Annotated in this window: 39 protein-coding genes, 1 tRNA gene and 1 pseudogene (1 of these 41 only partly in view); 23 read left to right on the top strand and 18 right to left on the bottom strand. The window is 63.0% G+C overall.

The annotated features are described in order from the left end of the window. Positions 1-277: 277 nt before the first annotated feature. The 4 genes from D3876_RS20100 to traA form a co-directional block, all read right to left on the bottom strand. Entirely contained in the window at positions 278-862 is a 585-nt protein-coding gene (locus D3876_RS20100) for a two-partner secretion domain-containing protein (protein ID WP_119765527.1), read from the bottom strand. Then, positions 852-1019 (bottom strand): two-partner secretion domain-containing protein, encoded by a 168-nt coding sequence (locus D3876_RS21285; RefSeq protein WP_420801988.1) that lies wholly within the window; start codon positions 1017-1019, stop codon positions 852-854. The genes D3876_RS20100 and D3876_RS21285 overlap by 11 nt, the downstream gene beginning before the upstream one ends. 735 nt (positions 1020-1754) lie before the next feature. Continuing rightward, positions 1755-2756, bottom strand: a complete 1002-nt coding sequence (locus D3876_RS20090) for a DUF746 domain-containing protein (RefSeq protein WP_119765523.1) — start codon at positions 2754-2756, stop codon at positions 1755-1757. A gap of 565 nt (positions 2757-3321) precedes the next feature. Further along, positions 3322-6216, bottom strand: coding sequence for a Ti-type conjugative transfer relaxase TraA (gene traA / locus D3876_RS20085; protein WP_119765787.1), 2895 nt, complete (start codon positions 6214-6216; stop codon positions 3322-3324). 172 nt (positions 6217-6388) lie between these two features. Here traA and traD point away from each other — a divergent pair, with 172 nt between their 5' ends. Then, complete coding sequence (gene traD / locus D3876_RS20080; protein ID WP_119759472.1) at positions 6389-6712, top strand: conjugal transfer protein TraD; 324 nt, start codon at positions 6389-6391, stop codon at positions 6710-6712. Beyond that, the gene (locus D3876_RS20075; protein WP_119759471.1) at positions 6675-6953 is read left to right on the top strand and encodes a conjugal transfer protein TraD; all 279 of its coding nucleotides are present in this window, start codon (positions 6675-6677) and stop codon (positions 6951-6953) included. Before traD ends, D3876_RS20075 begins: the two co-directional genes overlap by 38 nt. A 22-nt stretch (positions 6954-6975) precedes the next feature. On the opposite strand, the gene D3876_RS20070 is transcribed toward D3876_RS20075, so the two are convergent. Next, positions 6976-7266, bottom strand: coding sequence for a sigma factor-like helix-turn-helix DNA-binding protein (locus D3876_RS20070; protein ID WP_119759470.1), 291 nt, complete (start codon positions 7264-7266; stop codon positions 6976-6978). 3 nt (positions 7267-7269) lie between these two features. Continuing rightward, positions 7270-7761, bottom strand: coding sequence for a hypothetical protein (locus tag D3876_RS20065; RefSeq protein WP_238475464.1), 492 nt, complete (start codon positions 7759-7761; stop codon positions 7270-7272). A 466-nt stretch (positions 7762-8227) separates the two neighbouring features. On the opposite strand from D3876_RS20065, the gene D3876_RS20060 reads away from it, so the two are divergent. From D3876_RS20060 to D3876_RS20040, 5 genes are read left to right on the top strand one after another with little or no spacing between them, the layout of a single operon-like run. After that, positions 8228-9601, top strand: a complete 1374-nt coding sequence (locus D3876_RS20060) for a metallophosphoesterase (RefSeq protein WP_119765521.1) — start codon at positions 8228-8230, stop codon at positions 9599-9601. Continuing rightward, entirely contained in the window at positions 9598-10647 is a 1050-nt protein-coding gene (locus tag D3876_RS20055; RefSeq protein WP_119765519.1) for a GTPase-associated system all-helical protein GASH, read from the top strand. The genes D3876_RS20060 and D3876_RS20055 overlap by 4 nt, the downstream gene beginning before the upstream one ends. After that, positions 10640-11692 (top strand): TRAFAC clade GTPase domain-containing protein, encoded by a 1053-nt coding sequence (locus D3876_RS20050; RefSeq protein WP_119765517.1) that lies wholly within the window; start codon positions 10640-10642, stop codon positions 11690-11692. The genes D3876_RS20055 and D3876_RS20050 overlap by 8 nt, the downstream gene beginning before the upstream one ends. Then, on the top strand, positions 11689-12549 hold the full coding sequence (locus D3876_RS20045; RefSeq protein WP_119765515.1) for a TRAFAC clade GTPase domain-containing protein: 861 nt from the start codon (positions 11689-11691) through the stop codon (positions 12547-12549). Before D3876_RS20050 ends, D3876_RS20045 begins: the two co-directional genes overlap by 4 nt. Next, complete coding sequence (locus D3876_RS20040; protein ID WP_147417697.1) at positions 12546-15221, top strand: GAP1-N1 domain-containing protein; 2676 nt, start codon at positions 12546-12548, stop codon at positions 15219-15221. Before D3876_RS20045 ends, D3876_RS20040 begins: the two co-directional genes overlap by 4 nt. A gap of 447 nt (positions 15222-15668) precedes the next feature. On the opposite strand, the gene D3876_RS20035 is transcribed toward D3876_RS20040, so the two are convergent. Next, entirely contained in the window at positions 15669-16601 is a 933-nt protein-coding gene (locus D3876_RS20035; protein ID WP_119765511.1) for a nucleotidyltransferase and HEPN domain-containing protein, read from the bottom strand. A 482-nt stretch (positions 16602-17083) separates the two neighbouring features. On the opposite strand from D3876_RS20035, the gene D3876_RS20030 reads away from it, so the two are divergent. After that, positions 17084-17299 carry a helix-turn-helix transcriptional regulator gene (locus tag D3876_RS20030; protein WP_119765509.1) on the top strand — a complete coding sequence of 72 codons (216 nt, stop codon included), beginning with the start codon at positions 17084-17086 and terminating at the stop codon, positions 17297-17299. 126 nt (positions 17300-17425) lie between these two features. On the opposite strand, the gene D3876_RS20025 is transcribed toward D3876_RS20030, so the two are convergent. Next, positions 17426-18676 (bottom strand): tyrosine-type recombinase/integrase, encoded by a 1251-nt coding sequence (locus D3876_RS20025; RefSeq protein ID WP_119765507.1) that lies wholly within the window; start codon positions 18674-18676, stop codon positions 17426-17428. A 523-nt stretch (positions 18677-19199) separates the two neighbouring features. On the opposite strand from D3876_RS20025, the gene D3876_RS20020 reads away from it, so the two are divergent. Beyond that, a complete protein-coding gene (locus D3876_RS20020; RefSeq protein WP_182912083.1) occupies positions 19200-20318 on the top strand; it encodes a site-specific integrase in 1119 nt (372 codons plus the stop codon). Positions 20319-20883: 565 nt separating this feature from the next. On the opposite strand, the gene D3876_RS20560 is transcribed toward D3876_RS20020, so the two are convergent. From D3876_RS20560 to D3876_RS20005, 3 genes are all read right to left on the bottom strand, one after another. Further along, positions 20884-21831, bottom strand: coding sequence for a hypothetical protein (locus tag D3876_RS20560; protein ID WP_182912082.1), 948 nt, complete (start codon positions 21829-21831; stop codon positions 20884-20886). A 176-nt stretch (positions 21832-22007) separates the two neighbouring features. Beyond that, positions 22008-22084: transfer RNA gene (locus D3876_RS20010), tRNA-Pro, on the bottom strand. A gap of 81 nt (positions 22085-22165) precedes the next feature. Continuing rightward, positions 22166-23464, bottom strand: a complete 1299-nt coding sequence (locus D3876_RS20005) for an FAD-dependent oxidoreductase (RefSeq protein WP_119765503.1) — start codon at positions 23462-23464, stop codon at positions 22166-22168. 97 nt (positions 23465-23561) lie between these two features. Between D3876_RS20005 and pnuC the strand changes: the two genes are divergently transcribed. Then, a complete protein-coding gene (gene pnuC / locus D3876_RS20000; RefSeq protein ID WP_119765501.1) occupies positions 23562-24140 on the top strand; it encodes a nicotinamide riboside transporter PnuC in 579 nt (192 codons plus the stop codon). A gap of 9 nt (positions 24141-24149) precedes the next feature. Here pnuC and D3876_RS19995 read toward each other — a convergent pair whose 3' ends face one another. Then, positions 24150-25100 carry a cytochrome D1 domain-containing protein gene (locus tag D3876_RS19995; RefSeq protein WP_182912081.1) on the bottom strand — a complete coding sequence of 317 codons (951 nt, stop codon included), beginning with the start codon at positions 25098-25100 and terminating at the stop codon, positions 24150-24152. 169 nt (positions 25101-25269) lie between these two features. On the opposite strand from D3876_RS19995, the gene D3876_RS20305 reads away from it, so the two are divergent. The 5 genes from D3876_RS20305 (at position 25270) to D3876_RS19970 (ending at position 29949) form a co-directional block, all read left to right on the top strand. Then, on the top strand, positions 25270-25785 hold the full coding sequence (locus D3876_RS20305) for a hypothetical protein (RefSeq protein WP_182912080.1): 516 nt from the start codon (positions 25270-25272) through the stop codon (positions 25783-25785). Then, on the top strand, positions 25772-26488 hold the full coding sequence (locus D3876_RS19985) for a COG3904 family protein (protein ID WP_238475463.1): 717 nt from the start codon (positions 25772-25774) through the stop codon (positions 26486-26488). Before D3876_RS20305 ends, D3876_RS19985 begins: the two co-directional genes overlap by 14 nt. Positions 26489-26555: 67 nt before the next feature. Continuing rightward, a complete protein-coding gene (gene lepA / locus D3876_RS19980; RefSeq protein ID WP_119765781.1) occupies positions 26556-28364 on the top strand; it encodes a translation elongation factor 4 in 1809 nt (602 codons plus the stop codon). 164 nt (positions 28365-28528) lie between these two features. Then, on the top strand, positions 28529-29098 hold the full coding sequence (locus D3876_RS19975; RefSeq protein WP_119765495.1) for a hypothetical protein: 570 nt from the start codon (positions 28529-28531) through the stop codon (positions 29096-29098). Positions 29099-29172: 74 nt separating this feature from the next. Further along, a complete protein-coding gene (locus D3876_RS19970) occupies positions 29173-29949 on the top strand; it encodes a type I restriction enzyme HsdR N-terminal domain-containing protein (protein ID WP_147417695.1) in 777 nt (258 codons plus the stop codon). Positions 29950-30091: 142 nt separating this feature from the next. On the opposite strand, the gene D3876_RS21280 is transcribed toward D3876_RS19970, so the two are convergent. The 3 genes from D3876_RS21280 to D3876_RS19955 form a co-directional block, all read right to left on the bottom strand. Further along, complete coding sequence (locus D3876_RS21280; RefSeq protein ID WP_420801987.1) at positions 30092-30244, bottom strand: excalibur calcium-binding domain-containing protein; 153 nt, start codon at positions 30242-30244, stop codon at positions 30092-30094. A 90-nt stretch (positions 30245-30334) separates the two neighbouring features. Further along, positions 30335-31417 (bottom strand): hypothetical protein, encoded by a 1083-nt coding sequence (locus D3876_RS19960; RefSeq protein WP_119765489.1) that lies wholly within the window; start codon positions 31415-31417, stop codon positions 30335-30337. A 285-nt stretch (positions 31418-31702) separates the two neighbouring features. Next, complete coding sequence (locus D3876_RS19955) at positions 31703-32140, bottom strand: hypothetical protein (RefSeq protein ID WP_119765487.1); 438 nt, start codon at positions 32138-32140, stop codon at positions 31703-31705. A gap of 409 nt (positions 32141-32549) precedes the next feature. Between D3876_RS19955 and D3876_RS19950 the strand changes: the two genes are divergently transcribed. Both D3876_RS19950 and D3876_RS19945 read left to right on the top strand, forming a co-directional pair. After that, positions 32550-33035, top strand: a complete 486-nt coding sequence (locus tag D3876_RS19950; RefSeq protein WP_119765779.1) for an aminoacyl-tRNA deacylase — start codon at positions 32550-32552, stop codon at positions 33033-33035. A 151-nt stretch (positions 33036-33186) separates the two neighbouring features. Next, entirely contained in the window at positions 33187-35157 is a 1971-nt protein-coding gene (locus D3876_RS19945; protein WP_119765777.1) for a glycoside hydrolase family 97 protein, read from the top strand. Between the two features lie 41 nt (positions 35158-35198). Here D3876_RS19945 and D3876_RS19940 read toward each other — a convergent pair whose 3' ends face one another. The 3 genes from D3876_RS19940 to D3876_RS19930 all read right to left on the bottom strand — a co-directional run bounded on the left by D3876_RS19940 (position 35199) and on the right by D3876_RS19930 (position 38790). Then, positions 35199-37085 (bottom strand): PhoX family protein, encoded by a 1887-nt coding sequence (locus tag D3876_RS19940; RefSeq protein WP_119765485.1) that lies wholly within the window; start codon positions 37083-37085, stop codon positions 35199-35201. Positions 37086-37284: 199 nt separating this feature from the next. Next, positions 37285-37848: an OsmC family protein gene (locus D3876_RS19935; protein WP_238475462.1), complete on the bottom strand. Its 564-nt coding sequence runs from the start codon at positions 37846-37848 to the stop codon at positions 37285-37287. 30 nt (positions 37849-37878) lie between these two features. Beyond that, positions 37879-38790: a diiron oxygenase gene (locus tag D3876_RS19930; RefSeq protein ID WP_119765483.1), complete on the bottom strand. Its 912-nt coding sequence runs from the start codon at positions 38788-38790 to the stop codon at positions 37879-37881. 250 nt (positions 38791-39040) lie between these two features. Here D3876_RS19930 and D3876_RS19925 point away from each other — a divergent pair, with 250 nt between their 5' ends. The 6 genes and pseudogenes from D3876_RS19925 to D3876_RS19905 all read left to right on the top strand — a co-directional run. Next, positions 39041-40642 (top strand): bifunctional AfsR/SARP family transcriptional regulator/alpha/beta hydrolase, encoded by a 1602-nt coding sequence (locus D3876_RS19925; RefSeq protein WP_119765481.1) that lies wholly within the window; start codon positions 39041-39043, stop codon positions 40640-40642. A 110-nt stretch (positions 40643-40752) separates the two neighbouring features. Beyond that, positions 40753-41727: a GlxA family transcriptional regulator gene (locus D3876_RS19920; RefSeq protein ID WP_119765479.1), complete on the top strand. Its 975-nt coding sequence runs from the start codon at positions 40753-40755 to the stop codon at positions 41725-41727. Between the two features lie 189 nt (positions 41728-41916). Further along, positions 41917-43512 (top strand): TonB-dependent receptor, encoded by a 1596-nt coding sequence (locus tag D3876_RS19915; protein WP_147417694.1) that lies wholly within the window; start codon positions 41917-41919, stop codon positions 43510-43512. A gap of 15 nt (positions 43513-43527) precedes the next feature. Continuing rightward, positions 43528-43737, top strand: a pseudogene (locus D3876_RS20970) (transposase); the annotation flags it as partial. Beyond that, positions 43707-44339 carry an IS5 family transposase gene (locus D3876_RS19910; RefSeq protein ID WP_338014295.1) on the top strand — a complete coding sequence of 211 codons (633 nt, stop codon included), beginning with the start codon at positions 43707-43709 and terminating at the stop codon, positions 44337-44339. The pseudogene D3876_RS20970 and the gene D3876_RS19910, both read left to right, overlap by 31 nt. Before the next feature lie 16 nt (positions 44340-44355). Then, a protein-coding gene (locus D3876_RS19905) for a TonB-dependent receptor domain-containing protein (RefSeq protein WP_119765475.1) crosses the window boundary here: on the top strand, positions 44356-46155 show its 5' portion. It continues 129 nt past the right edge of the window; only the first 1800 of its 1929 coding nucleotides appear in the window; its start codon is at positions 44356-44358; the stop codon falls past the right edge of the window.

Here is a 46155-nt window from a genome sequence, read left to right as displayed (position 1 = left end):
GCGTCGCAGCGTCCGCCTCGAGCGCGCCTGCCGCGACCACCCGGCCCGCCGCGGCGATATCGAGCGCATCGACCGCAGCCAGACGTACATCGCTGCCCTGGACCAGCCCGGCAAGCGCGATCTCGCGACCCGAGATCCCGACCGCGCCGGTGGCGAGCGCCTGGCCCGACAGCATCATGCTGTCGGTCGCGCGGATCGCCAGATTGCCCGTGCGTCAGCGTGCCGTCGCGCGCGAGCCCGGCCGCAAGCGCGCCAGCATGGTCGATCGTGCCCGCGCTCACCGCAAGATTGCTCCCGCTCGCGATGATGCCGTCGCCGGTGAGAGCACCGCGCACTGCAAGCCCAGCGGTCCGTCGGCATAGGCGGCCCCCGTGACCTCGGCCTCTTGCGCCTTGATGTCGATCGTGCCCCCGCTCGTGATCCGGCCCGACAGCGTCAGCTTGCCGTTCACATCGAGGCTGAAGCCGCGCTCGAGCGACGCCAGATCGCCCGCGACATTGACCCCGAGCCCCGCCTCGGTGCCGATCAACTGGATCGCACCCGCGTACATGCCGCCGAGCGCCGCCACATCGAGCGCGAAGCACGGCGCTGGCTGGGCTGGCGTTCCAGGCGCGGTCACGATGATGCTACCATCCGCCGTCGCCAGCTCGGCGGCGCCCGCGGCGACATGGATCGCATCCGCCCAGACGCCCGCATTGACCGCAATCGCGCGCGCGAACAGGTCGAGCCGCGCGCCCGAGGCATCAAGGCCCTGGCCGCCAATGTCGATCGCGCCGTCCGCGATGCTGAAGCCGCCCAGGCCCCCGCGCTGTCCATTTGGGACGCCCCGCGCCAGGGTGACGCCGGCGCATTCAGGCCGCATCCAGTGCACTAATCCCGTATGGATTGGCGATCACCAGTTGCGCTGGCGCACCTGCTATCTCGATATTTCCGGCAAGGCTGGATGGATTGGCGCCGACAACCTCGTTCAGGATCAGCGTGGCGGGGCCGGTGGCCTTGAGGCTCTTGTTGCCGTCGATCCAGCCACCCAGCCGGGTCTGTGTGATCTTGTCGCTTGTTGAGGATGAGGTTGCGGTCGTCGACGTTGAAGTCCGTATAGCGATTGTGGCTCACCCCCCTGGCCGAGGGCGTCGCGATCCTCACGATCGGCGTGCCATTGCCCGCGACATCCATCCGCGGCGCATTGGGACCGGCCTCGGGTACAATGCGCACAGCGGCCCCGTGGGGCGGGGCCGATTGAGCGGATTGCTGTGCACTGACGGGCACCGCAACGAGCGCCAGCGCCAAAGCGCTGCGGCTTACCGGCGACAGGGCGAGCGTCGCTCCACGCCGTGCCTCAGCCGCCCGATCCACTCTGCCTGCAAGCACACGCCACCTCGATCCGCCCATCGGTGCGACCGGGGATGGCCGAATGCCACCAAACCGCCGCAATGCGCCAAAAGTCGCTATCACAGGGTGCGGCGAACCCAGCGTAAACAATGGTAATTTCGAGCTGCACGCGCTTGCGCCGGCAGTCGTCGACCACCAGAAAGACCCGCAGTCCTCTCCGAAACCGGAGTGCTTTTCAACGCAATACAGGGGAACGGGGCCGCCGTCCCAGACGGACCCGGTCTTCTTGTGTTGCTTCAATTGTATCGAGGTGCGCCCGTCCGCTCAGCTCTTGCCATGGGGTGGGGGGCGGCCGCTTGGCGACCCAATGCGCCATCATGACAGCGTCGGAACCGGGCCGGACCATGCATCGGGCGGTGGCTGCTTCAGTATTTTGACGACCATCGCGTAGCTGATCCCATGCGCCGCGGCCATGCGGCATAGGTCTCACCCGCCCGGCGTCGGGCGTGGACGTCGGCGAGCACCGCATCGGGAACATGTTGCGCTTGCCGCCCCGGCGGACGACGCGGCGCCACCGCCTCGCCGCGCGCAGCCGCACGGTGATGGCGTACCACCGCGCTCACCGTCGCCTCGCTCACCCCCAGCGCGCGCGCGATCTCACGATAGCTCTCGCCGGTGTTGGCGCGCGCCACCATCTCACCTTCGAGTGGGCCGATGCGTTTACGGCGCGGGCGCGCCTCGGCCGCGCGACGCTTGCCGCGACCGTACAGCCTGGCCGGATAGCTCCGCACCGCGTCCGCGTCTTCGGGTATCAGCACGAACGCCTGACAGCCCGTGCAACGCAACTGGCGCCGGTCATGATCATCGGCTCTGCGCCTGCGTCCAAAGCCATGATGGACCAGCGTGCCCACCTCCCCGCAGGCCGGACAGCCAAGCGCGTCAAGCGGTGGTGCGATGCCAAGGCGGACCCTGGCCTCCCACTGCCCCGAAGGGTCGAGTTCAAGCAGCCACGCCCTGAAGCGCATGGTCCAGCGTCTGACAAGCTGGATATCCGCACCCAGCTCATCGGCGGCCTGGGCATAGGGCTTTTGCTGCGACAGCAGCCCGATAAAACCGGCGAGCAGATCCTTGCGCGCGAGCCCGGCCAACGGCGTGCCCGTGCCGCGCTTGAAATATCTACGGCACGCAGAGCAGCGAAAGCCCGGCATTCCGTCAGCCATGACGCGCGCCCGATGGATGACGCGCGTACGCGCATGGCCGCAATGCGGGCAGGCCGGCGGCGTCTCGTCATCCGACAATATCGCCTCGACCAAAGGCAGAAGGAAGCCAGTCAGGCCCAGGTCCTCGGTGTCAGGAATCGGCCGCCCGCAGCGCACGCGCGGGATCATCGGATCGAAGGTGCGGCGGGGGGACAATGGATCTGTCATCGCGTCATCATGGTGCGTGGTGATCGGCGCGATGCATAGTCGTGATCAGGAGCACATCGAGATCAAAATCAATAGGCCCATTTTTCTGTCGCGATGCTCCAAGGGGCCGGTCCGCGGGCGCACCTCAACCTATTCCGGCTTGTGGCGCGACCCCAGGAGCCGGACGAGGTTGCACTAGCACGGTCCGGGCGAACTCGATGTAAACAATAGCCAACCAGGCATGTAGGCGCCTGGCGAGACACGGTCAGGCCCAGGCAGGTCCGGTATTCCACCTGAGCACTGTCATCATACAGGATAACGCGCTGTCCTTTCAGCTGGCCCCGTTCTTTGGGGGCGCCAGGCATTTTGATATCCGAGATAGCGCAAAGGTGGCTGCGATGCTGCGCATCGAGCCCGCAAATTTGAGACACACCCTACGCACGCGTGCATGTCCGTTATCCGCCACTTTCCGAGGGTGCGATCCGCGTGCGCATCTGCCGTCGCGTTCAAAAATGACGCAATTGCGCGACGCCTCAAGGCTGCGCTGCGCTGTCGCGGGACAGCGTCACCCTGACATCGCGGCTCCTCACATTCCGATGCCCGGCCCCCGGCTCCTGCCCCACCCGATCATATCGGCAAGGCTTTGGCCGAGGCTGCGCTCAGGGATGTTGGAGAGCCCGAGCTGGTGTCGGCGCCCGCGCAGCAGCGATTCGAGTTGCGGATCGCGCTCGAGGCTTTTGGCCATTTCCGCCATGGTCTGGGTGACCCTGCTCGCGGCGCGCTCCTCATAACGCCCAAGCAGCCGCTGGCGCTTCTGGTCGAGCACCTGCCAGCGATTGATGAACATATCGGCGCGCAGCCTGGGATCGGTGCGCAGCTCGGCTTCGAGCTGCATCGCGCGGATCGCCCTTTGGGTTTGTCCCCCCGCAGCGTCGCGGATCAGCCCCCGGTCCGCGGCAAAGGCCGCCTCCAGGTCGTGCGCACCGTGGGGAGCGAGCCTGTCGATCTCAGCGCGGCTCGCCTGAAGCTCAGCGCGCTGCTCGGGCGATGCCGGATCGCCGACGCTCTGTGCGAACAGGATCGCCGAGACGATCCGGCCATGCCGCGCGACCGTGCGGTGGGGGTCGGGCCCTGGCGCGAGCGCACCGCGCTTCGGCTGCGGCGCGGGCGCGCGCTGTCGTGCCCGAAGATTGTCCACCATCTGACGCGCCCTATGAGGCGCCGTGCGGACAAGTTCAGCGATCCGCGCGGCGATGCCACGGCGTTCGGCAAAGGCGCGCACAGGATCGGTGCGATCATAGTCGCCCGCCATGTCCTTGGAGCGCTCGCGCGACAGCGTGCGCAAGAGCGCTCGCTCATCGGTAAAATCGTCACGGCCATAGTGAAGTTCAACGCCGTCGCGGTGCCGCGACAGTGCGACATAGCTCGCATGGCGATCGAGCCCAGGGGTGGCGAGCACATGCACCCGGTCCACCGTCAACCCTTGAGCCTTGTGGATGGTCGCGGCATAGCCATGGTCGAGATCGGCATAATCCTTGATGTCGAAGGCGACACTGCGCCCATCGTCGAGCAGCACGCTCATCCGCAGCGCATCGACGCGCGCGATCCGGCCGAGCGACCCGTTTTTGACCCCCAGGCTGCGTTCGTTCCTCAGGAACATGATCCGGTCGCCGCGCGCGAACGAACGCTCGCCGCGTGCCGTCTCGATTTCGACCTCATCGCGCAGCTGACGTGCCGCGCGCAGCCGCGCGCGCGCCGCCTCGTTGAGCAGGCGCACCTCGTCATTGGTGTGGGTGAGGATGATCCGGCTCGCCTGCGGCCGGGCGCTGCGCTCCCTGTCCCAGCACTCGATCAGCCTGGCGCGCGCTGTCTCGCGCGTGGCTGCGGCATGAACGGCCCCGTGCTCGCGATAGGCATCAAGGGCTTCGCCGACACGCCCGGTCGCCAATGCACGCGTCGCGTCGCGCTGCCAGCCCTGGTGCTGGCGGCGAATCTCGGTGATCTCGACCCCGCCTTGGGCGGAATGGATCGCGCGAAACGCCGCCCCCGCCTCGATCGCCTGGAGCTGCTGCGGGTCGCCCACCAGCACCAGTTTCGCGCCGCGCTTTTCGACCTCACTGATCACCCGTTCCATCTGGCGTGCGCCGATCATTCCCGCCTCGTCGATCACGAGCACGTCGCGCGGAGTGAGCAGATCGCGATCCTGCCGCCATTGATGTTCCAGGCTCGCGATCGTGCGCGCGGGGATAGCCGAGCCGCTTTCGAGATTCTCGGCGGCGATCCCCGACAATGCTGCCCCGCGGACGCGGTAGCCCGCGAACTCCCATGCTTCGCGCGCGACGCCCAGCATCGTCGACTTGCCGGTGCCCGCATAGCCGATCACCAGCGACAGATCGGCGCCTTCTGTGATATGGATGAGGGCGCGACGCTGCTCGGCACCGAGCGACACGCCGCGCGTCCCGGCTGACGCTTCGCCCCTTTCGACGTCCGATGCCGGGACGCGATGGCGCATGCGTGCGGCGAGGGTCTGCGCGGCCTGCTCGAGGCTGTGTTCGGTTGCGATCATCGCGCGCGAGGTGAACCGGTCCTCGCCGCGGCCGTCCTTGCCCAGGGCGACGAGATCGGGCGCGCCGCGCACCGCGCGCATGCACAGATCGAACTGATCCTTGCCGTCGCTATGTCGGTGGACGAACATCGCAAGGTCGCGCCGCGTGAACGTCGCTTGTGTGTGCGTGATCGCATCGAGCGCGATGCCCGGATCGGCGATGATACGCATCCCGTTGCGGCGCGCGATCGCGCAATGCTCTTCGAGCCGCTCGCTTGTCCGCCCTTGCGCGACCATGCGCAAGGCCGCCGGCCCGATCTTGTGCTGGGGCTCAAGGTCGATCCCCTGGGCTTCGAGCGAGCGATGATCTACCGCCGCATCGATATCGAGTTCGGCCAGTCGCTGATTGACATGGCTCGCCCAGGCTTCGCGCCAGTGCTGCAGCAGCTCTGCCCGGTTCCAGTCGCGCACCTTGGCGCCGAAGCCGTTCTCGTCGACCGAACGCATGGTCAGCATCACATGCGCGTGCGGCTTCGCCAGCCCGTCGGCACCGACATCCCAATGCACGTTGAGGTCGGCGATCATGCCGCGGTCGACGAACTCGGCAGCCACAAAATCGCGCGCGAGCACGATGCCCTGTTCCTCGGTCATCTCGCGTGGAATCGCGAACTCGATCTCGCGCGCCAGTTGCGCGTCGATACGCTTCTCGGCCGCCTCGACCGCGTTCCAGAGCGTGTCGCGATCCGCAAATGCGTCGGGCGCACCACCCGGCAGCAGTATTTCGCTGTGGACGACGCCCGCCTTGTTGGAGAAGTCGTGGGTGCGCTCGAGCCGCTGGTCGTGGATGCGCGACGCCGATCGATAGGCCGCGCACGCTACCGCGCTGCGCCCGGTCGCGCGCGAAATCACCTTGGCCGAGAAATGGTAGATCGCCATCGCGACCATACCAACTACACCTGAAAGCGCACGTCGGCACGACGTATAAGCGCGCCCTCAAAAGATTTCATCTTTCTCGCGACCGCGTAATCTCAGGAGATTTCACGATATTTACGCTGATCGAGCGCGTGAATTAGGGTGGGTGCATCCACAACACGCAACGGATTTGGCGATGCGGCGGCCACGCGATTTCGACTCAGAACTCAAGGCACTGGCCGACAAGACGCGCGCGCTGAAGGAGCGCCGCGTACGTGAGCTGGGTGCGTTGGTGATGGCGTGCGGTGCTGACGTGCTCGACATCGATCTGCTGGCGGGCGCCCTGCTCGATGCCGCCAACTGCGACGACATGATCAGGCGCGAGGAGTGGCGTCGCAGCGGCGCCGGCTTCTTTCAACGCACGCGCGGCAATGCGCGCGGCGCTCGTCGCGGGCCACAGGGCAGCGAAGCGGGCACAGGCGATGCGATATCGCCTGCAGGCCGGACGGGCGCGGCGTGACGTTCGCGATTGGCAAGTGAAGCGCCGCGAGCGCACGCGCCGCCTCATCGAGCTCGGCGGTCTCGTCGTGAAGGCCGGGCTCGTCGATCTCACCGACGACGATCGCACCGTCCTTTACGGCGCTTTTCTCGGCATGGCCGCGCGGCTGCGCGGCGACGATCGCGCGCAGGCGCTGCTGCTGTGGCGCAGGCGCGGCAAACGCGCGTTCGAAAACGAGGCGCCAGCGCCGCGCGAGCCGTGACCGCGACGTCGAGTATTGCCGACTACAGTATATCCTCCAGCGCATGGCATAGCCGCAGCAGCGCCTTGGCTATGTGACGCTCGACATCCGCGATACTCAGGTCGAGCCGATGCGCGATGCGGTCGTAGCCGAGATTCTCGAAGCGGTGCATCATGAAGACCTCACGCGTTTGTGGCGGAAGGCTGACAATGGCATCTTCGATGCGCCGCACCCTCTCGCTTTCGGGATCGCGCACAAGGCGGGGCAGGGGCCAGCGATCGATGCTCTGCAGGCGCGCAATGCGCGCACGCATCCTGACGAGGGACGTAAGCATGGGCTATCTCCCGCATCTGCGTTCGCGTGCATGGAGGGGGGCATCGCGCGAGGCGCGGTAAAGCGTGATCCCGGCCTCGATGCGGTCGAGGATGAAGCAATCGCGCTCGGCGCGCGCGGCCCTGATATCGGCCGTGCACAGCACATTGAGATCGACCGCGCAGCGATTGCCCATCTCGCGCTGGACGATGTTGCGCGCGCGCTGCCAGCAGCGCTCATCGGTGTGGAGCGGATGGTCGACGATTGCCCAGAACTCATAGTCGGAGAATTCGAGCGTATGTCGGTCCTCGTACCAGCTCCGTCTGGCATAGGGACCGATCAGGATGATGCGGCCGATACGCCCGGGCTCGGGCGCGAGCACCTGTTCGGGATCGAAGCAGCCACGCAATACGCGCGTGATGCGCTCGATCTCCTTCTGCTTGCGCCGGATGAGGTGACCCACGCGCGCCATTACGACTTCGCGCGCATAGATGTCGTTTGATGTTTCGAAAGCCATGGCTTTGCCTTGCACGCCGGCAGCCGCACTCAGCGGTGCGGTTGGTGCAAGCGGTGCCCACTGCTCAGCAGCGGCCGTCCGGCCATGACGGGCGGACGTGTTTATGCCTGGCAGGATAATCCTCACGGAACGGCTGCCAGCATTTCCGCTCCGTGCCCGAAATATGCCTCAGAATGGCGCAGGTGGCAATTGGGGGGCAGCAGTCAGCAACTTGGTGACACGGCGGACGATAGGGGCCTACGCCTTGTCACGACTGTAAACTCATGTAATTTCCCGGCCGGGGGAGTGAAATGCCATCCGAACTATATCCTGCCGCTTTGTCCGGGCTTCCGGATGCAATCTTGGGTGACGCTGTCGCTGCGTGATGCCGAGATTTCGAAGATCCAACCTTGAATCTTGAATAGAGACATCTTCTGTTCTCCATTCGCACGCCCAACGCTGGGGACGGGCAGTTACCGGAGCAAAAATGCTTAGACTGGTACATCTTTCGGACATTCACTTCGGCCAGGAAAAGGACGGCGGTTGGGAGCCTCACGACGACGTGAGGCGCGAACTACTTATCGACCTCAAGCGCGTGCGCGACACCAACTTGGTAAGCGGCCCAGCCGATCAGATCATTGTGACGGGCGACATCGCCCAAGCGGGCAAGGAGACCGAGTATAAGGTCGCCGCATCTTGGCTGGATCAGGCCTTGTGCATTTCTGGCGCGCCCAAGCGCGCGGTGAAAGCCGTCCCAGGCAATCATGATGTCGATCTCTCGACCCTGGGACACGACGAATTGACCTTACAGGCAATGCTGAGGACAGCGGATATCGATCTCGTCGAGGCCCATATTGCATCGCTCGCGGGCAAAGCCGAAAGCCCGATCATCACAAAGCTGAACGACTACCGCAGCTTCGCCTACGCCTATGGAACCGATTTCGACAGCTATTCCTATCCGGTAACGGTGTCGTATCACGACTTCGGCGCCTGGAAGCTCCGCTTCTTCGGCCTTTGCACGCCAATACTTTCCGACCGGAAGGACAAGGAGGGGAATCTGTTTCTTAGCGGGAGCCAGTATCGTATCCCGCGCGAAGAAGGCAGCATCGACATTGTGTTCATGCACCATCCGCCGAACTGGCTGCGCGATCAGACGAAGATCGAAGAGTATCTGAACTCGCGGGCACGCGTACTCATGACGGGACATGAACACTCGCCCGTGATCAAACCAATCACGTACGAGACGGGGTTCCAGCAACTCAGACTGGCAGCAGGTGCCACAAACCCGCCGGAGACCGGAGAGGGGTTCGAATATAGCTACAGCTGGCTGGAGTTCGAGATCGTTCAGGATGCCGGTTGCGACTTTCTCGCGGTAACCTGCTATCCGCGGATCTGGTCCAAGGCTGACACAAGGTTCATTGCCGATAAAGTTAGGGGTGAAGGATCTGAAAACATCACTCATCGCCTTGGTTGCGGGCTTACGCGCACGACGGTCAGTGGCAATTCGCCCGCCCAGGGCGACGTGCAGAACGTTGCGGTGGAATCACCGGACACGGCGTCTGCCGAGATCCTCGCGCTGTCGGACTCGGACGAAGTGGCCTCAGAGATGACCCAGCCCAACGCGTTTGAAGAGCTTCGCCTCCTTTTCTGGCAGCGCCTCAGCCAAACCGAGCGCGTTGATATTTTTATAGGGCTCGGTCTGCTGACCGAGGCGGCAAGAGGCCGACTTCCAAGCGCGATCGAAAGAAAGGCATTCGAGGATGCCAGCGCAACGGGCATGCTGGGGCAACTTTGGGATAAGACAATGGCGGCCCTGCCTGCCGATGATCGTAGAGACAATCCGTTTGGAGCAGATGTATGAGCGGGAATATCGGTGCGTGGTATCGCGGTGCGGCAATTGGCAAAGACGAGGAACGGCTGACCCATAGAAGAACGGCGAGCGTCACCCTCGCCGCATCGATCGAGAAGATGGCTGCACGCGATGTCGCCGGTGTCGCCGCCTATGGCCTTGGCATTCTGACAGGTTCGGGAGCACCTTCTCCCTATGCGGCGACGATTATCGAGAGAATGCAGGGCCCGCAGCCTTCACTGAGCGAAGAGGATGCGGCGGCTGAAGGCGATGCGCGTATCTGCACCCTCGCTGCAATCGAGAAGATGATCGAGGACCGGGCAGCAAAGCCGAACCGGCTGATGAGAAAGGAGCCCGCCATCGTTGCGGCCGAAGCGATCGTGTGCGCGACACGAATGCGAGTGGTATCGGCAGGCAGCAATCTTGCGGGCAAACTCGGAGAGCTGATTTCCTCAGCAGAAACTCTTCTCACTCAACTCGACGCTGGCCGAAGAACAAGGCGAGTGGTGAAGCCGACCTTGACCACATTGAAAGGGGCAGCCGATCTCGAAGGGGTCAAAGCCGAGGCGGCAAAAGCCATTGAAGGCATCTGGCTGGATTCGCACCTCGACAGGGAGGAGCTTCAGGCGCTTTGGTGGGTATTCAGCGGATTCTCGCCGACGCTGCTCCAAGGTTATGAGACGTTGACGAAGGCGAAGGCTGCAGTCGCGTCCGGCATCGACCTTGCCGGCCTTCTGGAATGGCCGGGAACGAAGGCATTCGCGGAACTTGCAACCCGGGCCAGCGGAGCAAATCTCCATGCACCGGACGCCGCTCCTGAAAATGGGGCATTATCGGCGTTGACAGATGACGACCTTACCCCCCTCACTCACGGCTCGTCCACCGACGAGTTTCCGGACCTCAATGTGCTGATTCCGCTCACCGCGGCTTCGTTCGTGCGAAGCACTGGAGCTGACAGCAGCAATGCGCTCGCCGGTATGCGTCAGGATCTGTCCTACGCGGACCTTGCGCGCCAGTCCTTTGCGGAATGCAGCCTCCTGACGGTCGTTCGTGGCTGAGCGCCCGATCGCCTGCGATTTCGACGGATGTACGATCGTCGAGTTCGGCGTCTGCGCGCGCACGGGCGAGCAGGCTTCATGCGAGCAAGCCACGCTGGAAACCGTGCTCGATACGGAAGAAACGCCTCCGATTGCCGAAGAGGTGGTAGTCGTTCCTACCCAGCTGACGCCCCAAGCCGAGGAAATCTTCCTGGAAGGGGGCGGCGACACGGGCCTTTACTCGGGCGAGGAGCTTGGCGTCGAGGAGCTGTGGGCTCTAATTGACGAAATGCCGTCACGCGTCATTTCCATTCTGGGCGAGCAAGATGCGGGTAAGACCTGCTTGCTCGTGTGCCTCTATCTGATGATCATGTCGGGAGACCTAGAAGAGGCCGGCTATCTGTTCGCCGGAAGCAAGACTCTGCCCGGATTTGAGTCCCGCGCGAGATCAGGCAGGCGTTGGGCAGAGGTCAAACCCGACCGGATGTCAACGCGAACCACACTCGGCGAAGGACGCGGCGGCGGCTTCATGCACCTCGATCTGCTTGAGATCGAAGGACGCATTCGACACCGGCTTCTAATGTCCGACATACCGGGCGAATGGACCAACAATCTCATCGACAGTGCCGCAAAATCCGACCGACTTTCCTTTGTGCTTCATTCCGATGCCATCCTCATCACCATCGACGGCCGAAAGCTATCCGGCATTCCGAGGTTTGCCGAGGTCGAGAAGAACAACACCTTGATTGATCGCCTCGCATCGATGGTCGGAGCCAGGAAACCACCCATACGCATTCTCGCCACACGCGCGGATCTGCTCGGCACGGAGCCTCCGCCCGGCCTCGCGGAGATCGTCGATTATGCAGTAGCGCAAGGGTTCGACTGCGAGGGTAAAATGTTGGCCACGTACTCGGGCGACGAAAACGTCCCGAGCGGGACGGGCGTGATCGAGTTGCTCCGCCTTCTACTCGAAAATTCCAAACTCGACGCACTGCCGCCGGAAGTTTCCGAGATGCCGTTGCGGCTTTTCGGCTGGTTGCCTGCGATGACCGTGAGGGCGCAATGAGCGAGCCGACCGCACTTTTCATCGGCTCGCCTGGGGCGGGCAAATCGAACTATCTCTTCAGGCTTTGGCTCGCGCTTCGCGATGACCGGCAGCGCACGATCATGCGCGACGGCAATCCCGCAGAGCTCCAATATCTAAATGATGGCGTCTCGCGCCAACTCGCGGGTCAGTTTGCCGACCATACGTCAATGGGGGTCCGCGAGAGAATTGCCATTCCACTGAAGGTCAATGGCGTTCCCGCCTCGCTCACCGTCCCGGACCGACCAGGCGAGGATTGGAAGAAATTTTACGAACGCCGGCGTTTTCCGACGGACTGGCTCGACCTGATCCACGACACGACCAGCTGCCTGGTCTTCGTTCCCGCCGTTGGCACGGATGCGCCGCATGACTGGATGACAATCCAGCGCTTTCAGGGCGCGGGTGCAAATCTGGGGACGAATGCCGACCTTCGCGACGCCCCTCCCCCTACTCAGATGGTTCTCGCGGACACCATACAGCTGCTTCAGGCCCAGTTTCGGCAGTCAGTCGGGCCAGCCCATGTGCCCCGCATCGGAATCGTCATCACCGCGTGGGACATGCTCCCCGCCGAGCAGCAGGCCGGCGGGCCACTGCAGCATTTGCGCACAGAGCATAAGCTCCTCTATGACTTCATCACGGCAAATCGCGAACGGTTCGCCATTGAGGCCTTCGGCATTACCCTTTATGGTGGCGACCTCAACGATCCGGAATTTACAAAGGATTTTGGGGACAAGCATCCTCGGGAGCGCGGAGAGGTTTGGCACCAGCTGAACGGCGCTGTCGAATGTTCCGACGATCTCGTACTTCCGATAGCTTGGGCACTCAGCGCGGGGACATGACGTCTAAGAAAATGCTCCACCAGGCAGTTCACGGCTATGCTCGTGGGCATGAGTTACTAGCGGCCAGCTGCAAGCTCGACCTTGTCGATGCGGACGAGATGCTTCGGATCAGCGACCTGTCTGGATCGCCTGTGTCCTCGACCTTCACGCCTTATCTGACACTTTATCCGCTTCCCAGCGGGACGGGATATTGCTTAGCGAGAACCTGGCTCGATCCCGACGCGACGCGAGATGGATGCGTCCTCACGCATACGCTGATCATCCCGATGGACCTTTGGCTTAGTGGCATATCCGCGACGCAGCTTTCCCAAATCGCCCGGTTTCCCAATCGATCCAGCCTTGACCATTATGCCGTTCCGTTGACGCTGGCGGACGAATTGTCTGTTTCGGAGCCCAAGCCGTATGAGTCGACGGGACAGGAAATTCAGGACTTCGCAGCACGATTTTTCGTGCTCGATCGAACGCCCGTCATCTGGCCGATCTCCAACGGCATGCAGGACTGCGAGACAGTCTCCCTGCGCACCGCCGACTTTCTCTGGCCGAGCGCTAGGGCGAGGTTCGCAGCGTGTACATATGCCCTGCAACCGCGCTACCTTGCCGAACGGCCGTTCGAGTTGATGTTCGTGCCCCTCGGGGCAATGGGCAGGTTCAGCGCAATCCCTGAAGCCAATATCGTGTCATCGGCGGCCGCCGACCCAAAGATCGCCGAAGCCCGCAGCAGTGCAGTGGTCGAGGTGGTGACCCAAAGCCTGCTCGGTGAAGGAAATCTCGTTTGGGAGATGCTGCGCCAGTTTGGCAAGGACCTGCCTCCCGATCGCGACGCCCTGATGCGGCTCGTGCGTATCGTCGAATTGGAGCGGCAGGCGGAACGAAACCCGAAAGCCTATCTTGCAGCGCTCGATCTATGGATGGCGCTCGCGCCTTCGCCCGAGATGGCGGTCGATTCCAAAATAAGCTGCTTCAACAAGGCGATGGCTGCGGCGCAGTCCCTAGATTCCGCAGCGATCGTTGAATATTTGTCATCGCTGGCTCAGCGGCTGCGCCGTCCGTCAATGCAGGCAGCACGGAAGGCGATCCGCCGGCTTAGCCCCGAAATGGAAGCGGCAACCCGCCAGGATCCTGTCGCCGCCGTGGACCTCTTGAGCAGTTTGAAGAGCCCACCGGCGGTGCTCATTTCAGCTGCCTCGCACGCACTGCTCGAGACAGATAAGCCGAGCCTGATGGACTATGCGTTGAAGGCCGTCGGCCCAGCGATCGGCCGAAAACTCTTGACTTATTCTCCGGCGCTTGCGCCCAAAGCGGTTAGGAACAGGGACGATGCCGTCGTCACGCCCGAGGCCCTCGACAAGCTGAATGGCTGGCTCACGAAATTGTCGCCCCGCGTCCGTCGGAACCTGTTTCGCCTCCTGCTGCAACATCCGGCAATCCTAGCAAACGACGAGTTGGCGGCGACAACGATCGATGCTGCGACGGCCGACGATCTCTACACAGTTCTGGCCCTGCCGCGGAACACGCATTGGACCCTAGGTCCGGATGCGGCTCGCGCGATCCTAGGCCGAGCCCATCAGGACCGCAATCGCGCGGCCCTCTACTATTCCGAGCACGGGATCGAGGGTGCGAGCGATGTGATGCTTTGCGCCGACATCGTGTGCGAACCCTCGCAGATGCTCTCGATCGTCGAGGCCGGCATGGGCGCAAGCAAAGTGGAGCTTGCCGGCATGCTGCTGTCGCGGGCGCTGAAGTTGGGCATGGCGAAGGACTTGTCGACCGATCAAAGGTTGCGGACCTTTTCGCTGCTGGCATCGACGGACCAGTTGACCGACGAACTGCTGCTGCCGCTCATCCAGGGACTCCCGTCGGAGCTCGCATTGGACCTTCCGATCGATGCATTCGCAAAGGCGGGCGCCACGCGGGCAGCCTTCGCCGCCCGCATCAAGGCATTCGAAGCCGCAGTGTCCCGGCACCTTACCGGTCAAATGCCCGTCGACACCTTTGGTAACTGGATTGCAGAGCGCGATCGCAGCCAGCAATTCACCAAGCCCGAGGTCAACGGCCTCACCAAGTCCATCTTGGCGGCCGCAGCTAAGCGGCCGTCGGCCGCAACATGGCAAGGCTTGGCCGGAATTTCCGCGATCCTTGCCCGCGCCGACCCCCAATCCATTCCGGGAACGGTTCGCGAAGCCTTCGAAAAAACTCGCACGAAGCTCGACCTTCCGTCGGCGATAGCCTGGGTTCAATTGATCGGGAAAATAGAAACCCGACACCGGCAAGTCCGTTTCGAATCCTACGTCCTGTCCCTCAGGCTGGCATCGCTCGAGCCGCGAAAGCCTCTCGGCGCGATCGCGGTCGAGTGTTTTCCGATATTCTACGAAGCCCTTCCGTCCGCGAGGCAGTCGTACCGGATCCTCGACCCGTTCGGTCTCTTCGATGAACCGGACCGCCGCAAGGATGCCCGCCACGACCTTATCGCCCATTTTCTTGCATCGGAGTGGGATCCCGCCGACCTTGCGCTGACCGCCCGGCGCACCGGCATCGTGAGGAAGACCGTCGAGCGCATCATAAAGGTCGGTCAGCGGAAATATCTCGACAGGATGATCGGTCGACTGAAAACGCGGGGCCAGAACGACCTCGCAAGGGACGTAAGCGAGGCCGCGAGGGAGGCAGAGCGCTGACAGGTTTACTGCGGCTCGACTGTACGCTGACCGGGCAGAAGTTTTACCTAGCTGCAGGCGGCGCGCTTTTCCGTCGCTCGTACACCTTGGCGGCGGAAGAAATTCAATGTCCCGCGCCTGCGGATGTGTGAGATTCCAGTGTCGGATATCAGGCGTTGTACGGCGCCTGCCCGCACTGCGGAGATCAAGAGCGTCGCTGACATCCTGTTCCGACATGCGCGAACGGCAGGTTTCGGGCGGCCTTCTCGCGGCCGGCTATGACTTAAATGAGGGCGCGATGCAGACAGCGTTCGTTCATCTGAACGAACGTCTCCTTTCATCGATCGCGCGCCAATTGCGGACAATTAGGATCGTCCGACGCAGTCGCCAACAAGGGCGAGAAAAGAGGATGTCCGCTTCGGGTGTGGCGGGCGGTTGGCTGACGGCAATGTCGGGCGAACGCCGTCCCTATGCCCTCGCGCCCTCTGCAGCCGCCTTCTCCAATTCTGCGATGCGTTCAGAACAAATCTGGTGGACCGCCTGACCCAAGGCCTCGACGCGCCCGCCCAGCCATGCAAGTTCTTCATCGCTGATCCGATAGTGTTTGGAATAGCGCGCCTTCACATAGGCTTCCTTCAACTTCTGGAACATCGCGCGCTCCTTGCGCGAGGTGCCGGGCCAGATGTCGAATAGCCTGCGGTCGAGCCGCTCTGCCTGTGACCGCAGGAACGCGATATTGTGATTGTAGGGCGTGTAGAAAGTCAGCGTCAGCAGCAGACAGTGGTAGAGGCGTTCGGTCGCCTGGTGAAGGTTGAAAGCCGCGTCGCGGTATTCATGTTGGGACACACAGAATAGATAGATTTTTTGAGAACTCGTCGCGAGCGGCATCCACTCATCGAAATATTCCTTTGCCGCTGCCAGCGCCTGTTCGGGTGTCTTGGGCTTGGGCTGGTGTAGTTCGCTCTCGTCGGCCTCGTAAAGTGCGATGCCTTCCTTGGCGACTTCCATGAAGAACACGCGGCCATGCGCCAGCCCGTCATTCACCTCGCGCAGCGAGTGGACGATGAAGTTGACCGGGGTCTTGAGTGTCTTCTCGATGGTGTAGGCGCGGATCAGCCTTTCCTCGGCCTTCGCCCAGTATGCCGCCCTGTCTGCCAGTTCCTTCTGGCTGACGATGATCAGGATATCGAAATCGGACTTGTACTGGTTGGCGTCGAGCGGTGCATCGACCCAGTCGCCGCGCGCATGACTGCCGAAGAGGATGATCTTGAGGATGCGGCCTGCCTTGCGCCGGCCGGTCGCATGCTGGGTCGCTTCGCGAAACTCCTCGAACAGGACTTCCACGACGCGCTCAAGCTCGCGCTGCTTTGCTGCAGGAAGGTGATCGATCCCGGTCCGCATCAGCAGGATTCTTCCGGCAATCCCCGGCACTTGGCAAGAGCAATTGCCCAATATTGTTCCTCGAACCTCGGATCGGCGGGCGGCGGAAGCCCAGCCCGGTCCCGCAACAGAGGTGCGCCGCACCCGAAGGGCCGGAACAACGAGGAGGAGCCGCGCGCAGCGCGGCTTGCGGCGCAACGCTGCGGGACCAGGATGCGCGACGCCCGCCGAACCGCTGCGGCGCAGGCCGAATCACTGACCTGCCATCCATTGTCGGCGGTCGAGGCGGGTGAATCATTGTTCTCAGGAGGTGTCAGTATTGGCGCTTTCGGCCGCGCTCGAAAAATTCTTTTCCACGCCTGAGAACGACTGGGAACGACAGCGGACGACAGAGAACGACACTTGCCGCCAACGCTGTTTCTCACACTCTTGCGTCTTTTCAGAAGCTTGGTCTCAATATGCGGGAGGGGACCATGACAGCACAGACAGCCTGAAAGGATTTCATGATGACTAACGCCCCCGACCGCATCCTCCGACTGCCCACCGTACTCGAACGCACCGGCCTCAGCCGCGCCACGCTGTACAGGAAGATCCAGCATGGCAGCTTCCCCAGACAGATCGCGATCAGCACGCGCTGTGCCGGCTGGCGCGAGTCCGCAGTCAACGAATGGATGAAGAACCCGATGTTCTACCATGTCGACGATCATGGCCGCGTTTGACTTGCCGCGCCTATCAACTTGCGCTTGAAGGATATTGTCCGCAACTCCCACTGCGGATGTCCGGCTTCCGTCCCTCGAATTGACCCGCGATGGGCGGGAGCCGGGGTATCCCATCTCGGACCTCGCTCAGCCCCGCGCCTGAGGGAATTTTCCCTCAATCAGCTTTGCCCCGCCGCGCAGGAAATCGAGATGATCGGACCAGTGCTGCATCATGCGGACGCGTTCATCCCAATATTCGCCGCGTGTATAGGCGCGGCGCACCGCGTTATTATCACAGTGCGCAAGCTGACGCTCGATCGCGTCGGGATGCCAGAGCCCCATCTCGTTGAGCAGCGTCGCGGCCATCGCGCGAAAGCCATGCCCGGTCATTTCATCCTGTGCATAGCCCATGCGCCTCAGCGCGGCGTTGATCGTGTTCTCCGACATCGGCCGGTCGAGCGAGCGAAGCGAAGGGAACAGGAAGCGGCTATAGTCCGCGTCGTGCTCGATGGTGGCGAGGATGGCGAGCGCTTGGCGGGAGAGGGGGATGGTATGCGCGCGCCGCATCTTGGTCTTGTGCGCCGGGACCGTCCAGACCGCCTTGTCCAAGTCGAAATCTGCCCATTCGGCAAAGCGTAGTTCGCCAGGGCGCACGAACACATGCGGCAGCAGCCGCAGCGCGGCCCTGGTGTTGAAATGGCCCTCAAAGGCATCAAGCGCGCGGAGCAGAGCGCCGGCTTTCTTGGGCGCGGTGATAGCCGCCCGGTGAACGGGCTTGGGCGCGATCAACGCGCCGCGTAGATCGGCCGCGACATCGCGCTCGGCGCGTGCGGTGGCGATCGCAAAGCGGAATATCTGCGAGCAGGTGCTGCGCAGCCGCTTGGCGGTCTCGTAGCGTTCCTTGCCCTCCATCTTGCGCAGCATCACAAGCAGTTCCTGCGCCGAGATTGAGGCGATCGGACGCTTGCCGATTGAGGCATTGATGTAATCGAGCAGCCAGCGCAGCTTCTTCATCGTGGCGGCCGACCGGCCTTCGCGCTCGACCTTGCCCAGCCACTCGTCGGCAACCGCCTTGAAACTGTTGGCAGCGGCAACGCTTGCGGCGATCCGCTCGAGCCTGATTCGCTCAGCGGGATCGTCGCCGCGCGCCAGCACCTTGCGAGCTGCATCGCGGTGTTCGCGCGCCTCTGCGAGACCGGTATCGGGCCAGACGCCGAAGGCCAGCGTCTTCTGCTTGCCGAGATGCCGGTAGTTCATGCGCCAGTAGCGGCCACCCGATGGCGTCACCAGCAGATAGAGGCCATCACGATCGGTGAGTTTGTAGGGCTTTTTGCGTCCTTTGGCCGCCTTGATCGCGACGGCCGACAATCCCGACCTGGGTCTTGCCGTGGAAGCCATGATGGTATCTCCGCTCCGGTGACCGGTGCGCTGCCATCAGAAATACCATCATCATGCTGGTATGTGGTGGTATCTGGGCAGTCCGATCGAGACGATCATACCACACATAATGCACGTAAAACAGCCGTTTATGGCATGTCATGGCACCCTCTGAGAGAGGGTGGTGGTGACCCCTACGGGAATCGAACCCGTGTTTCAGCCGTGAAAGCGTAAATAAAAAACGTCTGTGGACAAGTATGGACTAAGTAAAATCAAGCATTTATCGCAAAACCTACCTTGAAAATCCACAGTCGTTTACGTATATCTATTGGTGATGCATTGGTGATATTTTTCGAGCGCCGTCATGGGAAGAGCTTCAAGGGAGATCAGACTTCAGGAGCGTAGCGCTCGGGCGCGCCTAAAGGTGCGCCATCATCCTTATTGGCGCATGATATCAGAAGGCCGCCATATTGGCTACTATCGGGGCCCTCGCGGAGGCAGGTGGTTCGCCAGGTATCGCGCGACTGGGTCAGCCGATGACTATGTGCGCATTTCGCTGGGCGTGGCCGATGACGGTTGCGAAGCGAATGGTGTCACCATCCTGAATTGGAAGCAGGCGCTCGACAAGGCCAATGAGTGGATCGAGCAGCAAGCCAATGGCGGGAGGATGATCGATCCAAACATGACGGTTCGCCACGCCGTCAATGCATATATCAAGATGCGCGACGAGCGGCGAAGTGCGCAGGTGGGGCGACCGGTTCGATCGACGGCGTCTTACAAGCTCGGCGCTTACGCCCTCAAGGACGCGGCACTCATCGACATCAAGCTTCGCGATCTCACCGAACTGGACCTTCGCAACTGGCAACGACGTTTCACCGGACTGACCGGATCCAGCAAGCAGCGTGTTGTATCGGAACTGAAGGCGGCCTTGAATAGTGCTTTCGAGGAGAACCGCCAAGGCTTGCCCAAGGACTTGCCGGTCACGATCAAGTTCGGCTTGAAGCCGATCTTCGTCGAAGAGGCGGCGGATCAAGCTGATGCTCGGGACAATCAGATACTCAGCGACAATCAGATCCGCGATATATTGGAGAAAGCCCAAGAGCTCGACGAGGACTCTGACTATGCCCTGCTGGCGATACTGCTCGCGGCGACCGGCGCGCGCTTCTCACAATTGGCGCGCATGTTCGTACGCGACGTTCAGCCCCAAAGCCGGCGGCTGCTTGTTCCTCCGTCGCGCAAAGGTCGAGGCAAGAAGGTGAGCGCTCATATTCGCGTGCAAGTTGGAGCCGACATTATCGAGGCTCTGCGTCCCGCGATTGAAGATCGGCCGTTCGATGCACCGCTGCTGGAGCGCTGGCGATACAAACAAACCAGCCCGACCAATTGGGAGAGGGTGGCCCGGCAACCATGGAAAACACCGTCCGAAATGACGAGATGGTGGAACAGGGTAGTGGAGGCCGCCGGGTTGCCCGGCGTGATCCCTTATGCGCTCCGCCACAGCTCGATCGTCCGCTCCATTCGCATGGGCCTCCCCATTCGATTGGTTGCCGCGCTCCATGACACGTCGGTTGCGATGATCGAAAAACACTATTCACGCTGGATCACCGAAGGACTCGACGAGCTCGCAGCGCGCGCCGTCGTGCCGCTTCTCAAGGCGGCGTAGCATCAAAGAGAACTGTCGTGGGCCGCTTCATGGAGCGTCATGGTGCGTCAAGACCGCCATATGAGATTTGCGGCAATGGCCTGATCATTACGGCTTGAACTTGGGGGCACCCGGCGCTCGGCGGGAGACGCGAGTGAACGTCCCTGAACCAACAGGGACACGAGCCCCGATGGCGTCAAAGAGGATGGTGGTAGACCGTCTAGTCCATGAAGGTAGCCGACGCGGCAAAGTTGGAGATTTGATGGCAACGGTTTTCGGTATCGATAATGGCCGCTGATCTGTCCCAGGTTGCCCGTCATTGGTCACGCCAAACGGATAAGGGAAAAGGCATTAGGCTCTGCGCCGACGCGCTCGATCTACTTAATGCCGTCGGGGTGGGTGAGTTGATCCAGGAACGCGCTGCAGAGGAACAACGTAATCGATGTCGACAACGTCTAACCGAACTCCACTCTACGCCAGAGGACGATACCGGCTTGAATGGGACACCTGCGGTGACGGAACGCTGCGATCACCTTATTTGCAGATCGTCTGGTACGATGCCCAATCGGGACGAAATCGAAGCCGCTCAACGGCTACAGCGATTGTTGAAGAAGCCGAGATAGCGCTGGATCGGCTCTACCTGGAGCGTGAGCGGGGCGAAACGCTGTGTCCGACATGCGGCCAGCAGCTTCGTTCGGCAAATCGCTATCTTCTGACGACGGCGATCGCCGATTATCTCATCGTCCGCCAAGCGCGACCTTCGATCGAAGCAATTCGCGCCCGCCTTGCCCATGTCGGCAATTTTCTCTCCGAGACCGGTCGGCTGGAAACGCTGTGCGAGGATGTCGATGAGGACTGGATCGAAATGTTCAGGGACTGGGCAATCGACGTGCCGGTCGTTAGCCCCAGGGGTAAGGTTCGCGATCGGGCGCCGGGCACGGTCGAGGCAAGTGTTCGCATGCTGGCGGCAGCAATAAATCTCGCGCATCGACGCAAGCACACCCTGTTTCCAGCCGCCTTCATTGCAAAGAAGCCCGACGAAGTCAGCCGCACACCATCCTATCGTGCCGATATTCCGATGCTTGCTCGCATGTTCGATTATGCACTCGAGCTCAATGTGAAGACTGGTCAGCCTCAGAAAAGTCGCGATAATTTGTTGCGCTTCCTGCGCATCAGCGTGGCCACCTGGGCCAGGCCCGACGCGGCGCACGATGTCTCCACGGCGCCGGCACGGCATCAATGGCACCCCCAACACCGGGCGCTCAACCTCAATCCTAAAGGGCGGGCGCAGACCAAGAAATATCGCCCGATCGTCCCAGTCGCGCGTCAGATGGTCGATCTTCTCAAAGCGAGTGACGGTTTCTACGTGAAGGTGGACACAGTGAAAACGGCGTTCGAATCGATGCTCGATGCGCTGGGGCTTCCGCGCCAGGGCGAAACCGGTCTGAAGCTGATCCGACGATCCATGGCCAAACTTGGCCGCCAGCGACTGGGAGAGCGCGACTGGGTCGAGGGCCAGATGATGCTCGGGCACAGGAAACACAGCAGCACGTCTGATGCCTATGCGCCTTTCGAACCAGGCTATCTGGGCCGTGCCTTGGCGGTAACCGAAGAGATCATAGAGGAGATCGCAAGACAGGTGCCGCGAGCTTTCACCGGGCAAACACCGGAGATAGCGCTATCGTCCCAATCGAAAAACCGCAGAAATGTTGGTCGGGGAGAGAGGATTCGAACCTCCGGCCCCTGCCTCCCGAAGACAGTGCTCTACCAGGCTGAGCTACTCCCCGACCGATCCGGCGACGCATGCACGCGCCGGTAAGGCAGGCGGCGGCTTATAACAGCGAAGCGCGGCTGTTCAAGCCCGCTCTTCACTTGCCCAGCGCGGCGATCATTTCCTCGATATTGGTGAATTTTTTCCGCGGAGATCCGTCGTTTGCGCGCGCCACTTCGGCGGCTTCGATCTTCTGCCAGTCGCGGAAGGTGACGATTTCCACGCCGCGCTCAGCGAGCAGCGAATCGAGTCCTGCGCGGCCCGCCTTGCGCAAATTGGGCACCATGTCGGCAGCGATTGCATCGGCGATCATATATCCGTCCGGCCGGTTGGTGCCGATCGTGCCCGTCGGCCCGCGCCGTGCCCAGCCGACCGCATAGAGTCCCGGCAGGATCCGTCCCTCGACATTGGCGAAACGCCCGCGGCCGTGCTCATAGGGAACGCCGACGATCGGCGGCGTGGTATAGCCGATGCAGCTTATGACGAGCCCGCAGGGGATCTCATATATTTCGCCGGTGCCATGTGAGCGCAGCTCGGCGTCGAGCACGGTGCGTTCGACGATCACCCTTTCGACCTTCCCGTCGCCCTCGATCGCGATGGGCATGGCGAAGAAATCGAAATCGATGGTGACCGGTTTGGCGACGGGATTGGCGGCGAAGGCGCGCAGATGCGTCACCGACTTGCGCATGCCCGGCTCGAGCATCGCATCGTCGCCCTCGCTCGGCAAATCGGCGGGGTCGACGCGCGGCGCGGCGCGCTCAAGATGTGCGAGTTCGCCAAGTTCCTTAGGGGTCATCGCGATCTGGTGCGGCCCGCGCCGGCCGAGCACGCTGATATGGCGGATCGCAGAACGGCTTATCGCCTCAAGCGCATGATCGGCGATGTCGGATTCAGCGAATTCCGTCGGGGTTTTTGCGAGAATACGCGCCACGTCTAGCGCGACATTGCCGTTGCCGATGATCACCGCGCCTGAAGCGTCGAGCGGGGGCGCGAGATCGGCGAATTCGGGATGGCCGTTATACCAGCCGACAAAGGCGGCCGATCCGATCACCCCCGGCAGGTCGCCACCGGGAATGTCGAGCGCACGATCGCGCGGCGCCCCCGTTGCGAGCACGACCGCGTCGTAGAGCGACTGGAGTTCGGCGACGCTGATGTCCTTGCCCACCGCGACATTGCCGACAAAGCGCACATTTTCCGACAGCGCGACCATCTCGTAGCGCTTGGCGACATTCTTGATCGACTGGTGATCGGGGGCGACGCCGAAACGGATCAGGCCATAGGGGACGGGAAGCCGGTCTATGATATCGACGCGGACGTCGTCACCGAAGGCCTTCTGGCACGCCTCAGCGGTGTAATAGCCTGCCGGCCCGGAACCGATCACCGCGATATGACGCATGCACAGCCCTCCCGATATTTTTGAAGGATCGTAACGCCGTGCGGCCGCGGCGCAAGGGGCGCTGGCGGCGCGTGCCCGGGGCTGCTATCGCTGCGGCGTGGGTATTCTGGAAGTCATCGCGGCCATCCTGGGCGTAATCAACGTCGCGCTCGTCGTCCGCCGCAGTATCTGGAACTTCCCCGTCGCGATGGTGACCGTCTCGCTCTACGGAGTCATCTTTTTTGACGCGCGGCTTTACAGCAACGCCCTGCTCCAGATCTTCTTCTTTGTCGTCAACATCTATGGCTGGTGGTACTGGGCGCGGTGCAAGGCCGAAATGGGCGAAATCCGCGTCAAGGTGATGGATCGCTGGAAGCGCATCGTGACGCCGATCGGGATCGCGATCATGACCGCGCTGTGGGGCTGGTTGATGAGCAGCCGAACCGATGCGGACTTCCCATGGTGGGATGCGGCGATCGCGATGATGAGCGTGGCCGCGCAGATCCTGCTGTCGCGCCGCTATGTCGAGAACTGGGTGCTGTGGATCGCGGTCGATGTGCTCGCGGTGGGTCTTTACTGGGTGAAAGAGCTTCCGCTCACGTCCGCGCTCTATGTGGCGCTGCTCGCGTTTTCGATATGGGGGCAGGAGGAATGGATGCGCGCGCTGCGCGGCAGGCGGGAGCAGGTCACCGCCTGACCAGGCTACTCAAGGCGCGATCGCGAGTCCGTCGCCATTCTTGCCTGCGGCAATCCTGCGAACCACCTTGCCGGTCGCCATGTCGATCTCTGCGATCTGGTCGCGTCCAGTCTCCGCCGCATAAAGCCGCGATCCGTCGCGGGAGAACAGGATCGTCACCTGCGCTGCCTCTTGCGAGCCGCTCACGCTGATCGTGCGGCGAACCTTGCGGCTGACGCGATCTATCTCGGTCAGCGTGCCGGCCTTGACGTTGGAGGTGACGACGGACTTGCCATCGGGGCTGATGGCGACGCGGATCGCGACTGGATCCACCGCCACGCTCGCGACGGGCTTGAGCGTCGCGGTGTCCACCACCTGCACGCGCGGCGCTGAAAGGTCGCCGACCCAGAGTTCCTTGCCGTCTGCCGACAGCGCGATGCCCTCGGGGCGGCCGCCCACCGCTATGTCGGCAATCTTGGTGCGCGCGTTGATGTCGAGAACGCTCACCGTTCCCGAGCCGATATTGGCGACATAGGCGCGCGATCCGTCAGTGCTAACCGCAACCATGTGCGATCCTTCCTGATCGGTTGCAATTGCGCCGACCATTCCGTTTCGCGGATCGGCGATAGTGACGGATTTGCTGCCCTCGGTCGTCGCGATCAGCCGCCCGTCGCGGAGCCAGATCAGACCGTGCGGTCGCGCATTGGGGCTGATGTCGAGTCGCTTCACGCGCTCGCCGCTCGACACCTCGAAAATGTCGATCGTCGTGCCGCCATAAGCGACGACTGCGGCCTGCGTCCCATCGGGCGATATCGCCACTTCGTGCGGCATGCGCGCGGTCGGCACGCGTGCCCGCTCTTTTCCTGTCTCCAAAGTGACGAAGCTCACTGTGTCCTCGCCCTTATTGCCTATGATCAGTGTTTCGGAGCGCCCCTCGGTACAGACGGCAAGCAGAGGCAGGGCAAGCAGGATGCGACGCATGGACGGTTCTCCCTTTAGCGGCATGCTAGGCGCGGCGCTGGCGAAAGGAAGCCCAAACCGTTTCCCGAACGCACCGTTTGGATGTTTGCGGCCATTCTGCAGGGGCATTCGATTGACCGTGCGCCCTGTAAATACTAGGCCAGGCAGTGTGGTGGGAGGATATTTGCAGATGTTTCGCGCGCTGATTCTGAGCGTTCCGCTGGTCGTGGCGACATGGCAGATGCCCGTCGCCGCCCACGCCGTCGAACCCGAAACGACCGAGGAAGGCGCACCCTGCAAGCTGTCGAAGAAAAAGAAGCAGGGGTCGGCGATCTTCGGCAGCATTCTTGGCGGCATCGCGAGTAGCACGATCGGTCGAGGGGGCGTCGGCAGTTATATTCCGTTCAACATCGTCAGCACGACGCTGACCGACGCCATCGCGTGCAAGCTGGACAAGGACGAGCAGAAAAAGGCCGCCAAGGCGACCGACGTCGCGATCACCAAGGGCGTGGGCGGTAGCGAAAGCTGGACCAGCACGACACGCGAGGGCGTGAGCGGCACATCAACCGTCACCGCGCAGGCTCGCGGTGCGGATGGCGGCGACTGCGTCACCGTCGACGACGTCATCATCGTGAACGGCGAGGAAACGATCGCATCCAAGCGAATGTGCCGCGCGCAGGGCGGTTCGGGCTATGCGGTGGTCTGAGGCGATGCGCCTGCGCCGCGCTGCTGCGGCACTTGCGCCCTTGTTCCTGCTTGCCGCTGCGCCGGCGGGCATGGATCCCGACAATCCAAGTTGTCCGAAAAGTCCCAACTGGACCAGCTATCCCGAGATGCGCTTCACGCTGCGCGCCGAGAAGGACCGGCGCGTGCTCCTGGCCGAGGGCAAGGTCGACAGCGGGATGGTGACACGGCTCGCCGACGCGATCGAGACCAACAAGCCGATCCACGAGATCTGGATCCGCTCGCCGGGCGGAAACGCGCAGGCGGGCAACGAGGCGGGTCGGCTGATCCGCAGCCTCAACATAGCGACGCGCATTCCGAATGGTTGGGCCTGCTTCAGCGCGTGCAATTTCGTCTTCATGGGCGGTCCTGCGCGCTGGGTCGATCCGGGCGGGCTGTTCATCGTCCACATGTTCACGCACCTGTCCGACCGCGACGCGGTCAAGGAAGACCTTGCACGCGGCACGGACGAGGCGATCGAGACGATCGGCGACATCGAGCAGGGATCCGCGCTGCTGGCGAGCGACGACAATGATTTCCTGATCCGCATGGGCGTTTCGCGGAAGCTCTTGACCGAGGTGATGTACCGCCAGAAGGCGATTGCGGGGCAGGGCGAGGACCGTTCGACGCGGCGCTGCCTGACACAGGAAGAGCTGTTCAAGTATCGCGTCACCAACGTCCGCTGATCGCTGCGCTGGCAATTCGCGGCAACAATGCTATCGAGCGCGCCAGCTTTCCTGATTGGCAATTGACGTGACCGACCTTTCCAAGATCCGCAACTTTTCCATCATCGCGCATATCGACCATGGCAAGTCGACCTTGGCCGACCGGCTGATCCAGCGGACGGGCGGGCTGACCGATCGCGAGATGTCGAGCCAAGTCCTTGATAACATGGACATTGAGAAGGAGCGCGGGATCACGATCAAGGCGCAGACGGTGCGCCTGAACTACAAGGCCAAGGACGGCGAGACCTATACGCTCAACCTCATGGACACGCCGGGCCATGTCGACTTCGCGTACGAAGTCAGCCGCAGCCTTGCCGCGTGCGAGGGCGCGCTGCTCGTCGTCGACGCGGCGCAGGGCGTCGAGGCGCAGACCTTGGCGAACGTCTATCAGTCGATCGAGCACGACCACGAGATCGTCCCTGTCATCAACAAGATCGACCTGCCCGCCGCGGAGCCGGAGAAGGTCAAGGCCGAGATCGAGGAGGTCATCGGGCTCGACGCCTCGGAGGCGGTGCTCGCCAGCGCCAAGTCAGGGATCGGCATCGACGAGGTGCTCGAGGCGGTCGTCAGGAAGATCCCGCACCCCAAAGGCGACCGTGCGGCGCCCCTGAAGGCGATGCTCGTCGATAGCTGGTACGACCCCTATCTCGGCGTCGTCATTCTCGTCCGCGTGATCGACGGCGTGCTCAAAAAGGGCCAGCAGATCAAGTTCATGCAGGCCGACACCACGCACCTGATCGACCGCGTCGGCTGCTTCCGCCCCAAGATCGAGCAGCTTTCGGAGCTTGGCCCCGGCGAGATCGGCTTCATCACAGCCCAGATCAAGGACGTCGCGCAGGCGCGCGTCGGCGACACGCTGACCGACGCGAAGCGGCCCACCGCCCAGGCGTTGCCGGGCTTCAAGGAAGTCCAGCCCGTCGTGTTCTGCGGGCTCTTCCCCGTCGACGCCAACGACTTCGAGAAGCTGCGCGAGAGCATCTCCAAGCTGCGCCTCAACGACGCGTCGTTCAGCTTCGAGATGGAGACCAGCGCCGCGCTCGGTTTCGGCTTCCGCTGCGGCTTCCTCGGCCTCTTGCATCTGGAGATCATCCAGGAGCGGCTGACGCGCGAATATGATCTCGACCTGATCACGACCGCCCCCTCGGTGGTCTACAACATCAAGCTCAGCCACGGCGGCGGCACGATCGACCTGCACAACCCCGCCGACATGCCCGATCCCAACAAGATCGAGCAGATCGACGAGCCGTGGATCGAGGCGGTGATTTACGTCCCCGACGAATATCTCGGGCCGATACTGAAACTCTGTCAGGACCGCCGCGGCATCCAGAAGAACCTGACCTATGTCGGCGGCCGCGCGCAGCTCACCTACGAGCTGCCGCTCAACGAGGTGGTGTTCGACTTTTACGACCGGCTCAAGTCGATCAGCCGCGGCTATGCGAGCTTCGATTATCATCAGATCGGGCACCGCGCGGGCGACCTCGTCAAGATGAACATCCTTGTCAACAACGAGCCCGTCGACGCGCTGAGCATGATCGTCCACCGCAGCGCCGCCGAGGCGCGCGGGCGGCATATGTGCGAGCGGCTGAAGGACCTGATCCCGCGCCACCTCTTCAAGATCCCCATTCAGGCAGCGATCGGCGGCAAGGTGATCGCGCGCGAGACGATCGCGGCGCTCCGCAAGGACGTGACCGCCAAATGCTATGGCGGCGATATCAGCCGCAAGAAGAAGCTGCTCGACAAGCAGAAAGAGGGCAAGAAGCGGATGCGGGAGTACGGAAGCGTCCAGATCCCGCAGGAGGCGTTTATTGCGGCGCTGCGGATGGGCGACGAAAGCTAGGGCCGAGCGCTCGACAGCGGATCGCAACCACACGAGGCGCAGTTTTCTTTCCTTTCTTTGCACGATCGCGGGAAGACTCAGCGATGGGATGGTGCGTCGCGCGCGCCTAGAATGCCCGTGTTTGCCGATGCCCCGCCGGGATCGGCTCGGGCGGAGTGGGCGCAATGCGATCGGGACGGAGCGAAGGACTGACGACGATTGCGGCGGTGGCGTTGCTGCTGACGGCGCCGAGCGGGCAGGCTGCAACGCGGAACGGAGAGGATGGCGGCGAAGCGCCGTCCGAGATCGCCGCCGAGGCGCCTGAAGCCCAAGAAACGTCCACCGATGCTGGGCGGGGCGACCGGGGTCTGAGCTGTGCGCAGATAAAGGCCGAAGCCGCGGCGCAGGAGCGCGAGATCGAAGCGGCCGGCGAAGAGATCATGAAGGTCGCGGGATCGCAGATGGGCGGTGGCTCGATGGCGGGGCAACTCGCCGGCCAGGCGCTGTCGGGCGTCGCGTCGATGCTGCTCCCCGGCGTCGGCGGGCTCATCGGCGCGGGCGTCCAGGCCGCGCAACGCGCGGCGCAGCAGGCGCAGATCAGTTCGATCCAGGAAAAGGCGATGGCGATCGCGACGCGCCAGCAAAAGGCGGCGATGCGAATCCAGCGTCTCGACTCGCTCCATGCCGCGCGGTGTGGCAGCCCGCTGCCGGTCCAGGCATTTCCCCCAATAGATGATGCGCCGCTGCCCGAGTGAAGCCGGATCAGGCCGTTGGGAAGGACGCGAATCTCAAACGCCCACGGCTGTGGGTGAGGGCAGGGGGGGTGATAATGGCTTCAACCGTCAAGATACCGAAAAAGACGCAAGATCGCATTGTCGCGAGCTTGAGACGCTATCAGAATATTGTGGGTAAACTGCGCGCCCGTGACATTTCCGAAGCTGATACCGTAACTGTCATCAAGGACATGCTGAGTGATCTGTTCGGCTATGATAAATATACTGAACTTACCAGCGAGCAACAGATCCGTGGGACGTTCTGCGATCTGGCGGTCAAGGTTGAAGAAAAGATATATTATCTGGCGGAGGTGAAGGCGGCGGGAATAAATCTTAACGACAACCATTTACGGCAGGCCGTCAATTACGGCGCGCATCAGGGAATAGAATGGATTATCCTGACCAATGCCATCGAATGGCGCATCTATCGTATAAAGTTCGGCCAGCCGATTGATTATGAGGAGGTGTTCTCGTTCGATGTGTGCGGTCTTTCGGCACGCTCGCAGGATGACCTCGCCCAACTGTATTTGCTGTGCCGGGAGAGCATTTCATCGGATGCACTCACTGAATTCCACAAGCAGGCCCAGATTCTCAATCGCTTCGTTGCCGCCGAGATTCTGCAGTGCGATGCCATTATCGCTGCGCTGCGCAGGGAGTTTCGCCGGATTTTCGATGGCATCAAGGTCTCGGAAGAAGAGCTCAAGGCGCTGGTGGTTTCGGAAGTCTTGAAGCGCGAAGTGGTTGACGGCGACCCGGCCAAGCAGGCCAAGGCACTCGTGAAGAAGGCGGGTGCGGCCTTCGCCAAACGAAAGGCCGCTGCGACCGCAGCATAGCTGTGGAGCAAGGGTGCACCTTCTCTTTCGGGAACGCCTGTGCGACGCCGCGTCCTGGAGCCTGATCGGTTGAGGTGGAAGCACTTCATGCTTCCGCCGACCGTGAATCAGGCTCTATTTCAACGATCAAGGTCCAGCGTCGTCACGGTTTGCGGCCACCCGCCGCGCTTCCATCCGAGCCGCCATGGGGCTCGCACGCGATGCCATCATTGTCGCGGTCGAGATGCGGGGCATAGCCCGGCTGGCCGCGGGGCCCAGGAAGGACGTGACCACGCAATTGCGCGTTTTCCTGCATCAGAGACAGGTTCGGCGAACCTGATCCCGTCACCAGCATGCCGAGTCGCCTGGCTGGCGCGTGGGGCTTCTGTTCGCCGAACCAGTCGCTTCAGATCGAACGGATCGCCAGCGAGTTCAGCAGCCAGGCCGAGTCGATCGAGATGTCGATGCTCACGTCGTTGAGCAGCGCCCAGATCCGGTCGGCGGTGCCGACATAGACCCAGAGTTCCCGACCGGCGGGAAACGCCATCTCCGTGAACAGGTTGATGATCCTCCGCTCGCCGGGGACGGCCTGGACACTTGTGCCGGGGAAGCTCTCGCCATCGCCGCGGCAGTCGAGACCCGACACGAACCATTGGTGGCTCACCTCATTGGCCGGGTCGACGTCTTCCCAGTTCCAGAACACGGCCATCACGAGCCTTCCACGCGTTGTGGCATGGAAGTCCGACCATCCCCATTCGTCCTCAGTCGAGATATGATGGCGGCAAAACAGCGCCGACAAATCCGCCTTGACCTGCAATATCCCGGTGCGAAGCGTCGTGAAGGGAACGAGATAGCCATTCTCGCGATAGGCGCAGAGGAGGTCCACGTCGGAAGCATCATGATTCCGGGCGACCAGCTTGGATCCCATGCGTCCCGCGCCATCCAGATAGGATATGGTCTGGACGATTGTCCCGTCGCCCGTTGCCTGACTCTGCTCAAGCCGATCCCACGACCCCCCGAAAGGCGGATAGAACAGCTTTTCCTTGTCCGGATCGGGCGGGACGTAAACGAATGGCGGCCGATCGAAAATATCGGTGAAGCTGCCGACCACGGTTTCATGAAAATGAAAGGCGGCATGGTCGGTCACGAGCTCGCTGAATTCCCCGTATGCGCGATTATGCAGCCCCTTGAGAGCCGCCAGGTCGACGCCCGCGTTTCGGGCTTCGACCAGCGACCGGTAGCGGCGACCGGGACCGCGCGGGTCCGCCCCTTTGTCCGCAGCTATGGTGCTGACGATCCTGTCGCGCAATTTAGGAGAAAGGATCTGCTGTCTTTGTTCCGCAAATGACCGGCGCGATGCTTCGAGCCTGTCCACGGTAGCGCGCCATTCATCCTTTTGCGCACGCTCATAGATGGCCTGAAGGCTGTCGCGGACCTCGGACGCGCTCCGATCGGTTTTCGGACGTTCAATTTGATCTGCTGTCGTCATAATTCTCTCCAGGGAATGAGAGACTCGGCAGCATGATAATAGCATGAGGTACGTTCTTCTGTTCGTCCCTGCTTGCCGCTTCACAAGTGAATCTTAAGATGAATGTTAAATTATCGAGAATAACTCCCGATAAATTATCATGATAATATCGTGTTTTGTGGAAATTACGTACTGATTCTATCAATTTTCATCTGAATTTTAAATAGTCGCTAAAATGGATTCTATGACGGTCGTGCCTCTTGCGGTTCTGATCACGAATCATTCCGCTCCATCCCTACACGGATTTCAGGCTGCGGGCTCATGCTTCTCCCAATCGTGCGGCCCGTAAAGCACCTCCCATGCCGCGCGCTTGTCGGGATCGGCGGCGATTTCGTGGAGCTGGCGGTCGCGGATCGTTGCGAGGCGCTGCCTGATTTCGGCCATGACCGTTTCGCCGTCGCGCGGGGGTTCGGGGTCAGGGCGCTGGTCGCGGCGGCTGGCGGGGAGGGCATAGACGCCGACATGGTGCTTGAGGATGAACATCAGCAACCGATCGTTGAACCAGCGCTTTTCGCCGACCTGCTCGCCCTTGTGGAAGACGGGCACGGGCACGCCCTCGATCGCGCGCTCGACCGCGATGTCGCGCAGGTTCTGGACGCCGAAGTCGAGCGCGGCTTCCCATGCGGCGCGGAAAGCTTCCGCGCCCGGCGCGCGGCGGAGATAATAGGCGCCCTCGCTCGCCATGTTGATCCGCCTGGCGGCGTGGCGGACGCTGCCCGTCTCGGCGAGCGCGTCGATAAGGCGCGCTGGCGCTCGGGCGTCCAGCCGTCGTGCCGGTATTTGCGCGGAACCGGGGTGAAGTCCGGTATGGGCTGGCGCTGGTCGCGCGGGATGGGCAATCGGTTCTGTATGGCCCAATCAAATAACCGATATGGTTATCTGTAGGACAGGGTGAAATCGCCGTGGCTGCCCGCAGCGCGGAGAAACGCAGCGGCTTGTCGCGCATGCGTGGCGCGTCGGCCCCGGGACGCTGGAACCATCGGCGCGACAGGCGTATCATCGCATATGGACGCCGGCATCCTCATCAGGGTCTGTCGCGTGACGAAGCCCCTTTCGGATGCGGCGCCTGTCGCTGCCACGGAAAGGTTTCGCCATGTCTATCGCCCCCCGCCTCCGCCAGTATCTCGACGATCAACGCGCCGATTATGAAGTGATCGAGCACAAGCCGACCAAATCGGCGATGCAGAGCGCCGAGGTTTGCCACATCCCCGCCGACCGCGTCGCCAAGGGCGTGCTGCTTGATACCGGCGACGACTATCTGCTCGCGGTGCTCCCCGCCGATCATCGCCTCCAGCTTTCAGACCTTAAGGAAGAGCTTGGCCAGCGCCCGCATCTGGTCGAGGAAACCGCATTGGAAGACGTGTTCAACGATTGCGAGATGGGGGCGGTCCCCGCGATCGGATCGGGATACGGCGTCCACGCGATCATCGACGACAGCCTCGACAATCAGCCCGATCTCTACTTCGAGGCGGGCGACCACAAGTCGCTTGTGCATATGAGCCAGCGCGAGTTCGCGCGGCTGACGGGACCCGCACGGCACGGCAGCTTCAGTGCGCACTGGTCGATGATGGACGGCTAGGTCGGCGGATAACGTCATAGACACCGCGATGGCGCCTTTCATGCGTTCGGGAAGGCGGGCGTCCGGGCGTGCGTTGTGTAGAATCGTATACTAAATATTGTTTCTCTGCATATTTGTCGTACTAATGCGCTTCGAAAACGGGAGGACGCATATGGTACGGCTTGGGTGGTTGGTGGCGACGGCCGCGCTGGGATTGGCCGCTGCGAGTGGCGCGCAGGCTGCCCCTGTCGCGCTCGCATCGCCCGATGGTGCGGTTTCGGTGACGATCGACCAGAACGCCGATGGCGCGCCGACCTATGCCGTGACTTATCATGGCGAGGCGATCCTTGCGCCGTCGCCGCTGGGACTGGCGATCGTCGGCGGCGCGCTTGGACCCGGGCTGGCGGCGCGCGGCACGACGGCGCGTGCGGGAGAGGACGCCTATACGCTGCCGCTGGGAAAGACCGCGCGCGCGCGGGACCGCTACAACGAACTGACGGTCGATTATGTCGAGACAAAGTCCGGAACGGGCGCGCCGCGCAAGCTCCAGATCATCTTCCGCGCCTATGACGACGGGGTGGCGTTCCGCTATCGCCTGCCCGCGACGCCGTCGCCGCTGTCGATCCGCAACGAGATGACGGGTTTCGCCTTCCCCGCGGACTATGCGTGCCACGGCCTCAATCTCGGAAATTTCCGGACGGCGCATGAGGGCGAATATGATCCGGTGAAGGTCTCGCAGATCAGGCCGATGCACCTGTTCGAAACGCCGCTGGTTTGCCGGACAGGCGAAAAGGGAATCTCGTTCGCGATCGCCGAGGCGGATCTGACCGATTGGGCGGGGATGTATCTTTCGGGGCGCAGCGATGGCGGGCGCGGTGTCGAAGCGCGCCTGTCGCCGCGGCTCGACATGCATCGGGTGGCGGTGACGACGCGTGGCGGCGCCGGGGTGCAATCGCCATGGCGCGTGGTGATGCTCGGCGAAAACCCGCTCAAATTGATCGAATCGACGCTCATCCTCTCGCTCAACCCCGCACCCAAAGGCGATTTTTCATGGGTGAAGCCGGGCAAGTCCGCCTGGGACTGGTGGAACGGGCCCGTGCTGAAGGGCGTCCCCAGGGCGGGGATGAACGATGCGACGATCAGGGGCTTCATCGACTTCGCCGCCGCCAGCAAGCTCGAATACATGCTGATCGACGATGGCTGGTATCTGAATTCGGGCGGTGGCGGCACCGTCTACCCCGGGGCTGATCCGACGCGGGCGATTCCCGAAATCAACATTGCCGAACTCGTCGACTATGGGCGCAATCGCGAGGTCGGGCTGTGGCTCTGGGTGCACTGGAGCATGCTCGACACGCGCATGGACGAAGTGCTGGCGCTCTACCAGCGTTGGGGGATCAAGGGGATCAAGGTCGACTTCATGGACCGCGACGACCAGCAGATGGTCGATTTCTACCACCGCGTGCTTGAAAGCGCGGCGCGGCACAGGCTGATGGTCGATCTCCACGGCGCCTACCGTCCAACCGGCCTTCAGCGGACCTGGCCCAATTACCTGACGCAGGAAGGCGTGCTTGGCGCCGAATACAACAAATGGACGCACCGGATCACCGCCACGCACAATGTGACGCTTCCCTTCACGCGCATGCTGCTGGGGCCGATGGACTATACGCCGGGCGGTTTCCTCAACGTGACGCCCGAGGATTTCGCGCCGCGGATCAACGCGCCACAGGTGATGACGACGCGCGGCGCGGCGCTCGCGATGTACGTCGTCTATGAAAGCCCGTTCGTGGCGGTGTCGGACAGTCCCGATTCCTATGCCGGGCAGGCCGGGCTCGACTTCATCAGTGCGGTGCCCGCGAGCTGGGACGAGACGCGCGCGCTGGCCGGCGAGATCGGCGAGCATGTCGTGATCGCGCGGCGCAAGGGCAGGGACTGGTGGATCGGCGCGATGACCAACGAGCAGGCGCGCACGGTGCGCTTACCGCTCGATTTCCTCGGCAAGGGACGCTTCGACGCGACGATCGACGAGGATGGCGAAAGCCCGACCGCGCTGCGGCGGACAAAGCGGCAGGTGGGGGCGAGCGACGTGCTCGAGCTGAAACTCGCCGGCAGCGGCGGCGCCGCAGTGGTGCTGCGGGCGCGGTAATCGGGTTCCTCCCCGAGCAGGCCCGGGGAGGAACTGTGCGATTACGCTCCCACCGGCTTCCCGTCGGTGCGGCGCACGACGACGGTCGACGAGCGCGCCTGCTTGCCGGCCTCGGGCCAGTTGCTCGTGGGGTGTTGGATGTTGACGAAGAAGGCGGTGAGATCGGGGGTGTAGGCAATTCCCGTGATCTCGCAGCCAGTCGGGCCGACGAGGAAGCGCGTCGACTTCTTCGACGTCTGGTCGATATAGAACATCGCGTTGTTCCCGAAGGCCTGATCGATCGTCGTACCGGCGAGGCCCGAATTGCCCGGCACCGAGTGATCGGTCTGCACCCAGAGGCGGTTCTGCGGATCGATGCGGATGCCATCGGCGCTCGAGAAGGTGTCGCCGACGATGTTGCCCGTCAGATTGGCGCCGCCAGCCGCCAGCGAAGGATCGCCGGCGAGCAGGAGGATTTCCCAGGTGAAGCTGGTGGCGAGCGGCGAGTCGTTTGCTTCCTTCCACTTGATGATATGGCCGTGGAGGTTGCGGATCCGCGGGTTGGCCGCATCGACAACCTGACGCCCCGAATTGTTGGTGAGCGTGCACAGGATCGACTTCTTGTCGGGTGCGACCGTGATCCATTCGGGGCGATCCATGACCGTGCCGCCCGCGACGCGCGCGGCGGCCTTGGTATTGATCAGCACATCGGCCTGGTTGTTGAAGTTGACGGTGGCCGGGGTCGTCGCGCCCTGCGAGGTGTTGCCCGGATCGACTGCGCCCGCGACGAGGCCGTTCTTGCCATGCGTCAGTTCGCGCCACTCGCCCGTGCCGTTGGCGTTGAAGCGCGCGACATAGAGCGTGCCATTGTCGAGCAGATCGGTGTTGGCGGCGCGGTTCGAGGGCGCATAGGCGCGGCTGGGGATGAATTTGTAGATGCAGCCCGGCGTGCCGTCGTCACCCATGTAGAAGGCGATGCGGTTGTTCTGGTCGGTCATGAAATCGACGTTTTCGTGATCGAACCGGCCCATCGCGGTGCGCTTGGTCGGTTCGGCGAGCTGACCCTGCGGGTCGATTTCGACGACCCAGCCATAGCCCTGGGCGGGCTGGGTGGGATCGAGATAGTTGTCGGTCGATTCCTCACAGGTGAGGTAGGTGCCCCAGGGCGTCGCGCCGCTCGCGCAGTTGTTGAGCATGCCTATGACGGTCGAACCAATCACACCCGAGGCAGGGCCCCCGACGCGGTAGACGGTGTTGCCGGTGTAGCGCTTGTTGTACGTCGAATCCTTTGCGACCGACCATTTGCCGTCGCTGGCCTTGCGGACTTCGATCACCGATATGCCGACCGCCGAGAGAACGATCTTGCGCTGCTCTGTGGTGAGGGTCGCCGGGTTCGGGGTCGTGCCGGCCGCGACCCCGGGAAGGAGGATGTTGAAATCGGGAAGCTCGTGGTTGATCGCGAGCAGCCCGCCCTCATTCGGAAGGATGTGCGGCAGCGTGAAATAGTGCATGCCGTCATGATTGCCCCCCGCGACCTTTTCGGTCTGATCCGACGTCAGAAAGGCGCCCTGCGACCAGGCGGTCGCGCCCGGCACAACCGCATCCCCCGCGGCGAACAGCGTTTCGGCGACATAGCCATCGGGAACGGTGACCGCGTTGGCATTGGTCTTCGCCACGGGCTTGAACTCGACCGCGAAGCTGGTCGGGGTCGGGGTGGGCGTGGGCGTCGGGGTGGGTGTCGGCGTGGGGCCGCCGTCATCACCGTTGCACGCCGCGAGCAGCGAGGTCGCGCCAAAGGCATACGCGAGCGACAGGCCGACACCCTGCTTGAGCAGTGTACGGCGCGCGGGGTTTGCGGCGACGATTTCTTCGAGCGAATTGCCGGGAACGTTGATGTCGGGATTGGCTTCGCGCTGCGCCGCGCGGGCTTCGTCCGTGAGATAGGACATGAAAATCACCCCTCTAGTGACTGGCTGGATTCGGCTGCTGCGGTCTGCGCCGCCGTAAGGGCCGCTTAAGGGGCGATGATGACTCTCCGCCGAAAGGACGATGACGATTTCATGTCATTTCAAATGGTTGATTGTCACAAAAAAGGAGCCGGCCCCCGTTTGGGAGCGCATGGGGGCCGGCAGGGGGGCTATTTCGGGGTCAGGCGATTTCCAGCCGGCCATTCATCCGGATGGGCTGGTTGAGATTGAAGAAATTGGGTGACGTTTTCATGACGGCCTGGTGGATCGCCTCGAATTGTTCGGGCGTGCCGGGGCCGGCGATGCGCACAGTGTAGTCGATCTGCCGATAGCCCGGCGGAACATCATCGTCGAGGCCGAGGAAACCGCGCAGGTCGAGCGACCCGTGGGTATCGATCTCGACCGAAGTCAGTTCGATGCCGTGGAGCGCGGCGTTGGCGACATAGCCCACCATCATGCACGCGTTGAGCGCGGTCATCAGCAGTTCCTGCGGATTGGGAGCGCTGTTGCCCCCGAGAAGTTCGGTCGGCTCGTCGGCGACGATCTTGAAGCGGCGTTCGACCTTCTGGCCGGCAATCTCATAGCCTTCGATCACCGACTCGCTGCGCGTCTGACCCGTCCAGCGCGTGGTGACGCGGAAGCTGACCGTCGCATTGGCGGAATCGGCACGAATCTCTTCGACCATCGCTTCGAGCGCATCGAGATCCAGTCCGTTGACTTGGTTGCGGGTCATGGTTTCGGTCATGACGATTCTCCTTCGTTGATAATCGGGTTGTCAGGCGAAAACGGGTGCGATCTCTTCGATCCGCGCGCGCGCTTCGGGCGACAAGGTGCCGAGCGTCGCGCGGAACCTGGGATGCGCCATCCCCGATCCGAGATAGGTCCACCGCATCGCCTGGTGCTGGTGCGCAAGGAACGCTTCGCGCCCGGCGGGGTCGAGCACGCGTCCCGACGCGCGCTCGAACGCATCGAGATTGAACCGCGTCTGCGTCTTAAGGCCGGCGTCGAGATACGCGCCGATTTCAAGATACTCGTCGATCGCATAGGCAATCCCGCGTTCGTCGCGGCCCTGCGCAAGCGCCTTCACCATCAGCGTGTCGAGCCGCGCATGCTGCGCCTCTTCCATCCAGTGATGCTTCAGGAGACTGCTGAACAGCGGATCGAGCGCGTCGTCGTCGCGGACGCTGTCGACATAGTGGCTCTGCGTCATCCATTCGATCTGGAGGATGACGAGCGCTACCGCGAGCGGATCGTGCCGCAACACCTCGGCGGCCACCGCCTCGGCAGGGCCGATGACCGCGCACTCGGTACCGAAGTCCCGAACAAAGGCCTCGTGAAAGCGCTTGAAGAGCTGGATGTGCTTGGCTTCCTCGCCGGCGAACTGCAGCAAGGCGCGCACCCGCCAGTCGTTCCCGCTCAGATGTGGGCGGGCGTGATCGAGCACGAAGGGCAGGATGAACTCCTCCACCAGTCCGAAAATGCTCAGATATTCATGGCCGCGGATCTGGTTGAGGATGAGCTTCTCGCTTTCCGAAAGCCCCTCCATGGCCGCGGTGCGCGCGAGCGCCTGGGGCATGAAGGGACGGGAAAAGTCGAGCGCGGCATCGGGGCCGATCACATCGTCGATCTGCCAGGTTGCGCGCTGGGACGCCGACAGGACAGCTTCATAGCTGAAATGCTGGTACATCGGGGGGCTCCTCGTCCAACGTTCAGGCGAAGGGGGCTGCGGCGCTCGACAAGGCGATCACGCTGCAGAACATGGCACACAGACTGACGGCGATCATCCGCAGCATTGCGTTGTTATTGGCATTCATCACTGGTCCTCCACATTCGGCCGGGCCTGGCCGTGCGGCGGAGATGCCCCGGCGCTGTGGGAAGCAGTGTGGGAAAATACGTGTGAATTGCCGTGCACGGCAGCAAAGGTTAAATTTCTACGCATGGGAGTTGCGAGCGAACCGTCAGCGCTCGATCTGACGCTGCTCGGCGCGATGGCGCTGAGCCAGGCCGGGGAGGACGTGCCCCTGCCCGCGTCGAAAAAGACGCGCGCGCTGCTTGCCTATCTGGCGACGAGCGATCGTCCGATCCGGCGCGAGCGGCTGTGCGAATTGTTCTGGGAACTTCCCGATGATCCGCGCGGCGCGCTCCGCTGGAGCCTTTCCAAACTGCGCGGTGTGATCGAGCTCGATTCGAGCACGCGGCTGATCGCCGACCGCGAAACGGTGCAGCTCGACTGCTCGGCCGTCGCGGTCGACTGGCGCGCGCTGCGGCGCCTGTCTGCCGAGGACATCCGCAAGACCGAGACAGCGACACTGCTCGCGGCGGCCGCGCGCGGCGGCGAATTTCTCGAAGGGCTTGAACTGCCGCGCTGCGATGGCTTTCAGTCGTGGCTGGTGGCGATGCGCGGGGACGTGCGGCAGTGGCGCGTTGCGCTGCTGCGTGAGACCGCGCGGCGCCAGATCGATCCCGAACGTGCACTTGAGCTCGCGCGCGAATGGACAATGCTCGATCCCTATGACGCGCTGGCGCGCGTCGCGTTGATCGAGCTGCTCGAGCGGACCGGGCGGCGCACCGAGGCCGATCAGCAAAGGGCCCTGGGGATCCGCAAGCTCAACGAAGGCGACGTGCCGATACCCAATGCGATGCGCGGCGCGGCGCGCCCTGCCGAAGCTGCGGTGGAGACCGAGCCTGAAGCGACCCCGGCGCTGCCCATCCAGCATGTCCGCTTTTGCACCGCATCGGATGGCACGGGGCTCGCCTATTCGGTGGTCGGTGAAGGGCCTGCGCTGGTGAAGGCGGCCAACTGGCTCAATCATCTCGAATATGACTGGGACAGCCCCGTCTGGCGGCACTGGCTTCACGCGATGATCGAGCATGGCTGCGTCGTGCGGTATGACGAGCGCGGCAACGGGCTGTCCGACTGGAACACGGCGAGCATCACCTTCGAGGATTTCGTCGACGATCTTGCGAGCGTCGTCGACGCCGCGGGGCTCGACCGGTTCGACCTGCTTGGAATTTCGCAGGGCGGGAGCGTCTCGATCGCCTATGCCGTGCGTCATCCCGAGCGCGTCCGTCGGCTGGTACTGTACGGGGCCTATGCGACCGGCTGGCGCGTCCGTGCGCAAGCTGGCGAGATCGAGCGGCGCGAGGCGATGCTGACGCTGACGCGCGAGGGCTGGGGACAGAACAATCCCGCCTTTCGGCAGATGTTCACCTCGCTCTTCTTTCCCGACGCCTCGCATGAGGAAATGGAGTGGTTCAACGAGGTGCAGCGAATGAGCACCTCCCCCGCAAATGCCGAGAAGCTGCAGCTTGCCTTCGGTGCGATCGACGTACGCGAACTGCTGCCAGAGGTCCGTGTGCCGACCATCGTGCTTCATGCGCGCGATGACGCGGTCGTCCCGTTCGCTGCGGGACGAGCGATTGCAGCCGCGATTCCGGGCGCTGAGTTTGTCGCGCTCGAAAGCCGCAACCATCTGCTGCTCGAACATGAGCCGGCATGGCCGAAATTGCTCGAAAGGCTGCGCGAGTTCCTCGCCTGAACGGCATCATGGCCGAAAGCGTCCGATCGGCGCGAAATCGAACACTCTAATTGCGCGGGCGTTCCAAAAGGAGGATAATCCTGGCGAGTCGCGGAAGGTGGAGGAACGCTATGCTGTTCGCCATCATTGCCCCCGCCAATGCACACTCGCTCGAGCTGTGCGGAATTCTCGATGCGCTGGCCGAAGCCAACATGATGCTGCCGCAGCAGCGCCAATATGAAGCCGTCGTCCTCGCCGAACAGGCTCAGGCCATTCCGTGCCAGTCGGGGATGCGCATTATTCCCCACGGGATCCTCGAAGATCTCGATGGCCCTGCCGACACGCTGATCGTGGCGGGCGCCTATGGCGTGCCTTTTCCGGCATCGCCCTCGGCGGCCGACTGGCTGCGGCGCGAGGCGAAGGCTGCGCGGCGTTACGGATCGGCCTGCACGGGCGCGTTCTGGCTCGGCGCGGCGGGGCTGCTCGACGGGCGGCGCGTGACCACGCACTGGGCCTATGCCGCCGAGCTTGCGCGGCAATTCCGCAAGGCACGCGTCGAAGCGGACCGGATCGTGCTCCGCGATGGCCGCCTTGTCACCGCGGGCGGGGTGACCGCGGCGATCGACATGACGCTGGCGCTGATCGAGGAGGACCATGGCCATGCGCTCGCCCTGTGGGTCGCGCGGCGACTGGTGACGTTTCTCAGGCGCCCGGGAGGGCAGGCGCAATACAGCGTCAACCTCGCCGCACCCGCTGCGCTGCGCGAGAATATCGAACGCGTGCAGATGCGGGTGCGCAACCATCCCGACGAAAATCACTCGCTTGGGGCGCTCGCCAGGCGCGCGGCGATGAGCGAGCGCAACTTCTCGCGCGTGTTCCGCCGCGAGACCGGGATGAGCGCCGCCGACTTCGTCGAAAAGGCGCGGATCGACGCGGTGCGACGCCTGCTCGAATCGGGCCCGCCCAGCGTTGACGCGATCGCGGTCAAATGCGGCTTTTCGGGCCAGGACGCGATGCGCCGCGCCTTTGTTCGCCAGATGCAGGTGACACCGGGCGCATATCGCCGCGCCTTTCGCTCCGCGCTGGAAGGCGGCCGGAACGCCTGATGCCAACTCCTTGCGGCCGCACCTGTTTTCGGAGGGTGTGGCATATCTGCACTAGTGTGTGAAATTTTCTTGCGTTGTCATCGCTGCGCAACATTTTGGGCTTCTAGGGGCTCCGGTTTTGCTGCAGTGCAGCGCCAGAACAAGGTTGCATTTGTTGCAAGCGGCGCGAGTCGCAATAGGGGGAAATACATGAAGAACCGTCTTTACCTCGGGCTGGCTGTTGCCGCCCTTGCTGCTCCAATGGTCTTCCCGTCCGCGCCGCTGCAGGCGCAGCAGATCACTTCGGGTGTCGAGGGTGCGATCGCAGACGACAGCGGCGCGCCGATCCCGGGCGCGACGGTCGTCATCACCGATACGCGCACGGGCGCGAGCCGCACCGTGGTTACGGGTGCGAGCGGCAGCTTCAACGCTTCGGGCCTGACGGTTGGCGGTCCCTATACCGTCACCGCGACTGCTGAGGGCTATGAAGGCCAGACCATCGAGAATATCTCGCTCAACCTGCAGGGCAATGCGAGCCTCAAGTTCGCGCTGACGACCGGCGCGGGCGAGATCGTCGTGACCGCGGCGCGCGTGAAGCTGAGCCAGGTCGCCGTCGGCCCCGGCCAGAGCTTCTCGACCGAGATTCTCCAGAACACGCCGAGCTTCAATCGCGACGTTCGCGATGTCATCCGGATGGATCCCCGCGTCAGCCTCGACCGCGACGATGGCGGCTCGGGCCAGGACCGTATTTCGTGCCTTGGCGGCAATGATCGCGGCAACAGCTTCACCGTCGACGGCATCAGCCAGGGCGATATCTACGGCCTGAACGACACGGGCTTCTCCTCGCGCAGCTCGACACCGATCCCGTTCGACGCGATCCGCGAGACGCAGGTGCAATTCGCGCCGTTCGACGTCGATTATGGCCAGTTCACGGGCTGCGCCATCAATGCGGTCACCAAATCGGGTACCAACGAGTACCAGTTCGGCGGCTTCTTCGAATATTCGGACGACGGCATGCGCGGCAACAAGGTCGCCGGCAGCAAAGTGGCACCGGTCGAGCCCGAGAAGCGCTGGGGCGCCTATCTGGGCGGCCCGATCATCAAGGACCGGTTGTTCGTCTTTGGCGCCTATGAGCATCACGAAGCCGGCCAGTCGCAGGACGAAGGCCCCACCGGCGCCGACTATCCGATCGAGATGCCCGGCGTGTCCAAGGCGCAGTTCGACGCGATCCGCGAAGTCCTGAACCGCGTCTACAAGATCGACACCGGCGATCTCGTCTTCAGCCGCCCGTTCAAGAACGACCGCTATTTCGTCCGCGGCGACCTTCAGATCAACGACGATCATCGCTTCGAGGCGACCTATCAGCGCCTCGAGGAATCGACGATGCGCGCGGACGATCTCGCGACGACGGGCACCTTCGCCAACACCGCGGTCGGCCGGAACACCTTCTATCTGAGCGGCACGAAGTCGAACTATTATTCGGCGCGCCTCTATTCGCAGTGGAGCGATGCACTGCAGACCGAACTGCGCTATTCGCGCTCCGAGGTCCGTGACGTTCAGGATCCCGTCGGTGGCGGCGAAGCGCAGTCGGGCAACCCGATTCCGCGCATCGTCGTGGGCGTCGACAATGGGGCCACGGGAACGCCCGGCGCCGTCGAAGCGGGCCCCGGTTTCTCGCGCTCGGCGAACGACCTGCGCACCAATGTCGACCAGTACCGTGCGGTCGCCAAGCTCGACGCGGGCGATCACCAGATCAAGGTCGGCATGGAGCTGAACCGCGCTAGGCGGCGTGGACGAATTGGTTGACGTGGACGGTGTGGGTTGATTCAAGGCTGCCTTTTGGAGGCAGGTTTGAGCCGGGGCGATCTGAGCGAAGCAGAATGGCGCGTTCTGAAGGGTCTGCTGCCGATCGAGCCAGAGAACCGAGGGCGCGGCCGCAGGCCTGAGCAGAATCTCTCGATAGTCAACGGCATACTCTGGCGGCTGCGCTGTGGGACTGCTTGGCGCGATGTCCCGCCAAAATACGGCAATTGGAACACGATCTACCGGCGGTTCCGTCGTTGGAGCGAGGCCGGGGTCTGGGAGGCCGTGTCGGTGACGCTTGCCGAGATCATGGCCGACACCGGACACTACAGCATCGACAGCACCACCCTTCGCGCCCATGTCTCGGCAGCGGGCGGAAAAGGGGGACTTGTCGACGCGCTCTTGGCCGCTCGCGGGGCGGGTTCACCAGTAAGCTTCACTGTCTGGCTGATGCCCGAGGACGCCCCGTCGCCTTCCACCTGACTGGTGGTGAAGCCGCCGACTGCACGGCCTATGACACGCTGATCCGCCTGCCGGACCGCGCTCCGGCGGCTCTGCTGGCCGACAAAGGCTACGACACCAACGCCATTCGCGCCGATCTCGCGAGCCGCAGCATACAGGCTGTCATCCCGGCGCGCTCCAATCGCCGAGAAAGGATCGAGCACGATCGGCAGCTCTACAGGCAGCGAAACGGCATTGAGCGAATGTTCGGCAAGCTGAAAATCAATCGTGCCGTCGCCACCCGCTACGATCAAACGCCCTCAAGTTTCCTCGGCATGGTCCATCTCGCTGCCATCCGGCTTTGGATCAAATTCGTCCACGCCGCCTAAGCTGTTCAACCTGTTCGTGCAGAACGCGACGGGCACGCTCAGCTTCCGCAACATCGCGGATCTGGAGGCGGGCCTGCTCTCGCCGGGCCGCGGCGACAACAACACGACCAACAGCGCAGCCAATGTGGTGAACGGGCAGGTCGAGGGCGCGTTCGGCAACTTCTCGTCGACGGGCGACGTCAATGCTGCTGCGGCAAACTTCAGCCGCGACATCTGGTCGATCTTCGCGCAGGACGACTGGAAGATCAACGATCAGCTCAGTGCGGTCGCGGGCGTTCGAGTGGACTGGTACGATGGCGGCGCGCCTGCGCTGAACCCGCTGTTCGTCCAGCGCTACGGCTTCACCAACACCACCGGCTTCAGCAATCTCGACCCCGTCGTGATGCCGCGCGTCGCGTTCACTTACGATCTGAACGACTTCGCGGTCTTCAGCCGTGCGCAGGTCCGCGCGGGCGTCGGCGTCTTCTCGGGCGGCGATCCGGTCGTCTGGTTCGCCAACGCCTTCCAGAATGACGGTCGCGGCTTCTCGCAGGGCTCGACGCAGGACCCAGCTTGTGGCCTGGCGACGGGCCAGCAGCTCGATGTCGTTGTCAACGGTCAGTTCACCGGTCTGCCGCAGTGCATCGTGACCTCGGGTTCGGCAGCCGCCGCGCGCGGTCAGGGCGACACCCAGTCGATCGATCCCAACATCAAGATGCCTACGGTCTGGCGCGCCAATCTCGGCTTCTCGTCCGAGCTGAACTTTGCGGACACCGGCTTCTTCAGTGGCTGGCAGCTCAACCTCGATTACATCTACAGCAAATACAAGAACCCGCTGACGATCGTCGATCTGTCGCAGGTTCCTGACATCACGAAGGGCCTCAACGGCTTCTCGATCGATGGCCGTCCCGTCTATGCGGCGATCGATCCGACCCGCGCGGGCTGCACCGCCAAGTTCGTCGGCGTCAATCCGAACCCGACCTACGCCAACGTCAATGCGGCCTGCTTCGGCACGGCGCGCGACGACGAGCTGATGCTGACCAATGCGGGCAGCTATCGCAGCCAGATCGCGTCGTTCATCCTGTCGAAGAATTTCGACGGCGGCGTGTTCACGGATGGTGGTTCGACGTACTTCAGCCTCGGCTATTCGTACACCGACTCGCAAGACCGCCGGAACATGTACAACTCGACCGCGGGCTCGAACTTCGACAACAGCGCCGCGTTCGACCGTCAGAACCCGGATGCGTCGCGCGGCTTCTTCGGCAGCCGTCACAACATCACGATGCAGACGAGCTTCAAGGAGGAGTTCTTCGATGATCTCGCAACGCGTCTGGGCATCACCTTCGTCGCGCGTTCGGGGCGGCCCTACAGCCTGACATTCTCGGGCGGCGGTGTGTTTGCCGACAGCGTTTCGGGTAACGACAATGCGCTGGCCTACATCCCAACCGGGATCAACGACCCCAATGTCGTGTTCGTCGATACGCTGTCATCGAGAGGCGCTGTCGTTCGGACTGCAGCGCAAAATGCGGCCGATCTGGATTCCTTCATCGGCGGGTTGAAGTGCGCGAACAAATATCGTGGCCGCTCCATCACGCGGAATACCTGTTCCAATGACTGGTATTTCGATGTCGACCTGACCTTCTCGCAGGAACTTCCGGGGCCGGGGCGTCTGTTCGGTCGCAAGGACAAGCTGAAGCTCTACGCCACGATGGACAACTTCCTGAACTTCCTCGATTCCGACTGGAACGTTCAGCGTCGTCGCGCTTTCACCGGTCTCCAGGACATCGCCACGGCAGGTCGCGCTGCGGTCACCCAGGGCACTGTCACGCCGGTGTTG

It is taken from the genome of Sphingomonas cavernae, from assembly GCF_003590775.1.
GTDB classification, from domain to species: domain Bacteria; phylum Pseudomonadota; class Alphaproteobacteria; order Sphingomonadales; family Sphingomonadaceae; genus Sphingobium_A; species Sphingobium_A cavernae.
This window is presented reverse-complemented; position numbering and strand designations above follow the sequence as displayed.

What these genes read in the sequence shown, in the direction of transcription:
- D3876_RS20100 (WP_119765527.1), bottom strand. Translation starts at nt 862, where the DNA reads ATGCGGCCTGAATGCGCCGGCGTCACCCTGGCGCGGGGCGTCCCAAAT.
- D3876_RS20090 (WP_119765523.1), bottom strand. Translation starts at nt 2,756, where the DNA reads ATGACAGATCCATTGTCCCCCCGCCGCACCTTCGATCCGATGATCCCG.
- traA (WP_119765787.1), bottom strand. Translation starts at nt 6,216, where the DNA reads ATGGCGATCTACCATTTCTCGGCCAAGGTGATTTCGCGCGCGACCGGG.
- traD (WP_119759472.1), top strand. Translation starts at nt 6,389, where the DNA reads ATGCGGCGGCCACGCGATTTCGACTCAGAACTCAAGGCACTGGCCGAC.
- D3876_RS20075 (WP_119759471.1), top strand. Translation starts at nt 6,675, where the DNA reads ATGCGATATCGCCTGCAGGCCGGACGGGCGCGGCGTGACGTTCGCGAT.
- D3876_RS20070 (WP_119759470.1), bottom strand. Translation starts at nt 7,266, where the DNA reads ATGCTTACGTCCCTCGTCAGGATGCGTGCGCGCATTGCGCGCCTGCAG.
- D3876_RS20065 (WP_238475464.1), bottom strand. Translation starts at nt 7,761, where the DNA reads ATGGCTTTCGAAACATCAAACGACATCTATGCGCGCGAAGTCGTAATG.
- D3876_RS20060 (WP_119765521.1), top strand. Translation starts at nt 8,228, where the DNA reads ATGCTTAGACTGGTACATCTTTCGGACATTCACTTCGGCCAGGAAAAG.
- D3876_RS20055 (WP_119765519.1), top strand. Translation starts at nt 9,598, where the DNA reads ATGAGCGGGAATATCGGTGCGTGGTATCGCGGTGCGGCAATTGGCAAA.
- D3876_RS20045 (WP_119765515.1), top strand. Translation starts at nt 11,689, where the DNA reads ATGAGCGAGCCGACCGCACTTTTCATCGGCTCGCCTGGGGCGGGCAAA.
- D3876_RS20040 (WP_147417697.1), top strand. Translation starts at nt 12,546, where the DNA reads ATGACGTCTAAGAAAATGCTCCACCAGGCAGTTCACGGCTATGCTCGT.
- D3876_RS20035 (WP_119765511.1), bottom strand. Translation starts at nt 16,601, where the DNA reads ATGCGGACCGGGATCGATCACCTTCCTGCAGCAAAGCAGCGCGAGCTT.
- D3876_RS20030 (WP_119765509.1), top strand. Translation starts at nt 17,084, where the DNA reads ATGATGACTAACGCCCCCGACCGCATCCTCCGACTGCCCACCGTACTC.
- D3876_RS20025 (WP_119765507.1), bottom strand. Translation starts at nt 18,676, where the DNA reads ATGGCTTCCACGGCAAGACCCAGGTCGGGATTGTCGGCCGTCGCGATC.
- D3876_RS20005 (WP_119765503.1), bottom strand. Translation starts at nt 23,464, where the DNA reads ATGCGTCATATCGCGGTGATCGGTTCCGGGCCGGCAGGCTATTACACC.
- D3876_RS19995 (WP_182912081.1), bottom strand. Translation starts at nt 25,100, where the DNA reads ATGCGTCGCATCCTGCTTGCCCTGCCTCTGCTTGCCGTCTGTACCGAG.
- D3876_RS20305 (WP_182912080.1), top strand. Translation starts at nt 25,270, where the DNA reads ATGTTTCGCGCGCTGATTCTGAGCGTTCCGCTGGTCGTGGCGACATGG.
- D3876_RS19985 (WP_238475463.1), top strand. Translation starts at nt 25,772, where the DNA reads ATGCGGTGGTCTGAGGCGATGCGCCTGCGCCGCGCTGCTGCGGCACTT.
- D3876_RS19975 (WP_119765495.1), top strand. Translation starts at nt 28,529, where the DNA reads ATGCGATCGGGACGGAGCGAAGGACTGACGACGATTGCGGCGGTGGCG.
- D3876_RS19970 (WP_147417695.1), top strand. Translation starts at nt 29,173, where the DNA reads ATGGCTTCAACCGTCAAGATACCGAAAAAGACGCAAGATCGCATTGTC.
- D3876_RS21280 (WP_420801987.1), bottom strand. Translation starts at nt 30,244, where the DNA reads ATGCAGGAAAACGCGCAATTGCGTGGTCACGTCCTTCCTGGGCCCCGC.
- D3876_RS19960 (WP_119765489.1), bottom strand. Translation starts at nt 31,417, where the DNA reads ATGACGACAGCAGATCAAATTGAACGTCCGAAAACCGATCGGAGCGCG.
- D3876_RS19955 (WP_119765487.1), bottom strand. Translation starts at nt 32,140, where the DNA reads ATGGCGAGCGAGGGCGCCTATTATCTCCGCCGCGCGCCGGGCGCGGAA.
- D3876_RS19950 (WP_119765779.1), top strand. Translation starts at nt 32,550, where the DNA reads ATGTCTATCGCCCCCCGCCTCCGCCAGTATCTCGACGATCAACGCGCC.
- D3876_RS19945 (WP_119765777.1), top strand. Translation starts at nt 33,187, where the DNA reads ATGGTACGGCTTGGGTGGTTGGTGGCGACGGCCGCGCTGGGATTGGCC.
- D3876_RS19940 (WP_119765485.1), bottom strand. Translation starts at nt 37,085, where the DNA reads ATGTCCTATCTCACGGACGAAGCCCGCGCGGCGCAGCGCGAAGCCAAT.
- D3876_RS19935 (WP_238475462.1), bottom strand. Translation starts at nt 37,848, where the DNA reads ATGACCGAAACCATGACCCGCAACCAAGTCAACGGACTGGATCTCGAT.
- D3876_RS19930 (WP_119765483.1), bottom strand. Translation starts at nt 38,790, where the DNA reads ATGTACCAGCATTTCAGCTATGAAGCTGTCCTGTCGGCGTCCCAGCGC.
- D3876_RS19925 (WP_119765481.1), top strand. Translation starts at nt 39,041, where the DNA reads ATGGGAGTTGCGAGCGAACCGTCAGCGCTCGATCTGACGCTGCTCGGC.
- D3876_RS19920 (WP_119765479.1), top strand. Translation starts at nt 40,753, where the DNA reads ATGCTGTTCGCCATCATTGCCCCCGCCAATGCACACTCGCTCGAGCTG.
- D3876_RS19915 (WP_147417694.1), top strand. Translation starts at nt 41,917, where the DNA reads ATGAAGAACCGTCTTTACCTCGGGCTGGCTGTTGCCGCCCTTGCTGCT.